Below are 57,671 nucleotides of genomic sequence, written 5' to 3'. Positions count from 1 at the left end.
CCATTGCCGTATTTACCGAAACTTTCGACACCAAGAAATATGCTACGGAACACAAGCTGTCTACACAAATGGCGGCTCGTGAGTTGCGCTACCGTTGGTTTGAAGAAATAAGAAGTGATTTTAAATACGATTATGTGTTAACGGCACACCATGCCGATGACAAACTTGAAACCTTCCTTATTAATGTATCGCGAGGAACCGGTTTGAGAGGTCTTACCGGAATTCCTGAAAAAAACGAAACCATTGTCAGACCCTTATTGCCGTTTTCGCGAAAGGAGCTCCTTCAGTACGCAAAGCAGAACAACCTGCATTGGCGGGAAGATAGTAGTAATGCGAGCACGGATTATCTGCGGAATCAATTGCGTCTAGAGGTAATTCCGAAGTATAAAAAGGCTAATGAAGGCTTGCTTCAAAGCTTTCAGAAAACACAGCGTCATTTGCAATCGAGCGCAGCGCTTATCGATGACTATATGGCTCTGGTGTTTCAATTGGTTGTTCGGGAAGCACTGGAAGGCTATCGGATCGATATTCTCAAATTGCAGGAATTGCCAAATTCGGATACGCTTTTGTATGAGTTGTTGCACTCCTTTGGATTTACTGCTTGGGAGGATATTTCGACTTTGATGACAGCTCAAAGTGGAAAGCAGGTTTTTTCGAGTACGCATAGGCTTCTGAAGGATCGAAATGCCCTTTTATTGACAGAAATTCCTTCAGAAACAAATAAAAATGAATTTTTTATTTCAGAAAATGAAAAAGAAATTACCCATCCCATTCATTTAAAATTTAATTCTACCAAAAAGATGGGAAATATTATGGCTAGTGAGGTCTACGTCGATAGCGATAAAATCACCTACCCACTGCTGCTTCGGAAATGGCGCGAAGGTGATGTTTTTCAGCCCTTCGGAATGAAAGGAAAAAAGAAATTGAGCAAGTTTTTTAAAGATGAAAAGTTATCTTTGGTCGCGAAAGAAAATACCTGGGTATTGTGTAGTGATGCCAAAATTGTTTGGATTGTTGGTATGCGTTTAGACGACCGATTTAAAATAAGCCCGGAAACAAAAGAAATTTTAAAAATTAGCAGAATACCCTAAATTGATTATGAAGAAACTAACAGTACTTTTCGTTTTATTGAGTTGGTTTTGTACCTCTGTGTCGGCTCAAGAGTTTTTAGATCCTGTAGCTTGGGATGTCAAGGTAGAACAAGAAAGTGATGACTTGTACAATATCTTAATCACTGCAAAAATCGATACCGGGTGGCATTTATACAGTCAGGAAGAAGCCGATGTTGAACTGGGACCTATTCCTACTGAATTTGCTTATAATAATAGCCCCGAAACTTTCGAATTGGTTGGAAAGACACAAGAGCCGGAGGTTGATCCTTTTTGGGATCCTGTTTTCGAAGCCGATATTGTCTTTTTTGAAAAGAAAGCGGTCTTTATTCAGAAAATTAAAGTGATCAACCCTGAAAATCTAAAAATCAGTGTTGAAGTATATTATTCGGTTTGCGATGATGAAAAATGTCTTCCTCCCGACACGAAAACATTTGAAGTGGGTCTTTCGGGCGGGAGTGCCACCGCTACCACCGAAGAGCTTACCGAAGCTGACCTTGAAAAAACGGCGGCACTTACTATTGACATCAAGGGAAAAGAACAATTAGAGGCTCAGCACCAAGATTCGGAAAAAGGATATTTGACCATTTTCTTTTTAGGGTTCATTGGGGGATTGATAGCGCTGTTAACGCCCTGTGTTTTTCCTATGATACCCTTGACGGTTTCCTTCTTTACCAAAAGTGCTAAAAACCGTCAAAAGGGACTAGCGAATGCAGTTTTGTATGGCTTGTTTATCTTTTTGATCTATGTATTGCTAAGTGTTCCTTTCCATTTGTTGGATTCGGTAGATCCGGAGATTCTCAATAATATTTCAACCAATGTAACACTGAATGTGATCTTCTTTGTCATTTTTATTGTTTTCGCCTTTTCGTTCTTTGGTTATTATGAAATTACCTTACCGAGTTCATGGAGTTCAAAAATGGATGATAAAGCATCCAGTATAGGAGGCTTCATCGGTATCTTTTTTATGGCGCTTACCTTGGCAATCGTTTCCTTCTCCTGTACAGGACCCATCTTGGGATCCTTGTTAGGAGGATCACTTTCCAGTGATGGGGGAGCGATGCAGCTTACCATGGGTATGGGCGGATTTGGATTGGCCTTGGCCTTGCCGTTTGCCTTGTTTGCCATGTTCCCCAATTGGTTAAACAACCTTCCAAAAAGTGGGGGTTGGTTGAATACTGTAAAAGTGGTTTTAGGTTTTATTGAATTGGGTCTGGCGTTCAAATTCCTTTCGAATGCAGACCTGGTAGAACACTGGGGCTTATTAAAACGCGAGATCTTTATTGGGATTTGGATTCTTTGTGCTTTGGGGATGGCCTTGTATTTATTCGGATTTATACGTTTCCCGCACGATGGTCCTAAAAAGAAACGACCTCCCATGGGGAATTTAGTTGTAGGTATAGCCAGTTTCGCCTTTGTATTGTATTTAATTCCAGGTTTAACCAATACGAGCTATGCCAATTTAAAAATGCTAAGTGGTTTCCCGCCACCCTTGTTCTATAGTTTGTACGACAAGGATACGGAAGCACCCCTAGGGTTGAATGCCTATAAAGATTTTGACAAAGGAGTGGCCGCTGCAAAAGCTTCGGGTAAACCTATTATGATCGATTTTACCGGCTGGGCATGTGTAAATTGTAGAAAAATGGAGGAGCAGGTTTGGAGTGAAGAAGAGATCTTTAAGATCATAAACGAAGAGTATGTCCTCATTTCGCTATATGTCGACGATCGAAAGGAGCTTAGCGATGAAGACAAATTTAGTTTTTTAAAGCCAACCGGCGGGGTCAAGAAAATTAAGACGATTGGCGATAAGTGGGCGACCTTCCAAACAGTAAACTTCCAGAATAACTCACAGCCCTATTATGTGTTGCTGGATCTGGATTTCAATTTACTGAATGCGCCTACTGCGTATACGCCCAACTCAGACGAATATTTGGCATGGTTACAAGAAGGTTTGAAAAACTTTTCAGAAGGAAAGAAATAGCATTGGACAAGTCACAAAAAAAGCGTCCGAGTGAAAACCCGGACGCTATAACAAACCTAACTTAGTAAATTTTAAAAAGTAATTTTATATAACCTCTTAAACGGTGTATCAAAATGATTTTCTATCCCCACAAAAAATGTTTCGATACATATTCACTAATTCATTCTCAAAGATAATTTCCAAGAGCACATAAATCCATACGTACAAACACGTATTTTATCTTTAATTTTAATGCATCTTTTCCTTTATAAATAAGTTTTTAAATAGAATAAATGACGCTTGTCATTGCCCGATTTATATTTTAAGTCTAGCTTTACAGCTATGGATCAGTCGCCAAGAAAAATTGGAGTATTAACTAGTGGGGGAGATTCGCCCGGCATGAACGCCGCATTACGTGCTGTGGTAAGATCTTGTGCGTATCACGGACTGGAATGTGTAGGTATTTACAGAGGCTATGAAGGATTGAGAGAGGGTGATTTTAAAGAATTGGATGCTCGGTCAGTAAAAAATATTATCAATAGAGGAGGTACATTTTTAAAATCGGCTAGATCGAAAGAATTTTTTACAAAAGAAGGACGACTACAAGCCTTTAATCATTTAAAACAAGCAAGTATTGACGCCTTAGTGGTGATAGGGGGTGATGGTACCTTTGCAGGGGCAGCGGTTTTTAGTAAAGAATTCAACTTTCCAATTGTGGGAATTCCGGGAACTATCGATAATGACATCAATGGAACCGATTTTACCATAGGCTATGACACCGCATTGAATACGGTGGTAGAAGCTATTGACAAGATTCGGGATACGGCCAATTCGCACAACCGACTGTTTTTGGTGGAAGTGATGGGCCGAGATGCCGGAGACATTGCCTTGAATGCCGGAATTGGAGCAGGAGCTGAAGAGATCTTAATTCCTGAGGAAGATTTAGGCAAGGATCGATTGTTGGAGTCGTTGAAACGCAGTAAGAAATCGGGGAAAACCTCAAGCATTGTAGTGGTTTCTGAAGGAGATCAAATAGGCAAGAATATTTTCGAACTGGCGAAGTTCATTGAAGAGAATTTAACTGAATACGAGGTGCGGGTGACCGTTTTAGGCCATATACAACGCGGTGGTGCTCCCAGTTGCTATGACCGTGTACTAGCGAGCCGGTTGGGAGTAGGAGCCGTGGATGCCTTGCTTCGGGGGGAGAAGAATGTGATGATAGGAATTGTACATAACAAAGTGACCTCTGTTCCGTTTGAACAGGCTATCAAAGGCGAAAACGAATTGGATAGAGAATTAATACGAGTGGCGGACATTACGTCATTTTAATTTCAGAATAGATATGCGTACAAAAAAAATAGGAATCAACGGCTTTGGCCGAATAGGAAGAATCGTTTTTAGAATTGCTACTCAACACCCAGATGTTGAGGTGGTCGCTGTAAACGATTTACTGGACGTAGATCATCTAGCCTATTTGTTGGAATTCGATTCGGTTCATGGAAGATTTCCGGGAACTGTTGCCGTAAGAGATGGCAATTTGATTGTGGATGGTAAGACCATTCGCGTTACTTCCGAAAGCGATCCTGCTCATTTAAAATGGAGCGAAGTAGGGACCGAGATCATCGTTGACTGTACCGGAATTTTCAAAGAGGTTGATAAGGCTTCAGCTCACTTAAAGGCTGGTGCTAAGAAGGTGGTCATATCTGCGCCTTCCAAAACCGCACCCATGTTTGTTATGGGCGTAAACCATTTGCAGGTGAAGCCGGAAGACACGATAATTTCCAATGCGTCTTGCACTACCAATTGTTTGGGACCATTGGCAAAAATAATTGACGATAATCTGGGCATCGTTGAAGGATTAATGACGACAATACATTCGGCCACAGCATCACAGCTAACAGTCGACGGGCCTTCTCGAAAGAACTATCGTTTGGGTAGAAGTGCGTTGAGCAATATCATTCCAACAACGACTGGAGCAGCGGTTGCAGTCACCAAAGTAATTCCGAGCTTAAAAGGCAAACTTACCGGTATGGCGTTTAGAGTACCCACCACAAACGTTTCGGTGGTCGATCTTACCGTACGAACCGAAAAACCCGCCTCTTACGAGCAGGTAAAATTACTTTTTAAAGAAGCGGCGAATGGCGCGTATCACGGCATAGTAGATTATATTGACAAGCCGGTAGTGTCGCAGGATTTTGTTAGTAATCCGTTTACTTGTAATTTTGATGCGGATGCGGGCATGGCACTGAATGAAAATTTCTTTAAGCTAATCGCATGGTACGATAACGAATACTCGTATTCGTCTAAGCTAGTGGATTTGACCGCCCATATTGCAACAATCTAATATATGATACTAATAGCCGATGGTGGTTCTACCAAATGTGATTGGATACTGTTGGATCGTTCGGGGAATGTAGTTTTAAAGACCCAAACTGAAGGGCTCAACCCTGCAGTAGTGCCTCAAGACGACCTAGCGCATAGGATAAGTTCTAATTTGGAACTGGCAGCTATCTTTGGGCAAGTGGAACAACTAGATTTTTATGGAGCAGGCTGCGGCACCGAAACGCCCAGAAAAATGCTTCAGGATGTGTTGCAGCAACTTTTTAGGAAATCGAATATCGATGTTAGGGAAGATTTGGCAGCAGCGGTCTATGCGGCTACTACACAACCCGGCATTGTATGTATCTTGGGCACAGGATCCAATAGTTGTTATTTTGATGGTACTAAAATCCACGCTCCTATTCCGGCCTTGGGTTATTCGTTAATGGATGAGGCGAGTGGGAATTACTTCGGAAAAAAACTGCTAACCGACTATTATTATAAGAAGATGCCGCCTGATCTAGCATCACAATTTGAGCAGCAATACAATCTGAAGGCCGATGAGATTAAAATGAATTTGTACAAAAAACCAAATCCGAATGCCTACTTAGCATCTTTTGCACAATTTATATTTACTTCTTCAGAAATAAACGATTATTTTTACGCGCTAATCAAGAAAGGGGTTGAAGCGTTTATTGAATGCCGAATTCTAACATTCAAGGAAGCACATGACGTTCCCATCCATTTTATAGGTTCCATTGCTCATTTTTCGGAAGCGATTATTAGGGACTGTTTTAAGACATACAATTTGGAGTTAGGAAATATCGTTAGAAGACCCATTGATGGCTTGATTGCTTACTATATTAAAAACAAACTTTAAGACGCATGTCCTTACCTTCTATTGATCCAACCACTACAGCTGCTTGGAGAAAACTCACCCAACATTTTACGTCCGCTAAGGATTTAAAGATGCAAGAGTTGTTTTTGGAGGATTCGTCTCGTGCCTCACGTATGGCTATTGAATGGAAGGATTTTTATGTTGACTATTCCAAGAATCGAATCACAGATGAAACGGTTTCCCTCTTATTGGAATTGGCTTCAGAAGTCGGTTTACAGGAAGCAATTTCCCAACAATTCTCAGGAGCCCGGATTAATGAAACTGAAGATAGAGCAGCCTTACACACGGCATTGCGCGATTTTGATAATATGAAACCCGAAGTCCAGGCAACTCTCGAACAGATGAAGTTGTTTTCGGAAGCTGTTATTTCAGGAACATGGAAGGGGCATACGGGAAAAACGATTACCGATATTGTAAATATTGGTGTTGGTGGAAGTCATTTGGGACCTGATATGGTTGTGGAAGCACTTCAGTTTTATAAGAATCATTTGAACCTACATTTTATTTCCAATGTAGATGGGGATCATGTGCAAGAAACGATCAAAGGTCTAGATAGGGAAACGACCCTTTGTATAGTAGTATCAAAGAGTTTCACTACTCAGGAAACATTAACGAATGCGCATACCGTACGGACTTGGTTTTTGAAGGATACTTCTGAAGCTGCCGTGGCAAAACATTTCGTCGCGGTTACGGCCAATGAGTCGGAAGCCTTGAAATTTGGGATTGCTTCAGCAAATATCTTCCCCATGTGGAATTGGGTAGGAGGTCGATTTTCCCTTTGGAGTGCTGTTGGCTTGTCTATTTGTTGTGCGATAGGATTCAAAAGGTTTGAAGAATTGCTGAAGGGAGGGCATCAAATGGACCTTCACTTTAAGGAAGTTGAATTTAAGGAGAACATTCCTGTAATCTTGGCCTTACTTTCGGTCTGGTATACTAATTTTTTTAACTCTGAAACCGAAGCGGTAATCCCATATACCCAATACCTTTGGAAGTTTATTCCTTACTTACAACAAGCGGGCATGGAGAGCAACGGGAAGGAAGTGGATAGAAATGGTACATCGGTTAGCTATCAAACAGGTGCTATCATTTGGGGAAGTACCGGGACCAACGCACAGCATGCTTTTTTTCAACTATTACATCAAGGGACAAAACTAATTCCGACCGATTTTATAGTTTTTTCTGAATCACTGTACGGAAATAAAGACCATCAAAATAAACTATTGGCCAATTGTTTCGCCCAAACCGAAGCCTTGCTGCAAGGAACTTATGGAACAGACGTAGCGAGTCCTTTCAAGTCCTTTTCAGGAAACAAGCCTACCAACACGATTCTTATAGAAAAGCTGACACCACAATCGTTGGGTTCACTAATTGCTTTATACGAACACAAGCTATTTGTGCAAGGCATTATTTGGAATATCTTCAGTTTTGACCAATGGGGTGTAGAACTGGGCAAGACCTTGGCCAAAACGATACTGCCGTTAATTGAATCTAATGATGTCGATTCATTTGTAAAACAAGCCCCGCATCAATTGATTAAAAGAGCAAAAGAAAAATAATTTTGGTTATTCAACCATTTCTTGGCTAATCCTCACTTTTTTTTGATATTTTCGGCAACTTAAGATCAAAAAATTTAATTAAAACTTACTATGAGAAAAGGTACATTACTTTACTTATTGGTTTTCTTGTGTTCAGCACATATGATGGTTGCACAAACCTTAGCTGAAAGACAACAAATTATAAGTAACTATGATTTAGAAAAATTATCGCGAATGGAGGCGGACTATGCTGACGAATTTGCAAGAGAGAAACAAGCTGCACTGGATCTTGCCGCCATTAAGGGATGGGAAGAGATTATCGAAATGCCAAACGGAGGCATCGCTATTTTAGTCGGCGTTTTTGAAAATGGAAAACCAAAATATTTAATGACGCACAATAGAGAAGGCGGAATTACAACACGTACCAACAGAGTTCATACAGGCGGAAGTGCTGGATTGGATCTTAACGGTGAAGATATGGTGATAGGCGAATGGGATGGTGGCCGTGTTCGCGGTACACATCCGTTGTTGCAAAACAGAGTGACACAAATGGACAACCCGGCTTCATTCAGTGACCACTCTACACATGTGGCAGGAACCATGATAGGTACCGGAACTGTGGCAGGCGGTGCTGCTAAGGGGATGGCTCCGGTAGGAGAAATCCTTGCTTGGGACTTTAATAATGACAATTCAGAAATGGTAGGAGCCGCAGCAGCAGGGATGCTCGTATCAAATCATTCGTATGGTTATAATATTGCCAGTGTTGACTTATGGCAATTAGGGTATTACGATTCGAACTCAAAGAGCGTTGATAATATTTGCTATAACACACCCTATTACTTGCCTGTATTTTCAGCGGGGAATGATCGTCAATCTGGAGTAAATCCGGGTGATGGAGGTTATGACTACTTAACTGGTAGAGGTGTTGCCAAGAATAATTTGGTAAGTGCCGCTACTTTTGAAGTATTAAATTACACAGGCCCCGGTAGTGTTACGATGTCTTCGTTCAGCTGTTGGGGACCAACCGATGACGGTAGAATTAAACCGGACATCGCAGCCAAAGGAGTAGCTATGTACTCCTCGGTAGGAGCTTCTAGCTATGCCAACTACAACGGAACTTCTATGTCGGCACCAAACACCACGGGAAGTTTGGCCGTACTACAACAACACTACAATGATATCAATAGTTCTTTTATGTTAGGATCTACCTTGCGAGGATTGGTACTTCATACTGCTGATGAAGCAGGAACTACAGTGGGACCCGACTATCGTTTTGGATGGGGCCTTATGAATACAGAACGAGCTGCTCAGGTGATTTCCGATAATGGAACCGCTTCGGTAATGATTGAAGAAGAATTATCGAATGGAGATGTGTATACAATTTCAGTACAGGCCGATGGGGTAAATCCATTGGTAGCAACTGTAACTTGGACCGATCCTTCGGGCACCTTATTGCCGTCAGGAGTAAATGACAACGCAACGCCAATGTTAGTGAACGATTTAGATCTTCGTATTTCAGATGATGGTGGAACTACCTTTATGCCATGGAAATTAGACCCGTCTAACTTTTCGGCCGCCGCAACCAATGGAGATAATATTGTTGACAATATCGAGAAGATTGAAATTCCGGGAGCTTCGGGAGAATATATCATCCAGATTTCACATAAGAATAATGCATTGACCAATGACGGACAGGTATTTTCGTTTATCGCTTCAGGAATTGACAAGGAAGCTTTTACGGTTTCAAGTCATCAAGGAATTAAAGAAGCTTGTGCTTCCGACGGGTCTGCAGTCTTTAATATTGATCTTGGGTTTAATTCAGGATTTTCAGATACCATTAACTTTACCGTATCCGATTTACCGATAGGAACAACCGGAAGTGTGGCTCCAACTTCATTAAATTCGGAAGGAACGGTAGTGCTAACAGTTAACGGAATAGGAAGTTTAAGCCCCGGAGATTATCAAATAAAAGTAACGGGAACAGGTGCTTCCGAAACAGTGAACGTATATGTTACGCTACGTATTTTAGGAACTACAGTACCGGCAATTGGACTAACCTATCCTCCGGATGGTGCCATAAACCAACCCGTAGTTATCGATTTTACTTGGGAAGTTGGAGATCAAACAGTGGACAACTATGATTTCGAATTAGCCAGAGATGCAGGGTTTACGAATATTGAATTTTCTGAAAATGTAATTTTACCACATGTACTTATTTTAGGTGTAACCGAAGGAGCCGAGTATTTCTGGAGGGTGAAACCAAACACAATTTGTGCAGATGGGGTCTTCTCTGATGTATGGAGTTTTACAGTAGAAGGAGTCCTTGGGATTAACGAACAGACCGTCGAAGGTTTGGTGGTGTACCCTAACCCGGCTCAGAATGTCTTGAACATTGAAGCTGCTTCTACTATCTCTTCTGTTGAAGTACTGAATGTACTTGGACAGGTGATGATTTCTGAAAAGGCTACTTCAAACAATACACAATTGGATATATCAGGATTGAGTGCAGGGACTTATTTTGCACGAGTAACGGTTGAAGATACTATCGCAATAGTTCAGATCATCAAGAAGTAAGAATTTTTAAAATTATTCTTTTGAAAACCCTTGCCATTTGGTAAGGGTTTTTTTAATGGTGGTACGATGAAACCAAATCAATCCATCCTATTTTCTTTAACAAATACCAAATAATTAGTATCTTTCACAAAGCAACTCCCCGCTTAATTTTATAAGATGCTTACAAAAGTATACGGGAGTGCCGTCTTCGGCGTCGATGCCTCCACAATCACCGTAGAAGTCAATGTAGATAAAGGAATAGGGTACCACTTGGTTGGATTACCCGATAATGCGATTCGTGAAAGTAACTTTAGAATTGCGGCCTCACTGCAAAACAACGGGTATAAAATTCCGGGGAAAAAGTTAATTCTCAATATGTCTCCTGCCGATATGCGCAAGGAGGGGTCGGCCTATGACCTCACACTGGCTATGGGAATTCTTGTGGCCACCGAACAAATTGTAGAAAAGATCCCTTTGGCCGAATACATAATCATGGGAGAACTTTCATTGGACGGAAGTTTGCAACCCATTAGAGGCGCCCTGCCCATTGCTATCAATGCGAAGGAAGAAGGGTTTAAAGGGTTTATTCTTCCGAAGCAAAATGCAAAGGAAGCCGCCATTGTAAATGAATTGGTAGTCTATGGTGCCGAAAATATTAAAGAAGTGATCGATTTCTTTAACGCCGAAATACCGCTTGAGCCGACCATGGTCGATTTGGAAGCCGAGTTCTATGAGCACCTCCAAAACCCCGAATTCGATTTTGCCGATGTAAAAGGACAGGAATCCATCAAACGCTGTATGGAAATAGCTGCGGCAGGCGGACATAATATCATCCTTATTGGACCACCGGGCTCTGGCAAGACCATGTTAGCCAAACGGCTGCCAAGTATTTTACCTCCACTTTCCTTGTCGGAAGCCTTGGAAACCACCAAAATACACAGTGTGGCCGGCAGAACACAAGAAAAGGGTGGTGTGATGACGCAACGCCCGTTTCGGAGTCCGCACCATACCATATCCGACGTCGCTTTAGTGGGTGGCGGGCAATATCCCCAGCCCGGCGAAATATCGCTGGCGCATAATGGGGTGTTGTTTTTAGATGAATTACCCGAGTTTAAACGCAGTGTGTTGGAAGTGATGAGACAACCTCTGGAAGACCGTGATGTGACCATTTCACGAGCTAGGTTTACCGTAACCTATCCTTCTAGTTTTATGTTGGTAGCAAGTATGAATCCGAGTCCGGGCGGGTATTTTAACGACCCCGATGCTCCTGTCACGTCCTCACCGCTCGAAATGCAGCGTTATTTAAGTAAGATTTCGGGTCCTCTGTTAGATAGAATTGATATTCATATTGAGGTAACGCCGGTTCCTTTCGAAAAATTAAGTGATGAGCGAAGGGGAGAACCAAGTGTGGTAATACGAGAACGGGTGACTAAGGCGCGAAAATTGCAGTCGGAGCGCTTCAGTACTAACGAAAAGATCCACTACAATGCACAAATGGGGGTAAAGCAGATTCGGAAGTATTGTAAGCTTGATGAAGGATCCTTGCAGTTGTTAAAGACTGCGATGGAACGCCTTAATCTTTCGGCCAGAGCCTACGATCGCATTTTAAAAGTGGCTCGAACCATAGCCGATTTGGAAGCTTCAGAAAATATATCGGGGAACCACATTTCCGAAGCCATTCAGTATAGAAGTTTGGACAGAGAAGGATGGTTTGGGTGATGAGGTGTTGTGACAGGCACGTTTTTGTAAACTGGCGCGCTTTTGTGAACTGGCGCGCTTTTGTAAAGCGTGCCCATCTATATTTAGTATTTGCAATACTTTTTAAACCTATTTAATGTATGTCGCATAAGTACAAGGTAATAGATCAAACACAACCCACCTTCATAACAATAACAGTCGTGGATTGGGTAGATATATTTATTCGTTCGGCCTATGCAAAAATCCTTGATGCGTCATTAAACTATTGTATTCAAAATAAAGGGTTACGAGTGCATGCCTATGTTTATATGACAAGTCACTTGCATTTAATAGTAACTTCGGAAGGGGCAGCGTTACAAGACATTATCAGGGATTTTAAAAAATTTACTTCCAAACGAATTATTGAAGCCATTAAGGAAGTTCCTGAAAGCCGCCGTGAGTGGTTGCTAAAGAAATTCAGTTTTGCTGCAAAACGGATTAAAAGAGGCGTTAACTACAAATTTTGGAAAGACGGATTTCATCCGATCTTATTGGATACCAAGAAGAAATTAGAACAAAGGGTTAATTATATCCATTACAATCCTGTCGCTGCTCGTTTTGTATATCATGAAAGGGATTGGATTAATAGTAGTTATTGCGTTTATGAGGAAGGTAATCGCGAAACATCCGGCGTTAGCGTTGTACCGTTGTGGTAGGTGGCATTGCAAATGCAGTAGTAAATCGGCACGCTTTTCAAAAGCGCGCCAAGTGAGTTATTGCGTTTATGAGGAAGGTAATCGTGAAACATCCGGCGTTAGCGTTGTACCGTTGTGGTAAGTGGCATTGCAAATGCAGTCGTAAATAGGCACGCTTTGCAAAGACGCGCCAAGTGAACATCCGGCGTGAGCGTTGTACCGTTGTGGTAAGTGGCATTGCAAATGCAGTCGTAAATAGGCACGCTTTGCAAAGACGCGCCAAGTGAACATCCGGCGTGAGCGTTGTACCGTTGTGGTAAGTGGCATTGCAAATGCAGTAGTAAATAGGCACGCTTTGCAAAAGCGCGCCAAGTGAAGTTAGCGTTGTAGCGTTGTGGTAAATGGCATTGCAAATGCAGTAGTAAATAGGCACGCTTTGCAAAAGCGCGCCAAGTAATACATTCAACAATTACCATTGCCATTTTCATTTAACACATTTTTAAGAGGACAAAATGTGTACAGATTGTATCTTTATTGTTCTGACTAAAAACAATCAAAAAATGACTTCTAAAAATTCTCTAAAAATGCTTGCAATCGCTTTGTTTGCAGGGCTGTTTGTATTTACCTCATGTAAAAATAAAGACGGTGACAAAACCGAAGAAACTGCAAAACTTTCTATCGAATTCGAAAAATACGAATTGGCCAATGGATTGGATGTAGTATTGCACCAGGATAAAAGTGATCCCATTGTATCCCTCGCCATACAATATGGCGTAGGTTCAAACCGCGAAAAGACCGGTCGTACCGGCTTTGCTCATTTGTTCGAACATATGTTGTTTCAGGAATCTGAAAATGTTGGACAAGATCAATTCTTTAAAAAAATACAAGACGCAGGGGGAACCCTTAACGGTGGAACCTGGAAAGATGGTACTATTTATTACGAGATTGTACCCAAGAATGCCATGGAAATGATCATGTGGTTGGAAAGTGATCGTATGGGGTATCTAATCAATACCGTGACCGAATCTGCTTTCTATAACCAACAGGAAGTAGTGCAAAATGAAAAAAGACAGCGCGTAGATAATAACCCTTATGGACATACTAACTGGGTACTGGATAAAAATCTTTATCCCGAAGGACATCCCTATAACTGGCAGGTGATTGGTGAACTCGTAGATCTTCAAAACGCAACTGTTGAAGACGTCCGTGAGTTTTACGATAGATTTTATGGTCCCAATAATGCCACTTTGGTATTGGCTGGTGACTTCGAAATTGACGAAGCCAAAGCCATGATCGAAAAGTACTTTGGTGAGATCAAACGCCGCCAAGAAGTTGAGCCGCTACAACCTCAAAATATAACACTCGCAGAAACCAAACGGCTTTATCACGAAGACAATTTCGCTACAGCACCACAACTTAATATGGTTTGGCCAACGGTAGAACAGTACACGCCCGATGCATATGCCTTGGATTTTTTGGCTGAAATTATTTCGAGTGGGAAAAAGGCACCCCTGTACAAAGTTTTGGTAAAAGAAAAAGATCTAACGTCTCAAACTTCAGCATACAACAACTCACAGCAATTGGCTGGCGAATTTCATATTCGGATTACCGCCAATAACGATAAAAATTTAAAAGATGTGGAAGCTGGAATTTTTGAAGCATTTACCATGTTCGAAAAAGACGGGGTTACCGATCGTGACATTGAACGCATCAAAGCCGGATTAGAAACACAATTCTACAACGGAATTAGCAGTGTGCTTGGGAAATCCTTTCAATTGGCACAATACAATGTGTTTGCCGGTGATCCGGGATTTATCGAGGAAGACATCGAAAACATCAAGAAGGTAACCAAAGAAGATGTGATGCGGGTTTATAATACCTATATCAAAGAAAAACCTTTTGTAATGACCAGTTTTGTTCCCAAAGGTAAAATGGAATTGATTGCCGATAATTCAACCAAGGCTCCGGTAGTGGAAGAAGAAATCAAGGAAAATGTAGCAAAAACGGTAGAAGAAAAGCAAGAGGAAATTGTAAAAACCCCTTCTAATTTTGATCGTACCGTAGAACCGACTCAAGGAGAGGCTCCTGCATTAAGTATTCCAGAATCATGGACGGCAAGCCTAACAAATGGCATCAAAGTATACGGAATTGAGCAGAATGAAGTTCCAACGGTAAATTTCAGTCTAGTTATTGAAGGAGGTCATTTACTGGATGATAAAAACAAGAATGGAGTGGCCAACTTAATGACCGATATTATGATGGAGGGTACGGTAAATAAGACACCGTTAGAATTAGAAGAAGAGATTGAACTATTGGGCGCTTCTATTAATATGTATACTACGAATGAGTCGATAATAATTCGAGGAAATACACTTACTCGTAATTTCGAGAAGACCATGAAACTCATTGAAGAGATCTTATTGGAACCACGCTGGGATGAAGAAGAATTTGCGCTTATTAAAACTAGAACGATCAATCAAATTAAACGTGCTCAGGCAAATCCGAATGTGGTAGCTTCAAACGTTTACAATAAATTGCTTTACGGAGAAGACCATATATTCAGCTATCCAACTTCGGGTACCGAAGCTTCTGTAGAGGCCATTACGATAAACGATTTAAAAGACTTTTATACAAAGAATTTTTCACCTTCCATTAGTACCTTCCACGTTGTAGGGAAGATCAATAAGGAAAATGCACTGAAGAATTTAAAAGGATTGGAAGCGAAATGGGCAGCGAAAGAAGTGACTATTCCTGAGTATCCGGTGGCAAACAACCGCGATAAAGCATCCTTGTATTTTGTCGATATTCCAAATGCAAAGCAATCCGTGATTAACATTGGCTACATTGCACTTCCAAGAACCGATAAAGATTTCTACCCTGCCGAAGTAATGAATTATAAATTAGGAGGTTCTTTCTCAGGAAATGTAAACCTAATTCTACGTGAAGAAAAAGGATATACTTATGGCGCACGTACCAATTTTAGTGGGACTAAGATCCCTGGTACTTTTACTGCTTCTTCCAGTGTACGTACCAATACCACTGGGGAATCGGTTCAGATTTTTAAAGATCAGATTGCCAATTATAAAAATGGTATTTCCGAAGAAGATTTGGCATTTACAAAAAATGCCTTGGTTAAATCCAATGCACGTCGTTTTGAAACCCAATTCAACTTATTGGGAATGTTACAGGAAATGAGTAGTTATGACCTTCCTGCCAATTATATTGAAGGAGAAGAGCAAATCATTAAAGGAATGACCTTAGAACAGCACAAGGCGCTGGCCAACAAATATTTGGACGAGTCTAAAATGGCGTATTTGGTAGTTGGAGATGCAGCTACACAGTTTGCACAATTTAAGAAAATGGGCTTCGATGAGGTAAAATTGTTGGATAAAGAGGGCGAAGAAGTGAAATTGAAAGATGTTAAAATGTAAATTACTTTTTTTATATTCTGAAGAGGGACGCCAATTGGCGTCCCTTTTTTTTGATACCTTTAACTAAATATGAAAAGAACTAACCAAGTTTGAAAAATGTTTTAAATAACATAGGTCCCGGTACACTCATTGCCGCAGCTTTTATTGGTCCGGGTACCGTTACGGTTTGTACCATTGCCGGAGTAAACTACGGCTTTACCTTACTCTGGGCTATGATACTTTCAATCGTAGCAACCCTTGTATTGCAAGAAATGGCAGCACGGCTTGGGTTGGTATACGGTAAAGGTCTTGCCGAAACGGTTAAGGAACAAGTCAATCACCCAATGATTAAAATAGCAGCTATTCTATTGATGTTGGCTGCTATCTTAATTGGAAATGCAGCCTACGAGGCCGGAAATATTAGCGGTGGCGTTTTAGGCCTGCAGACGCTTTTTTCTGAAGTGACTTTTAACTTTGCCAATCTAGAGTTCAATGTATTAAGTTTAATCATAGGATTAATTGCCTTTGCGCTTTTATTTATTGGTAATTATAAGGTGATAGAACGGAGCTTGGTGGCACTTGTTATTTTAATGAGCCTGTCTTTTGTGATAACCGCAGTCCTTACGCAGCCAAATAGTATTGCTATTTTGAAGGGAATGTTCATTCCGGTATTTCCTGAAGAAGGCTGGCTTACCATTATTGCACTTGTAGGAACTACGGTTGTTCCCTATAATTTATTCTTACATGCAGCCTTGGTAAAGGAAAAATGGAGTGGCATATCACAGTTGAAAGCGGCTCGAACCGATTTATATGTGTCTATCATTCTTGGCGGACTCGTTTCTATGGCCATAATCATCTCGGCTGCGTCGATTCAATCTACCGAGGTAATCAATGCTACCGATTTGGCCAAGGGCTTAGAGCCATTATACGGTCGTTTTTCAAGGTATTTTTTAAGTCTGGGGCTTTTTGCCGCAGGAATCACTTCGGCAATTACTGCACCCTTGGCTGCAGCCTATGTGGTAAGAGAATGTTTTGGTTGGAAAATAGGGTTAAAGGATAAAAAGTTTAGAGCGGTATGGATACTGGTTTTACTTTTGGGGATTATTTTTTCGTCCATCGGTTTTAAACCTATCGAAATTATCAAATTTGCCCAAGTTGCCAACGGTATTTTATTACCTGTCATTGCCTGCTTTTTGGTTTGGGTTGTCAATCGAAATGCCGTGATGGGGAATTATAAGAATTCAATGCTTCAGAATATTCTCGGAATTGTGATTATACTTATTACCATTGTTTTAGGGCTAAAAAGCCTGATGTCGGTTTTTAATCTTTCGTTGTGATAAAATCTATTGACATAAATGCCGATTTGGGTGAGGGAGCCGGCCTTGATGCCAAGATCATGCCGTTGATCTCTTCTTGTAGTATTGCTTGCGGAGGCCATTTTGGAGATTCGGAAAGTATGTTAGAAACATTATTACTTGCCAAAAAACACCAGGTAAAAGTAGGCGCGCATCCGTCTTTTCCCGACAGAGATAACTTTGGGCGAAAGGTGATCACGCTTACTAAACGTGAATTGACGGATACGGTTTTTCATCAATTGCTTCATTTTTTTGCAATATGTGAAACCGAAGATATTCCTGTGCACCATATAAAACTACACGGTGCCTTGTATAATTATGCAGCCATAGACGCACCAACAGCCGATGCAGTGGTGGAAGCAATTGTGGCAACGAAAATCCGCCCAAAACTATATGTGCCATACCATTCAATTTTGGCCAAAAAAGCCGAAAACTTGTTGCCATTGGTCTATGAGGCTTTTATTGATCGAAGGTATACCGATGCGTTGTCACTGGTTCCTCGCACCGATAAAAATGCAGTCATAGATGCTGCTGAATTGGCCTGGAATCAATTGTATGAAATCATTCATACAGGCTATGTGACCACTATTTCGGGTGAAAAAAGAGAACTGATCGCCTCGACGTTTTGCATACATGGAGATCACGAAAATTCGGTAGAGATACTGAAATACATTCGGAAGCAACTAAACTTACACCAAATACTCGTCTCATGACAGCGGCTCCTACATACAGTACATTTGGCGCTCATGCGGTCTTAGTGAATTGGGAGGCAAGCATCACCCCTGAAGTGCACGATGCGGTATTGCAATTCGACAAATATGTATCTTCCCGCTTTTCGGAAGAAATAATTGAGACCGTCTTTGCATATCAATCATTAGCCATCTATTTGCACGAGTCTATTTCAGCCAACACATTTATTCAACGATTAAAAAATGAAATAGGAGGTAGAGTCAATGTGCAATCAAAGACCAAATATCTGGCTAGGATTCCGGTGTGTTATGATCTTGAATATGCACCAGACTTGACCGAAGTTGCCCATCTTCATAAAATATCAATTGCAGAATTGATTTTGCTACACACGCAGCCTACTTATACCGTTTACTTTTTGGGTTTCCTTCCGGGTTTTCCGTATTTGGGAGGACTGGATCCAAAAATACATACGCCACGAAAAAGTACACCAAACCCTTATGTGGAAAAGGGGTCGGTAGGAATTGGAGGAGGGCAGACAGGGGTGTATTCAATGGCATCGCCGGGAGGTTGGAATATTATTGGACGAACACCCATCGATTTTTTTTCGGTTGAAAAACGTCCTCCCACATTTTTACAAGCCGGTGATTACGTACAATTTGTTTCTATTTCGAAAAAGAAATATAAAAAGATGTTATCGGATATAGAAAAAGGAAGCATAACGATAGAAAAGGAGGTGATCTATGGTTGAGATCGTTTCGGGAGGATTGTATACCTCCATTCAGGACATGGGCCGCTTTGGTTGTAGAAAGTACGGGGTACCTTTAAGTGGTGCGATGGACAGCTATTCGGCGCTATTAGCCAATAGTTTGCTGGGAAATAGAATAGATGCAGCTGTTTTAGAGATCACATTTATTGGCCCGGTACTTCGGTTTAACACGGCGACACAAATTGCGATCACCGGTGCCGGATTTTCTCCTACCTTAAACAATAGGGAGGTTCCGCTGAATACACGTATAAATTTAGATGCAGGCAGTGTGGTAAAGTTTGGCCTTCCTGCTTACGGATTACGAGCGTATTTGTCGGTTTTCGGAGGATTTCAGGAAAAAAAAGTCATGAATAGTTTCAGTTATTGCTACGGAATCACAGAAAAACAAGCTTTAGAAACCGGAGACCGATTACCTGTACTTAGCTTTGCGACCAATCAGAAATCGGCTACTGCTTCGGTGAAGGTAAAGCGTGCCTATTTCACTTCTGAAGACATTGAAGCCTATCCAGGACCGGAATTCTATTTATTGCCGGAACCCATTCAGCAGCAATTTTTAAGCACGAGGGGAAAACTATTGCCGGAAAGCAATCGAATGGCCTGTTTGTTAAGTGGTTTTGAATCATTTTCAGTAAACGAAATCATAACGGGGCCGGTCCAACCAGGCACAGTTCAGTTAACACCTTCCGGGAAATGTATTGTACTTATGCGCGACGCGCAAACCACAGGAGGCTATGCCAGAATACTACAACTTTTAGAGGCGGGAATTAATACCATCGCCCAAAAGCGGCCTGGTGAAACGGTCACTTTTAGACTTCATTAAAAGGCCATTTCGGGATTTTCATTTTTTTCGATGCGCTTGGTATTGATCAATTTTTCAATTTCCAAGAACTGTTCATCAAGAAGCGGATGTTTTAAAATATGATCGATATAATTGAGGCTGCTTTTGCTTAAATGACGTGATAGGGTAGGCTCGTAGAATTCCCAAGGATCGAAGAACGATTTATTGGGGGCTTCTGTAAGATTGAGAATCTCATTATTTTTTTTGTCTAAGAATGCTTTTAAATCGCTAACTACATTATTATCGCCATTTTCAATTTTTCCGTCGAAGAAGGCTTCCACGTCTTCAAAGGAGACTTTATGTGGCATGAAAATCTTAAAATATCGAATTTTTCCATTTTGGGTGTTTTCCCAGTTGGTGATATAATCACTAAGATATCCCGGGATCTTATCCAGGTTTAACCCTGTTTTAAGGTCGACTACGATATTATCCGATTCATTTTCATTTTTAAGGATATGATCAATTTGCTGCTCTTCTTTGAATTTGTTTATCAAATAATTTACATAAAGTGATTTACTATTTATAATTTCCACATAGGCAACCTGTTTGTCTCCCAGCACTTTACGCGAATCATTCAGCAGGTAAATGTGAAGATCCAAGCAGCCCAGCAATCCGCTATTGTCGATAGCGCCAGCATCTATATAATGTCCGTAGCCCGGGATTTTAGCCGCCGGACTAAACACGGGGAATCGATTGGTTGTCGATACCGCTTGATAGAAGGGGATGGTCTTCGTGTCGTCGTACAAATCGGCTAAATTTTTAGAATACGGAAATATAGCATTGAATTTATTGGGCTTTACCGACCACAAAATACCACGGCTTCCGGTAGTCCCGGCAGTATTCATGATAAGCGATGGAAAATAGCCTGTGCTTTGGAAGGCCTCCTTCCAATAGTCCCTGAAAGAGGTTTCGGACAATGTCTTCTCACTCGTGTTTTCGACATTTTTTTGATATTTCACCATGGCATAGTACGGCCTATCCCGAAGCCCAATCCGCTGACTCAGCGGCCATATTTTACGATAGGAATCCAGTCCAAAAGTGAGTGTAAGATCGAGTGAAGTATAATTTTCCTGGGCGATCTTATCAATTTGTTGTTTGATGAGAAGCGTATCGATTCCATTTTCTTTGTACAAACCGGTATAAAGCGCCAATCCTAGTGAACCTCCAGAGGCGCCGGACATGGCGATGGTCTGGTTGAGCAATTTCCCTTCAGTTCGTTGTTGCAGTCGGTTGAGCACATTCAGCGTCCATACATTGGCTTTAAGTCCGCCACCGTGAGAAGCAATAAAAAAAAGCGTATTGTCATTCTTTGCTGCAACGCTATCCAAAAATTGTGATTCTAAGACTTCGGTTTTGGTATTTTCAACCAGATCGAGCTCGTGCGTGCGAACTTCGACATTGGCACAATTCGTTATAAATAGTAGGATCACGATTACCGTAGCACTTCCAAATAGGATACGATATTTTCGCGTTCCGAAGAGATTCATTTTTTTGGTTACGAAAAAGTATTTGCCAAGACTGGCGATTATAAAATAATAGAAATAGAAAAAGGCCAATAGGATAGGAATTCCGTTTGAAAGGCTCCAACCATTTATACTCGCAAGGGTTGAATAGACAAGCAGTATGATTGAAATAATAAAATGCACATTAAAAAGGAGGATGTAGTTTTCCGACTTTTGAAGGAAATGGATCCTTCTGAAGAAGAACCGCACAGGCGCCAATAACGAATGCTGCAATGTACTACTCACCTGTGATAAACGGGTTCGTAATAATCTGAAAAACACATAGTTAAATACAAATAGGTAGCTTGTTAACAAAATAAGAATAAAGCCGCCCGGACTAAAATTCCCAATAAAAAGCATAAGAAAAAGCAGCAAACCACTGCTTATTGCGATGACAAAATACCAGACACCTAATTTTTTGTATAGCCGATTCAGCTTTGCTCCATTTACTCTTTTCTGATCCTCTGTGAGAGGAATACCATCCTTGGTCTCTGTGGCAGTGAGAGAAGTAAATTTTTCTTTCTGAATGATATATAATATAAACGGCACAATAAGTAGCGTATAAATAATGATCTTAACCGGCAGCAAGGGAAAATTCTCAAAAATAAGGTTTGGGGCAAAACTGCTAATTATAAAATGGATCCATACAATATGGATAAGTAATCCAATAGAATACCTGAGGTAATTGGCCCAGTTGTCCGGGGTGTAGTCCGTATCCTTATTGGTGGTAAACACGAAGACCGGAAAACGCTTAAAAGGCCAGATTGTTAATGGAAACACCTTTTTCCAATTGGTGTAGTTCCCCGAGTTGTTTAAATCGGCGGCATAATACGTATAAATTGGAAAGTGCGACAATACAATAGCGAGCCCATTTATAAACAAAAAAGCGAGGAACAGCGAAAATTTGGTATTTTCAACCAGATCGACCATCATCGTAAACGCCTGATCCATTTGAGTTAACAACAATAAAATGATGAGAATAATCACTAAGCTTAAAAACGATGCTTTTACAAAATTCTTAAAGGAGCGGATTAAATGATTGACTCCATCAATAAACCGTGAAATTCTTGATTTTTTTTCGGGCATAAGAGTAGGTTAGATGTAATTGTCTAAGGTACAGATTAAACCAATTTGAAGCAATAGGTTTTTTCCTGAGCAGAAAATGGGATTTTTCCTAATTTTAAGATTTTGCTTATGGCTTCCATATCTTTTAGCTATTTTTAAGGATAATTTAAAAACATATCTATCATGGCAAAACCCGCAAACTGTATTTCTGAAACTGAGGCAAGAACCCTTTATAATAATTGGGATAATCGCGCTACACTTATCAATAATAATCTGGCTCCCGATGTACGCGATGTTATATTTAGCGTGGAAGAATTGGAAGCGTATTTAAAGTATGTTAAGGAAAACCATGTTGGGATGTCAAAACAAGGCATAAGAATCTATTTCGCTGCTTATAACAATGCACAATCCACCAAGGCAACCGTTTTTTTGGCACCCACCAATGGGACAAGTGCCAATGCTCCAAATAATTATGCTATTGAAGCATTAAATAAAGGACAGGGTGGATGGCCACCAAATATTTACTAGATTGGAATTTATAGATTATATTGGGAATACTATTCCAATTTTGTTGGTTGAATTTTTAGCAGCAATTGTTGGAATCTATTATTTAAAAAAAGAGACACGCCTAAAAAGTTCAGTTCACTTGGTAACTTTTTTATGGCTTACTCTGTTTGTTGAAGTAATTGGCTCGTATGCTCCTATTGCATATTTTTCGGACTACAAATATTTTTCATTTGTTGAAGGAACACCATTTAGTAAAAACTATTGGTTATACAATTGTTTTCTCATTGTTAGTTTTAGTTTTTTTGTTTACTATTTTCGGTCTTTTATAAAATCTAAAAAAACGAGATTACTGCTTAAAGTATTAATCTTCTTTTTTATATTTTCTTCAATTATCAATTTGTTGTTTTCTGAAGTTTTCTTTGTGGGATATTCTCAGTATGTGACTCTTACAGGAACATTGCTGCTGTTTTTTAGTGTAGTTCTCTTTTATTTTGAACTGCTCCGAAGCGACTTCTTATTACAGCTAAAACAATTCTTACCCATTTATATATCAGTAGGAGTTTTACTTTATAATTTGTGTGTGACCCCAATTGATATATTTTCTAATTACTTTAGTGCAGGAAATGATTATTTTGTAAAGCTAAAGAACGATGTATATCTATACGCTAATATCTTTATGTACGTTACCTTTATAGTTGGTTTCATTGTATGCTCCAGAAGGAAGAAGTCTTATTAATTGCCTATTTTATTGCTGTAATATTTTTACTGGTATTATTTGTGGTGTTCTTTTTTATTGCATTTCAACGTAAAAAAAACAAATATCTATTTGAACGCCTAGAAGCCGAAAAAAAGTTCGAAAAGGAACTCGCCAATTCCCAGCTTGAGATTCAGGAACAAACCTTAAAGAATATTGCTTGGGAACTACATGATAATGTAGGGCAATTGCTTTCGGTAGCCAATATTCAACTGAATATGCTTATGAACAGTGCGCCCGAAAAATTTCATCAACAGATTATAGAGACCAAGGAGGTAGTGACCGCATCGGTTACCGAAATACGTTCATTGTCTAAAATTCTGAATACAGATGTGATTAAAACCAATGGCCTCGTTGCATCTCTTGAGGTAGAATTGGAACGATTTAACCGATTAAATTTTCTAGTAGCCACGTTTAAAGTTGAAGGCGACGAAGTTTCGATTAAAAGCCAAGACGAAATTATTATTTTTAGAATACTTCAGGAATTCTTTTCAAATGTGATGAAGCATGCCAAAGCAAATAATTTATTCGTACATTTAAGTTATAAAGAGAACGCACTTGAAATTTTGGCAAAAGATGATGGGGTAGGCTATGATGCTAGTGTACACCACGGGAACAGTGGAATGCATACTATGAAAAGCCGAGCCGAGTTGTTACAAGCAGATTTCAAGATTGATTCAAAAATTGGAGAAGGAACAAACCTATTTCTAAAATATCCCTATACGCATGACAAGCAGTCCTAAAGAACACGCTATTGCCATTGTAGACGACCACTTACTTTTTGCCGGTTCATTAGAAAAGCTGATTAACTCATTTACCGGATTTCACGTACTCTATCATGCCAAAAACGGACTTGATCTTCAGCAAAAAATTAAAAGCAGTAAAGATCGGCCCGAGATCATTTTGCTGGATATCAACATGCCGGTAATGGATGGTTTTGAAACTGCCGAATGGTTGACCGAAGAGTACCCAGACATAAAAGTACTTGCGCTTTCGATGGACGATGATGAGAACACCATCCTCAAAATGTTACGCAGAGGTGTAAAGGGTTATTTGTTAAAGGACATTCATCCAGATAAATTAAAGGAAGCACTTTCGGAAGTCATAGACAAAGGATATTATCATTCCGAAAGAGTGGCAACTACACTTTTACATTCCTTACAACCCGGTAATCAACACGATGAGCTTGCTTTTAAAGAAAATGAAATTATTTTTTTACAACTCGCCTGTAGTGAAATGACCTATAAAGAAATTGCGAGCGTAATGAATCTGAGTCCGAAAACCATTGATGGCTATCGTCAAGAATTGTTTAACCGACTCAATATTAAAAACAGGGTCGGCCTGGTGATATTTGCCTTAAAGAATAATATTATTTCTATTTAAGACAGGCTTTCCATAAGGGATCGTTCGGTGGCGGAGCCACTACAATAATCTCTTCCTTTTTTACCGGGTGGATAAAACCCAAGGATCTGGAATGTAGATGAATGCTTGCATCCTGATTACTTCGGTCAAATCCGTACTTTAAATCCCCCTTGATAGGGGAACCGATGGCCGATAACTGACTCCTAATTTGATGGTGTCTGCCGGTCTCTAGATCAATTTCCAACAAAAAATAGGTATCCAAGGCTTTGACCACCGAATAACTCAAAACCGCTTTCTTACTATCGGGAACTTCCTTGAGATGCGCATAGGATTTGTTCTGTTTCGGATTTCGTTTTAGATAATGCACCAACCTATCCGAATCTTTGGGAGGAGGGTTCTTTACGAGGGCCCAATAGGTCTTTTTGGTAGCGCGATCGGCAAATAGTTTATTGAGTCGGGCGAGGGCTTTCGAAGTTCTCGCAAATACCACAATGCCGCTGGTAGGGCGATCCAACCTATGCACCACTCCCAAGTACACCGCCCCCGGTTTTTGGTATTTTTTGGCGATATATTCCTTCACTACTTCCGAAAGTGGTACGTCACCCGTTTTGTCACCCTGCACAATATCCCCGGGCCGCTTATTGACGACAATAATATGGTTATCTTCAAATAATACCTGAAGATTGTCGGGTGTTGAGTACATTAATATTGTTCTTTGTCGGTAGGGAAATCACCACTTTTTACATCGGTAATATATTGCTGAAAGGCATTGGTCATATCACTGAACAAATCGAGGTATCTTCTCAAGAACCTTGGGTTGAACTCATGTGTCATGCCCAGCATATCGTGGGTAACCAACACCTGACCATCAACCCCATTTCCAGCGCCGATACCAATAATAGGAATGGATACACTTTTCGCAACTTCCTTGGCTAATTTGGCAGGTACTTTTTCCAGAACAATGGCGAAACAACCGGCTCTTTCCAATAATAAAGCGTCTTCTTTTAGTGTTTCTGCCTCTTCTTCTTCCTTGGCACGAACTGTATAGGTGCCAAATTTATAAATGGACTGCGGTGTTAGTCCAAGGTGACCCATCACTGGAATTCCGGCGTTTAAAATGCGTTTTATCGATTCTTTTATTTCTTTTCCTCCCTCCAGTTTCACCGCATGCGCACCACTTTCCTTCATAATTCGAATAGCCGAACGCAATGCTTCTTTGGGATCACTCTGATAACTTCCGAAAGGAAGATCCACCACTACCAAACTTCGTTCTATCGCCCGAATAACAGAAGCTGCATGATAAATCATTTGATCCAACGTAATAGGTAAGGTGGTTTCGTGCCCTGCCATTACGTTCGATGCAGAGTCGCCAACCAGGATTACATCGACCCCTGCATTATCCACAATTTTCGCCATGGTAAAATCATAGGCTGTAAGCATGGAGATTTTTTCACCTTTGTTTTTCATATCCACCAAGGTCTTGGTAGTAATCCGCTTGTATTCTTTTTTTGCTGTAGACATAGGTTTTATAACAGAATGAGCGGTAAAAGTACTAATTTTGAGAATCAATCTTTAAACAATCTCTTATGAAGTTTATACCGACGTTCCTCTGTTTTTTCGCAACTGCCTTTACTTTTGCACAAAGCGACTTTACCGAAGCCGATGCCAAACAGGTAATTGATACTTTTTTTGAAGGATTTCATAAGGCTGATACCTTGAAAATGCGCTCGGTGCTTATGAAGGAAGTCACTTTGCAAACTGCCTTCACCGATAAAGATGGCCTTGCCAAAGTCAACGACGGATCTATGGCAAATTTACTAATGGCAATTGCCAATCGTGGTGTAGATCAAAAATGGGATGAACGATTACTGGACTATAAGGTTCAAATTGATGGAAATATAGCGCAGGTATGGACGCCCTACCAGTTTTGGTTCAATGATAGTTTTAGCCATTGTGGCGCCAATTCATTTACTCTGGTTAAAACAGAAGACGGTTGGAAGATCATTCATCTAATCGATTCCAGAAGGAAGGATGACTGCTTCGATTAGCAATCACTTATATTTACTTGTACAGCCAGACCACCCTCACTTGTTTCCTTGTATTTACTGGTCATGTCTTTGGCAGTTTCCCACATGGTAGCAATTACTTTGTCGAGTGGCACTTTTGCATGAGACGGGTCCCCGTCGAGTGCCATTTCACAGGCATTGATGGCTTTGATGGCTCCCATCGCATTTCGTTCAATACACGGAATTTGGACCAATCCGCCAATGGGGTCACAGGTGAGTCCCAAATGATGTTCCATGGCAATTTCACTGGCCATTTGAACCTGTGCCGGAGTACCACCCATCAACTCTGCTAACGCCCCGGCCGCCATAGCCGAAGAAACTCCAATTTCGGCTTGGCATCCGCCCATAGCCGCTGATATGGTGGCTCCTTTTTTAAATAAGCTTCCTATTTCACCGGCCACCAGCATAAATTGTTTCACATCCTTAAAATTGGCGTCGTGATTTTCAATCACCATATAATACATCATAACAGCAGGTATCACACCGGCACTTCCATTGGTGGGTGCGGTGACCACTCTTCCCAGAGATGCGTTTACCTCATTTACTGCAAGTGCAAAGCAAGAAACCCACTTTAGAATCTGCCTGAATTTAACTTCGGTACCACGAATCGCTTCGATCCACTCTTGCGGATTGCTATAGGTCGCATCTCCAATAAGATTTTTATGCATATCGAAGGCGCGGCGTTGTACATTGAGTCCCCCGGGCAATTTGCCTTCCGTATGACAGCCCACGAACATAGAATCGAGCATAACAGCCCAAATAGCGTTTAATTTGGCATCAATCTCTTCATCACTGCGCAAAGAGCGTTCGTTCTCCAGTACAATTTCCGAAATGGATTTCCCTTCAGTATCACAATGAATAAGTAATTCGGTGGCCTTTTCAATCTGAAAAGGAAATTGTGCAAACTTCTCCAGCTTCTGTTTGGCGCGTTTTCGCTCCTGTTGTACCACAAATCCGCCACCAATAGAGTAGTAGGTAGCAGTTACTTTTTTGCCATCCCGCAGCGTCGCTCGGAATATCATCCCGTTAGGATGGAATTCTAAGAATTTTCTATTGAATTTGATGTGTTCCTTCGGAATAAAGGGTACGTCCAATTCGTTATTAAGTTTTATAACACTTTTCGAAGTGATATGAGCAACATCTTTGTCAATGTTTTCAATTGGAAAAGTAACGGGATCGAAACCACAAAGTCCAAGCATTACTGCAATATCGGTGGCATGACCTTTACCGGTAAGGGATAGAGAGCCATACAAATCGACCGAAACTTCTGCGATGTGGGCAAAGTGCCCCTTCGTTTTCAATTCTTCTATCCAACGTCCTGCTGCCCGCCACGGACCCAGAGTATGAGAGCTGGACGGCCCCACACCTATCTTTAACATATCAAAAACACTTATACTTTCCTTGGACATCTTGTGGACAAATATAGAGTTTCTATTGCTTCAGAACGAGTTTTTAATAGGTAAAAAATAGGTGTTTAAGTCGTATATTTACTAGAATTGGAACAGGAATTCATGATTAAGTCTCAACTATGTGTTATGATATAAAGGCAAGTCTGGAGGCACAACTTCAACGTGCAAGAAGGAATAATGATCTGCAGGCAATTTCGGAAATTATTGAAAAATTAGCTCCACTCACCGACTTACCGATTTACCACGCCTCGGGTTTTAGTCATCCCGAAATGCTAATTTATACAGATAGATCTCCTAACTTCCCTGAAGTAGCGACTTGGGGGCTGGTGCCAAATTGGGTACGCGATCAGGAACAGCTAAAAAAAATATGGAATAACACTTTAAATGCCAGAGGGGAGACTATTTTTGAGAAACCGGCCTTTCGTCTTTCGGCTAACAATAATCGCTGTATCGTCTATGTGGATGGTTTTTATGAACACCATCATTACAAAGGAAAAACCTATCCCTTCTATATTCATCGAAGGGACAAATTACCTATGGCACTTGCAGCGCTTTGGAGCGAGTACCATGATTTGGAAACCAGAGGCGTATGCATCACTTTTTCCATTGTAACTACGACCGGAAATCCTATGATGGCCAAAATTCACAACAATCCAAAACTGAAAGAACCTCGAATGCCGGTGATTCTTTCTGAAGAAATGGAAGATGCCTGGCTACAACCTATTCAGTCTGAATTGGACAAGCAGCAGATCGAAAGTTTGATACAGGAGTTTCCTGAAAACGACCTTGAAGCCTATACAGTGGCTAGATTAAGAGGAAAGGAATATATAGGTAATGTGGAAACGATTTCAAATAGATTTGAGTATGCCGAATTGCCCGAACTGTAATTTCTTCTGAAACTGAATTGCACTGCGTTATTGCCTTCTGTTGGCTAGTAGAGGAGGAGGTTCTCCCGTGAAGGGATTCCATCTACTGATGCTTTTGGCACCCATACCCGAAGCCTTTATCACAGCGCGATCTCCATAGCGTTCCCGCATCTTGTCCATGGCCTGATATAGGTTGATGATCTTGTCGTTGTCATTAAAAAGGTCAATTTGTTGTCCACCCTCAACCAAATGACTAAAACGCACTCCCACCAAACGCACCAATAGCCTTCGTTGGTATAATTTTCTATAGAGTTCCATGACAACAGGCATTATTTTATGATCGGCAGCGCTATATGGAATACGTTTTTGCTGGGTGTAGGTTTGGAAATCGGAATACCGGATCTTAAAAGTAACACAGGCCGTTAACTTATTACCCCTTCTTAGTTGGTAGATTAAGTTTTCGGTCATGGCAGTGATAATTCCTTCCAGTTTTTTTATATCGGTAGTGTCTTTGTCGAAGGTGCGTTCGGTGGAGATGGATTTCCGTTCGGTATATTGTACTACCGGGGAATTATCGATCCCATTGGCTTTTCTCCAAAGGGTTTCTCCATTTTTCCCAAAAACGCGCGCCATCATTTCCAAGGGCATTTCCTGAATGGTTTTTATTTGTTTGATGCCCAAATCACAGAGCGATCGGTAGGTAACCTCTCCCACCATGGGAATTTTACGCACCGAAAGCGGGGAGAGGAAGGGTTTTTCGGTACCCTTTAGTATGTGTATCTGATTGTTGGGCTTGGCCTCTCCTGTGGCAATTTTGGAAACAGTTTTATTGACTGAATGACCAAAAGATATAGGTAGTCCCGTTTCTTTGATGATACGCGAACGCAATTCGGTGGCGAGCTGGTGGCAGCCAAAGAATTTATCCATCCCGGTAAGGTCAATATAGAACTCATCTACCGAGGTCTTTTCATAGAGCGGAACACTTTCTTTGATGACATCGGTCACCGTATTTGAAAATTTACTGTAGATACCCGAGTTTCCTCTTAAAACAATGGCTTCGGGACATAACTGTTTTGCCAAGCGCATGGGCATGGCCGAATGGATTCCAAAGGCTCTGGCCTCATAACTACAGGAAGCCACCACACCCCGATCACTGGTGCCTCCAATAAGAATAGGTTTTCCATTGAGTTTGCTGTCGAGCAGGCGCTCACAGGACACAAAGAAGGTGTCAAGGTCCATGTGTACTATGGAGCGGTTTTCGTTCATAACTATATATCGCTTCGAACGATTTGTTCTTTTATTTATATACTCTACATCTTTAACAATAGAAGGCTAGGTTGCCTATAAGGAAGCCAACATCAGGCATTATTGGTGGGGCGCACCCTTCGGTTAAAGTTTTTAACCGAATTGGCCTGCAATGCAGTATCGCTATATCTGGGATCCTGAATAATGGGGTAACGAACCATCTTTATCACCTCAATAGAGATGCAGTCAAATTCTTCCATGACTTTTCCGGTAATCTTATAAATTCCCTTACCCCTAAATTTATATCGTTCGGCTACCGGTGGAAAGTGTACGGTATCTATAAAGTCACCATCTCGGTCTATAAAATTTCCAAAATACATTCTTTTGCTATTTGAGGTTACCGTAACTTTTGTAGTTACTAGATACCCTTCTATCTCAACAATTTTACCTACAAAATCGGGTAAGTGTTTCGCTCGCATTGCGCTTCTGGAAGGAGCTAGTAGCAGTTTAAATGGGTCGCATAACGGAAAGTGTAATAATTCCATTTGATCAAAGGCATCTTCCATGCGTGTACTGGGAAGATTGGGCGTAGTATAGGTCATCTTTTCAGCTTTAAAAAGGGTTAATATATGTTCTTCGAAAGTCACTTTGTGTATCTTCATATGAGCCTCCCATAACAGTTCCCGCTTGTTTCTTTTGGTAAAACGGAAGGCGTCAATTTTAATTAGAATGTTCACCTGTTCCACCGAAATGGGAACTCTGTCTATAAAATCGTCCAGGCTGAGGTAATAGCCATTTTTATTGCGTTCGTTTACAATGCGCTTCATCACTTTCGATTCTAAGGCATGTAAAAAGGCAAAGCCCAAAAAGATGTTTGTTCCTTCAATGACGGTTTCCGCCCTGCTGTGATTAATACAAGGAGCAAGAATGGTTGCCCCATGCATACGGGCTTCATGGACATACAACTCTGGGCGATAAAAGCCACCACCATTGTTGAGGGTTGCTACCATATATTCCAAAGGGAAATAGGCCTTTAAGAACAAACTCTGGTAACTTTCTACGGCATAGGAGGCCGAATGCCCTTTGGCAAATGCATAGCCGGCAAAGCTCTCAATTTGTCGCCAGACCTCTTTGGTGAGTGCTTCCGATTTCCCGCTGCTGTGGCAATTGTCAAAGAAAAGCTGCTTCACCTTTAAGAATTCATCTCGGGACCGAAACTTTCCGGACATTCCTCTGCGCAGCATATCGGCTTCCCCCAACGTAAGGCCTCCAAAGTAATGCGCCACTTTAATGACATCTTCCTGATAGACCATCACTCCGTAGGTTTCGGGCATGATGTCTGCCAGTACAGGATGAGCGTCTTTCCTTCTTTCGGGGAAGCGATACCGCAAGATGTATTCTCGCATCATACCCGATTTTGCCACGCCGGGGCGTATCACCGAACTGGCTGCCACCAAGCCCAGATAATCATCTACCTGTAACTTCCGAAGCAACATCCGCATGGCAGGCGATTCTACATAAAAACAACCAATCGCCTTTGCGTTTCGCAATAGGTCCTTAATGCGTTCATCCTGCTTGAAGCGCTTGATATCGTGAATATCAATAGGAGGAAGCTCCGGGTGGTTGTACCGCACCACTTCTACGGCGTCTTTGATTTTCCCCAGTCCTCGCTGACTCAAAATATCAAATTTGTACAGGCCGATGTCCTCGGCAACCACCATATCGAATTGGGTGGTGGGAAAGCCCTTGGGAGGCATAAAGGTAGCGGTGTAATAGTGGATGGGTTTTTCGGAAATAAGGATGCCCCCTGCATGAATCCCCAGATAGTTGGGAAACCCCTGAATGTATTTACTGTACCGTACGACCAGTTGCGATAATTTATCCAAAGTGTTGTAATTATAATCGCCTTTGGAGAGTACATCGATCTCTGCTTTTGGTAAACCGAATACCTTCCCCAGTTCCCGAATCGAGGCTTTGTATTTAAAGGTGTTGTAAACAGTAAGTAGGGCGGTATTTCGAAATCTTCGAAAGATAAATTCAGTAATATCATCCCGATCCTTCCAGGAGAAATCGATATCGAAATCGGGCGGATTTTTACGGTATAGGTTGATAAAACGCTCAAAGTATAGGTCCAGCTCGATGGGGTCCACATCGGTGATGCGAAGTAGGTAGGCGATCACACTGTTGGCGCCGCTTCCGCGTCCCACATAAAAATAGCCTTTAGTGCGGGCGTATTTTAAGATCTTCCAATTGATAAGAAAATAGGACACAAACCCTTTTTCTTTGATAATGCCCAATTCCTTCTGAATACGGTCCAAAATAGCATCGGTAGGGGTGCCGTAACGATACGGGAGCCCTGCATAGGTGAGTTTTTTTAGGAGTTTGTAGTCGAGCGCTTCGTTCCCGGTATATGCATGCTGGTTGTTAGGAGTTTCTTTGCTGAAGTCGAAAGAAATACGACATCGTTTTAAAAGCTGTTGGGTGTTTTCTATGAGTTTGGGGAATTCTTTAAATGCTTCTTTTAGTGCGTTTTCTGAACAGAGTAGGTTGGTTTCCTGGCCTTGTTCGGAAATGGGGAGTTTGCTTAGTAAGGTATTATTATCAATGGCCCGAAGCAGCCGATGCGTATTAAAGCCTTTTTTGTTCTGAAAGCTTACGGTATGTAGGATGACCAGTTTCTCCAAATGGTCTCTCCAGGGTGAAAATTTGAGTCGGTTGAGGTCTTCGGCCCGTACGCCCAGAAATTCATTTTCAGAAAGGCTGGTCTCTGTGAAGACTGCAAAGGGATAGATTACAAAGGTGTGGGGGAGTTGTTTGGCGCGACCGGGGATTTTTTCTCCCGCATATAAAAAGGAAGACAGGTAATTGTTGATTTGCATAAAGCCCTCATTGTTTTGTGCAAGGATGACAAACTGCTGTTGGGCTCTATTCCGAAAATCGACCCCCAATACCGGCCGAATGTGATGTTGGGGCGCTAGGCGCACAAAATCGAGGCAGGCCGAGGTGGTATTGATATCGGTAAGGGCGAGGCAGGGAATATCGAGCTCCTCTGCAAGTTCTAGCAGATCCTTTGGCTTTATGGTACCATAGCGCAGGCTATAATAGCTATGTACATTAACAAACATATACAATCTGGATATATTCCAAAATTATGGAATAATTCCAAGTTTACCAAAAGAAGTTTTCAAAAAAGTAGTGTGTTTTAAAAAATCTTATTTCTTCTTCCGCGGATTGGGCTTTAGCGACATCACATAGTGATAACTTTCGTCCAGATACTTGGCGAGTAGATCCAGATCTTCGAGCATGGCATCGGGAACGAGGACGTAATCGCGCATCACTGCACCGTAGGACTTGTAGATGGTGGTATTGTGGTCTTTTTTAAACTTTTCCTGCGATTCTTTTGAAAGTCGGATACCCAACTCACCATCTTTATTGAGGAGTGAGAACATATGAGTGTTTGCTGCGGTATAGGGCATGGTCTTTCCAAGTCGCTCGAATTTAGGATTCATCGTTACCAAACGATCGTATATTTTTAGTTTTTCTTCCCACATGACTATTGAATTAGCCTTAAAGATATTAATTATTGCTGAATGAAGTGATAATGGAGTGCAAGAGGGATTGAGGCGGCATCCTTTTTATTTGCAAAGACTTTCGACTGTACTTCCACGTCTTTGCTGAGTGCGATTGAAATACTCAGTATGACAATTTCGGAGACAAATAAAAAGATATAGCCGAAAGCCCGGCTCGCCAAAGGCGAAGCTTGCCATAAAAACTGACACCATGTCAGACACTTTCAACTGGCATAGTCCTTGTCATATACCTCGCATAACTAAAAATTGAATTCGTAACACATATAATAATAACACTATGAGTAAAATAATTGGAATCGACTTAGGAACTACCAACTCGTGTGTCGCCGTAATGGAGGGTAGCGAGCCAACAGTAATTCCGAATGCCGAAGGAAAAAGAACAACACCTTCTGTAATTGCCTTTGTGGAAGGTGGCGAAATTAAAGTAGGGGATCCTGCCAAAAGACAGGCGGTGACCAATCCTACTAAAACCATTTCATCCATAAAACGTTTTATGGGAAATAAATTCACCGAATCTAAAAGTGAAGCCGAACGCGCTGCTTTTAAAGTGATGAAAGGGGATAACGATACCCCACGTGTGGATATTGACGGACGTTTGTATACACCTCAGGAATTGAGTGCGATGGTACTTCAGAAAATGAAGAAAACCGCCGAAGATTATCTGGGACAAGACGTTACCGAAGCGGTGATTACCGTTCCGGCCTATTTTAATGACAGTCAGCGTCAGGCCACCAAAGAAGCCGGTGAGATTGCAGGACTAAAAGTAAGACGTATTATAAACGAACCTACCGCAGCCGCTTTGGCCTACGGTATGGATAAAAAAGGAAAAGACCAGAAGATCGTGGTATTCGATTTTGGAGGAGGAACGCATGACGTTTCTATCTTGGAATTGGGTGACGGTGTTTTTGAAGTATTGTCAACCGATGGGGATACCCATTTAGGAGGTGACGATGTAGATCAAAAAATTATCAATTGGTTGGCTGAAGAATTTGAAAAGGAAGAGTCTATGGATCTTAGAAAAGACCCAATGGCACTGCAACGTTTGAAGGAAGCTGCCGAAAAAGCAAAAATCGAATTGTCATCTGCGGCACAGACCGAGATCAACTTGCCATATGTTACGGCTACTGCTAGTGGACCGAAGCACTTGGTAAAGACCTTGACCAAGGCGAAGTTTGAGCAATTGATCGATGATTTGGTAAAAAGAACTATGAAGCCTTGTGAAACTGCGTTAAAGGCAGCAGGTTTAAAGAAAACAGATATTGACGAGATTATCCTTGTTGGTGGTTCTACCCGTATTCCTGCCGTACAGGAAGCGGTAGAAAAATTCTTCGGAAAGGCACCTCACAAAGGAGTGAATCCCGATGAAGTAGTAGCTGTAGGAGCTGCCATTCAAGGGGGTGTATTGACCGGAGATGTGAAAGATGTATTGTTACTGGACGTAACGCCACTTTCCTTGGGTATTGAAACCATGGGCGGTGTATCCACACGTTTGATTGAAGCCAATACAACCATCCCTACCAAAAAAAGTCAGGTGTTTTCTACTGCGGCCGACAATCAGCCGAGTGTGGAGATCCACGTATTGCAGGGAGAGCGTGCTATGGCTACCGACAACAAGACGATTGGACGTTTCCACCTAGATGGAATTCCACCTGCGCGTAGAGGAACACCTCAAATTGAAGTGACCTTCGATATTGACGCGAATGGTATCATCAAGGTAAGTGCGACCGATAAGGCCACGAACAAGTCACAGGATATTCGTATTGAAGCGTCTTCAGGATTGACTGAAGAGGAAATCAAGAAGATGAAGGCGGAAGCCGAAGCAAATGCGGAAGCCGATAAGGTTGCCAAGGAAACTGCCGACAAGCTGAATGAAGCCGACGGTATGATCTTCCAGACTGAAAAGCAATTGGAAGAGTTTGGTGATAAACTTTCTGCCGATAAGAAAGCGCCTATTGAAGAAGCGTTGACTGAATTAAAGAAGGCGTACGAAACCAAAGACCTAGCTACAATTCAGCCGGCATTGGACAAGATCAATGAGGCGTGGAAAACTGCTTCTGAAGAGATGTACAAGGCGCAGGCCGAAGCCCAGCAGGGTGCTCCAGCAGGTGATGCCGGAGATACCGCTTCACAGAACGGTAATGAAAATGCCGATGTAGAAGACGTAGACTTCGAAGAAGTCAAGTAGCCTGTCCTGAGCGTAAGTTGAAGGATAGACTTCGAAGAAGTGAAGTAAGCGGCTGGATGTTAGAAAACATAAGCTTGCAATAAAAAAACCCAACCGAAAGGTTGGGTTTTTTTGTTTGTTATAACATTGCGTGCTTATTTCTCTGAAATTTGCTTGGCAATTCCATTCACATCGTAATAGTCGGTGACCATAGCAATTTTACCGTCCTCATTCATCCAATATAATCCGAACCATTTTACGCCGATTTCCTTTTTACTTGCGGTATGCGTAGCTTTCCAAGTACCGTACACGCGAATAGCATCCGGGTTAACAGAAGCTGAAGCTTGCGGATAAACAGAACCGGACCACATGCCACCCGCAGTGGTATCTGGTAACTCGATACCCTCCATGAACTGAATATTGTCAAAATTGGCGTGGTAATCCTTTAATGCTGAAAGAAGATCGGCCTTGGTAAGCCATTTCCCTCCGTTGTATTGTGGAGGGCTCCATTTTAGCGTATCGGAAAGAAGTTCAGACAATTTCTCTAAGTTCTCTGCACCGTGTGCGGCTGCAAAGGCGCGAATGGTTGCTACTTTCGAATCGAAGGCGGCGTAATCCGGAGCATCTTCGGCCTTGGTAGTTTCTACTTCTTCTTCAACCGATGCCTTCTCGGGGGTCTCTTTACAGGCATTTAGTGATATAAAGATCATTAGGAATACTAGAATACTTACACTTTTCATATGAATTAATTTTATAGACATAGCTGTCTGGTTAGTAGTGCATTAAAGGTAGGTTATTAACCGCGGTCTACTACACATTCCTACAGAATTTTTTAAAGAAGTGAAGTGAAAGCAGCGTGAATGCTGCCTCTTTTTTTTAAAAAGCTACTTAACAACCGTCTGCTCCAAAGGAAAATACGAGTTCTTGATCTACCTTTTCACCTTTTGCATTTTCGGCAGCTTCCCAGCTATCCGGCATGTTGTTAATTAGCTCAATCATCTTGGAATCTATAGTTGAATAGCCCGATGTGCGTACTATTTTGGCATTTGAAACGGCCCCATTTTTGGTGATCGTAAAATTCAGTCTGGCTGGTTTTAGCCTATTTTTCTGCACCATGACCCTTTGTTCCTTGCTATTTTCTTTGAGGTAGTCAAGGAGTGCCTCTTTGCCGGTTGTATAGACCGCTTGCTTTTCAGGTACAACGGTGAGGTACGGCGTCCAAATACTTTGTTGCAGTTCGCCGGTCTCGAAGCTTTTCTCGGTATATTTTGCCGAAATCAAAATATTGGCTGAATAATCGAACGATTGTAGCAATGCGAGTTGCGCTGCTGAAAAGACACCACTGTTAGTTGTTTTATTACTATCGGTTTGGTTACCATCCTTTAAAGTGATAACACTCAGCGACGCGTAAGACACGATGCGATCGGCATGCTCCTTGGCAATAAAATCACTGAAGGATTTCGCATTTTGCAAGTCAGTTTTTGAAATGCTATTAAACCGTGTGCCTACAACATAAGAAAAGGCCGGTAGGGCAGGATGAATCACTTGTTGTTCGATCTGTTCATCAGCAGGAACACTGTTGCTATTAACAGCCACAGCTTGATCCTTTTTGCTGCCAAACATACAATTAAAACCATAGGCCATTAGAGTGAGTGTGATAAGTGCTATGCTTACTAGTAGAATCTTCTTATTCATATTTCTGTATCGTTTATTGCTAAACTGCGTTATAATGCAGTTTAGGTTTTGTTGTTGCCTGTTTTATTTTTTTTCTTTTCTAAATCAAGGTATAGCTGTTCCACCTTATCTCTAGCCCATTGTGTTTTTCTTAAAAACGTAAGGCTGGATTTTATAGATGGATCACTTTTAAAACAATTGATATTAATTTTCATTGCTAATCGTTCCCAACCATAGTGTTTCACTAACACCTCTAGTATTGTAACCAGTTTTACTCCATGCAGCGGGTTATTGGGTTGTTCTTTATAGGGTGTATTTTCTTTATCCATTAATACGATGATTACTCCTTTTAAAATTGACTACAGCTTAGAGTTACTAACTATCAAATATACAGGGGACAGCTGGTTAATGGATGGGATTAAATGTAAAAAAAATGTGAATTAAATGTGAAGTGCTTGAAATAGGGCAAATGCAATAGCGTTTTGATGAAAATAAAAATGATTAGTAAGTCATTTTTAAGATTATTCTGTATAAATAGTATGGGTCTTCTGTCTTGCTTTTTTAACTTCAATTTTTTTGAGCATCCAGGAAGGATACTCTTTATCATCTTCGGCATCATAAATGCGGATATTTTGTGATTCATTGGGTTGAATAAGATCAAACTGCTTAAGGTTTAAAATTTCTCCTGCGGTTTGTACACCCGAATAACTCGCTCCGGCAATACCATGGGAAGCGATACTGGCTCCACATAAAAATAAATTCTTAATTTCACTTCTAGGTTTAAAAGCAAATGGACCTATTTGCTTCAGCGTTTTCTCTGTGCCATAAACGCTTCCATTGGTTGAATTAATATAGAATCTATTGGTAATTGGCGTGCCCAATTCTTTAATGATAATATGATTACTAACCCCGGGAAGCACTTTTTCTAGGGTATTGATCATTTTTGTTGTCAATTGATCTTTAAATTCGAGATAGGCTTTTGAGCGCTGACTTTCCTCATTTTCAAATTGTTTAAACGACTCATAATCTATATAGGTTATTACTTCCAGTGTATGGTGTTTACCATCAAAACTAATTGGGTCTTTGAGGGTAGTACAGCTTACAAACATTCCCAAAAATTCATCTCCGTCTAGAATATTTGGCTTCAGCATTTCTTCATAAATTTCATCCAAATCTCCTTCGGCCATAAGCCAAATATTTCCAGAATCTAATCCTGCTTTCGTGACGTCCATATCTACGGTTAGGAATAACATGAGGGAAGTAACGGAATATTTTGTTTTATCAAGCTTTTTGAGCAATCGCTTCCTTAAATTTTCTCTACCCACTAATTTTTTATACGTAATATCCGGATCGGCGTTTGATATGATGTTCTCAGCGAAGAGTTGTTCACCGTTATCTAGCTGGACTCCAATGGCCTTCTTTTTTTTATCGCCTTCTAACAGAATGCGATGAACCCTCGTACTCGTTCTTACTTCACTTCCTTCCTTTTTTATGCAGTTTGTCATGGCTTTGATAATTGCACCACCACCGCCCATTGGGTAAAAACCTCCATTAAAATAATGATCCATTACAGCGCAGTGTAAAGGAAAACTTGCTCGAGCGGGTGCCAAACCGTGATCTCCAAATTGAATATTCAAAATCTTTTTTAGAAGAGGATCTTTAAGATACCAGTTAATGACTCTTTTTAAACTGAAAAGTGCATACTTCCCCATTTGTTTAGTGCGAAAGGGAATAGTAATTTGATCCCAAAAAGTTTTAATGTGAGGAATTAGCTGAAGTTGTTTGCTCACATTGCGAACCAGCGTTAGGTATTTGGCAATATTTTTTTTTTCAGCCGGAAATTTTTCTTGAAGTTTAAAAACCAATTCATCAAAATTGCCAGGAAAATCAAATCGTTCATCACCCATCCGGCAATGTTCATAGGCTTTAGGATTCATTCTAAAGAAAACCAAATCATTTGCAATTCCAAGACCTTCATATAATAAACTTGTAGGTTGTCCTTTGTCCAATTGACCAATATAATGCACTCCGGGTGTAAATCGATATCCGTCCAAATAGAAGCTGTGGCACCAACCTCCCGGCACTTCATGTTGTTCTAATACCAAAACTTTCTGACCTTTTTTTGCCAAACAAATTGCCGCTGAAAGACCTCCGGCACCAGAGCCAATAATTATAGTGTCATATCTTTTTGATTGCATATAAAATTTATGAACTTCCAAGATATGCTATTTTGATAGAAATTAACTAAGCTTCCGGAGTTTATTCAGGGCAGTTTATATCTAAAACAACTGGTATTAATTTTTGTTTATAACCCAACTACTTTACTTATTTAGTCACAATGCTAGAAAGAGTCTCTCCTTTTGCTAAATCCTCAATTTTTAAAATTCCTTTTTGAAGGGAATAAAACAATTTGGAAGTAAATGATTTTAGCATATAAGTATCATGATATAAATGGCTACGAATATTTACGTCTCCTATATATTTGGGATTCGTAAAAATTTGGCCCTCCAAACAATTGTAAAAAAAGATGCTAAATTCAAATTGATTCTCCTTTTTTGCACGTAACGAAATACTTCCTCCGCAGTTATTGTCATCTGAAAAAGATATTGTTCTGTTCTCAAATAGGTCCTTTTCTAATCCTAGTGAAATATTATCCAATTCTTGTGTGTCTTTTTAATCAATTGTTAGTGAAGTAACTGAAAATGTTTTTACTTCACTCGTCTGTTCATTCCTTAGTTTAAATGATTCATTTTGTTCATATACTAAAAACTGCTGGGCTTCTTTACTTAGTTTTATCTGTTTTTCTGAAGGCTCACAAGATGTAATTGATAAAATTAGACTAAATAATGAAATTGATAGGGCGCAGGTTTTCATGATATTGGGTTTAATATGGGTACTAATTTATAGGATATTGACAGTTGTCCTGATTTAAGTTTGGTGATGTTTTGTGTATTTTTTATGTATAAGAATTTTTATCTCCATTTTTTAAAGTAGTAGCTGCATTTCTTTAAGTCTGTTGGATTTGTAGTAGAAAAATACAAATTTTCTAGCAAATAGTATTTTTAAGGTCGCTGGGTCAAAACCATCGCCTTACTTTCTTACTATAGGCGGTATAGGCAGCTCCAAAATCTTTTCTCAGTCGTGGTTCTTCAAAGAACAAGATAAAAAAGTTGAAGGCTATAAACACTGCCAACGTATATCCCCACAAGGTATTCGATTCAAAAAAGAACGCCTGTGCGAGAAGCATGAGCAGTACGCCCACATACATTGGATTGCGAGAATAATTGTAAAGACCCTTTATGACCAACTGTTTGGTGGGATCGGCAGGAGAGAGCGTTCCCTTGCCCCGAACCGCAAAACTGATAATACAGTGGCTCATAATGAGAAACCCAACTAAAAATACAATCGCAGCCATATATTGAATGGTGGTGAGTGGTTGTGCGAAGATAATTTGTATCCGTTCTCCCAAGATAAAATAGGGGATGAGTCCAACCACGATTCCGGGTTGGAGAATGGTAAAAAACAAATTTCGTAAAAGCAATGATCTCATGACTGAAATAACAAAAGTGATTTGCCGCGAAAATAGACACCCCTAATTTAGTGAATTATACGCAGCTGAATAGCCGTTATTCACCATCTATTCACCTTCCTGCGTTTCTGTCCCGTGGTAAGATCCAAATTTAGAGCCTTTTCGATAATCTGGACGAGTGGATCTACGTTGGTGAGAAAAGACAAACCGGTGAGTTCTTCCACGCGATTCATACTGGTTAAGAATTGATAGTACTGCTTTTTCTGCTTCGGAAGGACATTCGGGATGATAAAAGTAAGTGTGCTAATTCCATCATCTGTCTCTCGTATAACAATCTTAAAAAGAGCATCGGGAACAGCAGCTTGTACTTCATCATCCTGTCCCAGCCACACAGCCGGAGTCTTATTAAAAAAGATAGGGCCGCAAATCACCCAGACACTACCATATTGATCGGCCCAATCGGTTACCTGAGATTCTAATGCCTTCCATAAGCCATTGTTTTGCCATTGTAATTGTGGGACGGCATTGAGGACAGTATGGGTGTTGAAACCTGCAAACATACTCATACGATCTGCTACGTCTTTCGGACACATATGTCCACGTACATAACGGTAATCACCGGAGACCTCTCGCAGATTGCGGGTACCGCTAACGGCATAGGTTTTATCGGTTGGGGCTTTTTTGATGGCAGCCAGACTATCATCGGTCATCCAGGTGGGGCGTGTGTAGGTAGGAATATCAGGACCCAACTTTTCTTTTACTTCGTATGCTACCCATTCGGGGATGGCTAAGAGATCTCCCACCCCGTCTCCATTATCGTCATCATCACTATCGAAAGATGAAGTATAGGCCGCAAAATGATACAAAAGATCGGATGGTGCGATCCCCCATTTGGTATGGTGATAAGTGCTATCCATAACAATGGGCTTGTATTTATTTCCCGGTGGCGACTGTGACCAAAGGGGCCATACCACCAAGGAAGCGACCAAGAGAACGCAATATTTCATAACAAATGGTTTATTGAGGAGTCGTTAAAACCAAAAATCCCCGATTGGCTGAGACCGAAACGGGGAGGAAGTATAAAGATACTTATTATTTTAGTGCACCACCAATTTAAGCGTGTGAATTCCTTCAGCATCTTCGATATTTAGGAAATAGATACCACTACTCATGGCGTGTTCTATTGTGATCTGCGCCGACGGCTTGTTTATTTTTTGCTGAAGTCCCAGTTGTCCCGATATCGCATGTACCGAGATTAACACATCCTCATACGATAGTGAGGGATTAAGTTGCAAAGTGATGGTTTCTGAAACCGGATTCTCAACGAGCAGATATCGTGTTTCCGAAGCAAAATCAGTAGTTCCAAGAACCGTTTGCCGAATCTCATCCAAGGCAAACTCGGCACTGGCAGCGGTTACCGTTACGTGCGACTCGTTCTCATTTGGAATATAGGTATTGACAAAAGGGGAGGTGTGCGTTCCTCCGATATCAGGAATAGCAAACCAATCGTCTTCATTGGTAATAGCCAGACTGCTAATCAAAGGAATAAAACTATAATCATCTTGATCCAAAGCGGCGATAAAGGCCACGATCACAGGATTGGAGGCACCGCCGCCGCCCAGTGCGGCTGAGATGTTCCCTGTCCCCCCGGGTGAACTATCAACGCCATCGCTGAATGCAAACGATTCGGCTTCGGCATCGAAGCTGTCTAGCGGTATTCCGAAGAAAAAAGAATCGAAACTCGTCACATTATTAGTAGTAGCGGCATCTGGTGTAAAATGCAAGGCTACATCTGCGGTTAGGCCACTTCCTAGATCGAGGGTAGTATCCACTACCTGCATGCCGGACGATCCCGTAGTTGCTCCCAAGGCACTACCATTCACCATGGCTACATTTCGCACCTGTGACGGAAACCCCAGTGCATCCAGTTCGGCTTGGAATGCGTCTCTAAAATTTGGAGCCCCTTCGGGTAACAATTTTGCCGGGTCTTGTAAGTAGTTGGATCCTGCCAATAAATGTCCTAGCAAATGATCGTACAGCATTTCTTTCGCCGCAGGGGAGTTGAGTACTTCATCGACTATGGCAACTGCATCGGCATCACCGAGTTCTTGAGCCAAATAATTAATAAGGTATTGAAGACTAATTGGGATGTTTGCCCCTCTGTGCGGCGAATCGAAAGAGATGTACAACCTCGTTTCGGTATCCATACTATTCTGTTCCATATAGGCGAGGCCATATCGGGCGATTAATCCACCCATACTTGGTCCCAACACCACCAATTCTTCGTCACCTACTTTTTCATTGTTTAAATAATTGATCATTTCAATTAAAACCATGGCATTGCGCTGTATATAATCCGCGCCACCGTCTATGTCCTTTCCTCCGGTGATGTATTGCGGTGCATTCAGAATAACAATGTCATAACCTTCATCCCGTAAGATATCGGCCATATTCTGGCCGCCAAAACTCAGACTGTTGTACAAGCCTGTAATATCACGTGCATCACCCGGATCGAAGCCGTCCAGAACGATAATGGGATTGTCCAATACGCCGTCCACATTGTCTAAAAAGATCTCGTATTCGCCTTCACCAAAATATTCTTGTGATTCGTCATATCCCTGATAACCGATAGTGGCCACGATTTGGGCGACAAAGCCCCGATTTTGAATGGGCCTATCGACCGATTTCTTCATAAAAGTACTTTGTGCAAATGCCGTAACCGAAAGGATAGAAAGGAGTAGGGTAAAAATTGATCTCATAGTTTGGGTTTAAAATTTTAGTTTCGGAAAGATACTAAAAATATTACCATAGCTAGCTTACACAAATTCGTTCAACGAGGCCTTATACACTTTAGTTCCAATCTTCCCGGCTGTCTTTAATTGATTGATAATGGTGCGAAGATCATCTGCTCTACTGATATAATTGGCATTGATGGTAATCAAATTCTCTTGGACATCGTTCGAATTGAGCGCATCCTGTACTCTCGCTTTACTTGCCCTTCCTTGATGATGGATATCGGCAACCAAGGCACAGATAATATCCGATTTTCCATCCAGGTCATACCATCTGTGATAGCGCTGCGTCATTTTTTTCTGAAGTAACTCGTTTGCAATGGCCACTTGGGCATCGCGCATAAGCCGATCCTTTTCACTCCAGTGTATAAGTCGGGCCGCATGTAAGATCTCTTGCGGATCGATACGCTTTCGAATGGGGTTTAAAAAGTTCATAAAGAGCTGAAGTTGCGGGGCGCCGTTGGGACCTGTATTCATGACGGTTTCCAGATCTGTCTGACTGCCATTCTCATTTACGCGGTGCAGACTGCCGTTGGTCATTTTAAGTTCCGGGAAGTATTTTTTCATATTAGCACTTTCCGAAAAACGTCTAAAAAGTAATATCAAATTGTCCTTGGGAGTGTGGGCTGCCAGTTGATAAAATCCGAAGGTAAACTTGGCTCGGTCATAGGTATTTATAAGGTTGAAGTGGTTTTTGCTTTCACAATAGCCGGTAATATGCAACAGATACGCCCAATGATCGATGCTGTCCTTATAATCGTCTCCATTGTATTGTTTTCCGTAGTATTCATTCGCTCTTTGGTATATTCCGAAATATCCTGCCGATGTATTATTCACTTCTCTACCTACATAAAATTCGTTACCGTTCGAATTGGTTTCTTTTGCATACCATTCGTTTTGACGTTGTGTCAATGCAAAGGCCGCAGAAGAGGTGATGCTGTTTCCTGTTGGGTCGATATCCAATAAGAGATCGGAACCGGGAATAAGTCCGTAAAACAAGGCCTGGTTGCCGGAATAGACTCGCTGGAAGGTATCTAAAAACTTGGCTATGGTCCATTTTACAACCTTGTCTGCCGAATTAGAGTAGTGGTACACCATATTGTCCACCACAATGCCAATATGTTTTTGAGGCACGTTTTGCATTCGTTTTTGTGCCACGTCTACATTCGAATCCTTTGTCACAAATACCAAATAGGGTCGGTCTGAAGGAGCCTGAGCGATCGTCCCTACCTTCGGGCATTGTGCAAACACTTCATGTACCCTGATATTGGCACCGACGTTCGATCCACCTCGAAATGTTTTGCAGTTAAAATCGAATGTCAAACCCGCTGCATGGCTTACAAAATGAGCGCAGTGGTTTAAATTGGCGTCGTGAAAGTTGTTGAGGCAAATCTGGTTGATGGATTTTCCGATAAGTGCCTCCAGTGTTGCTTTTAGCATACTGATTAATTTTTAGGTTCGTTAAAGGCATACCCTATAAAAAATCCCCACTTGGTTACGACCAAGAGGGGAGCTGGTATGCAATTCAAATTGCTATCTAAAGATATTGAATTTATTTCAAATGGTCTGTGTATTCACTTGTTTTCTCTCCGTTTAAACTAATCCACCGCACTTAATATATGTCCTTCGGTGCTAAAAACGACTGCATCAAAATCATCCGATATATTGATAAGGTGAATCGTGACATCGGCTTTATCGGTTTTACTTTTCAGAAATAAATGTAGCGGCAGTCCTTTTACCCCAAATTGATCAAACAGTTCAATTTCCTTCTTCGATTTTCCTTTTCCAACACTTTGATAGGCCAATACATGTGTCATCGACAATGGAATATCTTCTGCCACCCATAGCGTTGCCGAATAGGCATCACTTTCGGCGAGGACTTCTCGACAGCTGTGATGTTCTATGTCTTTAATTTCACCCGTATAATTTTGTTCGGTTCGTGGCTCGGTACCAAAGGTGCGAATTGCCTGTGGCATACCCGGCCAGTAGGCTTCATTCATGGGAAGAATATAACCGCCTTTTTTACCATTCAGTTCAAATAGACTGGTAATTGTGGCATCATCAAAATCGAAGACCATACGCATGTCCGGTTGATTTCTTCTGCCATGTATGATGATGGCTGTCTTTTTTTCTCCAAAGAAATAGGAAATGGTGTCGCTGCGTTCATTCCCGTTCTGATATTGCTGTGTAGCCACCAAATCGAAACTGCCAAAATAGGTCTGTGAGTAATACCCTTGCATTGCTACAATAAAAAAGGTAAAAAGGAACGTCATCGTTTTCATGTCAATTAAAACTTTTGATATACAGCAAGTTACAAAATAAAAACAATAGACTACATAAAAACAAAACGGCTTCGTAAGAAGCCGTTCCTAACCAAAATATAAGACTATTAATTAACCAATATTAATCCTTACATCTGATTATTTGTTAATTTCGTCGACAATATAGTATTTTTTTGTAATACAAAACTGATTTTTTTTTACAAAAATATCGGTTAACGGTAAAAATAGTATTTCCGAAAGTAGATCTTTTTACCAGACATTAGCAATTAAAGTTTGCTGTAAGAAAAAGTTTAATAATAAAAAGCGACTCAATTTGAGTCGCCTAATGTAACAATAAATAAAAAATTATAAATCAATTTTTATCGTCACTTGTCTCAATAGCAATAACTGTTTTCGCTCCTGGAGATAAAATTGGTCGGTTGAGATCCATTCTTGCTCCCGAATTAAACAATAATACCGTAGAGAAATCGGCTGTCGCTGTCAGGTTATTTTCAGCAACCATCAGCTCGCGCAGGTGTCTATGATGCGCTAATCCGGTAGGAATCTCACCTTCTAGCTCATTGTCGAATACATTAAAAATTTCAATATGTGCTAAATCCCCAATACTGCTGGGAATGTCACCGCTTAATTTATTGCTGCTAAGATGTAGTTGTTTCAGTTGGTTCAACTGAGCAAAACTTGCAGGAATAGAACCGCTAAGGTTGTTCCCGTTAAAGGCAAGGACTTCCAGGTTTTCTAAATTCCCAAGCGATTCGGGAAGCGTTCCCGAAATGCGATTGAAGGATAACTCCAATATTCTAAGTTCCGTTAGCGTACCTAATGATGCCGGTAACTCACCTTCCATATTATTGAATAGAAGACTGATGCCGACTATTTGATCCTTTTCAACAGTGACTCCTTTCCAGTGTTCCACCGGTTCGTTGGTATCCCAAGTACTTATCCAGTTTTCACCTTGAGTGGCAACATAGAGGTCTAATAAAACCTGTTTATCGTTTGCACTCACTTGTGCAAAAATAGCCACCGCAAATAGGTAGCTGCATAGGGTTAGAAGTGTTTTTTTCATGATTCGGGGGTATGAAAATTCTTACATTACAACGTAAATAAATAGTATATTTAGTTGTATTGCAAATAAAATCGATGAAATGCACTAAAAAAATTAATTACTGCGAGCCACTTCTTTTAAAAATGGTGTATGTACCTCGTGAATGCCGCTAAATTCAACCACTTCAAGTCTATGGCCAAATAGTGCTGTGCCTTTTAGTTGTTCTTCTGTTTTTCGAGCTTCTTGAATGTATTGATCTTTATCCCCGTAGAGGTAAGTTACTCTAGTTTGTTTGTTTAGGTATTCAAAATCAGAGGTTGTCAATTCGGTGGGGATACCGCCCGAATGTAATATCAAGTGATTGCATTGTATTTTTCGAAGGCCCATCCAGCGGGTGGCAATGGATACGCCCTGCGAATACCCTAAAATTATAAAGTTGATATCGTTCTTAATTGGCTCAGCTTTAAAAACAGCATCCACGTAAGCGAGAACATTTTTAGTTTCTTCGACTGTATTTTCACGAGTTAGCCATGAAGCTCCCACATGCTTAAACGTATCACCGAGATAGTATTTCGCGGGAGCCTGTGGGGCAACGATATAGTTTTCAGCAGCATCCAATTGCGAAAAATAATTGATGAAATACCTACTCAGATATCCCAAGCCGTGAAATACCATCCAATAATTCTTGGTTTTTGAAGTAAAGGTGTTTAATGTTGAATAGGTATTTGTGGCTGTAAAAGAAACCTGTTTTTCTAAAGACATAATATGGGTACATTTTGTATTTTTACAAATGTAAATCAATCTTATGAAGTATTCCAAAGAAGAAGTGTTAGAACGCTGTAATGCCATGTGTAAAAACACTTTAATGGAAACCTTGGGTATTGAATTTATAGATGTGTCTGAAGACAGTATCGTAGCTAGAATGCCTGTAACTCCAAGGGTGCATCAACCCGATGGCGTCTTGCACGGTGGGGCTTCGGTAGCCTTAGCGGAAAGTGTTGGAAGTGCGGGCGCACTATTTTTTTTATCTGGAGTGAATGTACAAATAAGAGGCATCGAGATCGCTGCCAATCACGTAAAGAGTGTCAGCTCCGGTTTTGTGTATGCCAAGGCCAAAATAATTCACAAGGGGCGAACCACACAATTGTGGCAAATTCCTATAACCAATGAGAATGACCAATTAATTTCTCAGGTAAAACTAACCACCATAACGTTACGCACTTAGAGGCAATGGAACAAAAACTACTCCTTGAGCAAATAGAGAACCATTATCAACAAGGACTTCCTTTTGTTATTTATTCACTTCCCGAAAGTAATAAGTTGGTAGCGCTACTACAAAAAGATACGCAGTTGCATACCACCGAAACCTTTACCGATACAGGTGTGATTATGGCGCCTTTCGACTATGAAACGGTTGCACACTGTATCCCTGAATCTGAAAGCATCCACCTCGAATCCACTTTAGAAATAAGTCCGGTTGCGCTGTTTGACCTGCGCTGTGATGAGGATCCGACCGAAAAAGAAAGGTATTTGAAATTGGTAAAAGAGACAATGCTGGCTATTCAGACAAAAAATGCCGCCAAAATTGTCATTTCAAGAATGAAGGATTTTAAGCTGAAGAAATTTGAATTTTCAATGTTGATGTTACGCGTATTCAGCTTGTATCCCCCCGCGTTTCGATATATTTGGTTCCATCCGAAACACGGTCTTTGGTGTGGGGCGACCCCCGAGGTATTGGTGAAAACAGAAAAGACTTCCTTCAGCTCGATGGCATTGGCGGGTACTCAAAAATTCAATGAAAAAACACCCGTGTATTGGAACGATAAGGAAATTGAAGAACATCAATACGTCACCGATGCCATTACCACGAGCTTGCAAAGGGTAACCGATGTTTTAAAAATATCAAAAACCTATACCCACCAAGCCGGGACGTTGGCACATTTACGTACCGATATTACCGGAGTTTTACGAAGTGGAAAGACCACGCTTAAAACAATTTCGGCAGCCTTGCACCCAACACCCGCTGTATGTGGTACTCCGAAAAAAGGTGCGAAGAAATTTATTTTAGAAAAAGAAGGATACGACCGTGAGTTTTATACGGGTTTTATTGGCCCTATTTGTGGCAATGATTCCTGTTCCAGCTTATATGTGAACCTGCGCTGTATGAAGATAGTTGGAAATACAGCCACCCTGTATGTGGGCGGTGGAATTACCCTAGGGTCGATACCGCTTGATGAGTGGGAAGAGACCCAGAACAAATTGCAAACCATGCTTCAGGTATTGCAACCGATGCTTTAATATTGTCATTGCACTTCGTACCTTTGCCGCAATGAATTTCTCTAAGAAGATCCTTTCACAAACCATTACGCAACTATGCCTCGCCAAAGAGATTGATCATATTGTTATTTCCCCCGGTTCGCGAAATGCTCCTCTTACGGTTGGTTTTACTGAACATCCTTCCTTTAAAAACTTCAGTATTGTAGATGAACGCTGTGCCGCTTTTTTTGCACTGGGGCTTGCGCAGCAGCTAAAAAAACCGGTCGCCTTGGTGTGCACATCGGGTTCGGCCTTGCTTAATTATTATCCGGCAATAGCCGAAGCCTTTTATAGCGATATCCCCTTGGTGGTGATTTCGGCAGATCGACCAAAAGCAATGATCGATATAGGCGATGGACAAACGATTCGGCAGGAAGACGTTTTTTCAAATCACATATTATACAGCGCCAATTGTTTGGAAGGGGAGGAACATCAAGTTTTTAACGAAACAGAAATCAATATTGCACTGAATCTGGCCATCGAATTGCAAGGCCCTGTTCATATCAACGCGCCTTTTTCGGAACCTTTGTATGAAACGGTTTCCGATATGCAAGTACGTCCGCAACAGGTTCCCGCTAGAACTGCCACGAGACAATTTGATGAAGATCTACAACCTTTTCTGAAGCAGTGGAATAACGCGAAAAGAAAACTGATCCTTGTGGGGGTACTGCCTCCCAACAGCATTGAGCAGCAATGGATCGACCAATTGGCTACAGATGATAGTGTTTTAGTGTTTACGGAAACCACTTCCAATTTGCATCACGATAATTTTATTTCATCGATCGATCAACTTATTGCCCCATTGCAGGAAAATGGTTTTTCTGAATTACAACCCGAATTATTAATCACCATGGGAGGAATGGTAGTCTCTAAAAAGATCAAGGCCTTCCTCCGGACCTATCCACCGAAGCATCATTGGCACGTGGATCCCAAAAAAGCCTATGACACTTATTTTGTTTTAGATCATCATTTTAAAACAACACCTGCCCTTTTTCTGAAGCAGTTTTTACCAAAAATTGAAATGGCCGTAAGTTTGTATCGTACTAAATGGCTTGAGGTCAAGAAAAACAGGCTACAAAAACATACAGACTTTGAGGCGCAGGCCTCGTTCTCCGACTTTACAGTCTTTTCTGAAATTTTTAAATTCATTCCGGACGACCTGCAACTGCAATTGGGAAATAGTGCGACTGTTCGCTATGCGCAGTTATTTGACCTGCCAAAGACATTGACCGTATTTTGCAATCGAGGAACCAGTGGTATCGATGGCAGTACGAGCACCGCTATTGGAGCTGCCCATGCTTCGGAAACCCCTTCAGTTTTTGTGACCGGCGATCTTGCCTTTTTCTACGATAGCAATGCGCTGTGGAATAATTATATACCCTCCAACTTCAAGATTATAGTTATTAACAATGGTGGAGGAGGTATTTTCAGAATCCTACCCGGAGCGAAGAATACCGAACATTTTTCGACCTATTTTGAAACCAAGCACCAACTTTCTGCGACACATTTATGCGAGATGTTTGGTTTTGAATACGATTCGGCTACAAATAAAGCTGAGGTTAAGGAAGCGCTAATGCGTTTTTTTAATACTTCGGAAGGCCCAAAACTGTTAGAGATTTTTACACCTTCAGAAAGTAATGACAGGGTGCTGTTAGACTATTTCAAGTATATCTCCTAGCCTACTTGTTAAGCAGCGCTGTTGCCCAATCGTAGGCACTCGAAAGATTCTCCAAAATGATAAAATCCTTGTTGAAAAAATTTGCCTCAAGTGCGGCATTCTGTTTACCGAGATCGGTGGGAGTGACAATGGCAATTCCTCTAAGTGTTGGAATCTTTTCTAAATATTTATAATCGTTGGGATTAACCGAATATGAATTGATGCGATTTGCAATATAGACCCAGGGTTTGGTCCCCATGTATTGCAAGCCTTTTACCAAAAAGGAAAACCCTGTTTTATAGGAGATGGTCACTCCTTCTTTTGCTTCAACTACCACAATATTATTGTAAAAATAAGCAGTACCTATATCCATTTCAAGCACGTTTTGAAGGATAGCCGAATTGGGTAAATGGTGGGGGACATTGGCGTTCATTGCACGTGAAATTAAGAAAATAGAACGAATTTCTAGCGTCTTTTTTATCATTTTTATCGCACTGGAAATTGTATCTTTGCAGCTATGATTCAACTAGGTGAATATAATACACTTACCATATTACGGGAAACAGATCCCGGGCTCTATTTGGGCGATGAAGAAGAAAATGTAGTGCTCCTACCACATAAATACAAACCCGAATCTTTCGAAATTGGCGATGAGATTCGCGTATTTGTATATCTGGATCATGAAGAGCGACCGGTGGCCACCACCTTAGAACCTTTTGTACATCTCAATGACTTTGGATATCTGCATTGTAGTGATGTAAATCAGTACGGTGCCTTTATGGATTGGGGTCTGGAAAAACAACTGTTTGTCCCTTTTAAAGAGCAGGCACGCCCTATGAAAATTGGCAACTGGTATATTGTCTATTTGTATATGGATGAAATTACCAATCGCTTGGTGGGATCGAGTAAAACCAACCGTTTTGTCAATAATGACGAGGTGACAGTTGAAAAATTCGAGGAGGTTGATGTACTTGTTACGCATTTGACCGAAAAGGGGGCCAATGTGATCATCAACGGAAAACACAAGGGGCTTATCTATATCGATGATATTTTTGAAGACATTCGTACGGGAGACCGGATCAAGGCCTTTATTAAGAAAGTACGTGACGATAATAAGATCGATGTAGTACTGCAATCACCTGGTTACCGAAGTATAGAGCCCAACGCCAATTTTATACTCGATGAGTTGAAAGCGGCAGGCGGGTTTCTTCCTATACACGACAAGACAGATCCCGATACTATCAAAAATGAATTGGGAATGAGTAAAAAAAGCTTTAAGAAGGCAATTGGAACACTTTACAAGGAAAAGCAGATTGTAATTAAGGAAGATGGTATTGAACTAATTTAAAAAACGCAATTACTTTTCTAACTGACTAATAACCTCGTCCTACGCGATACGGAGCACAACGTGCACAAATGCCAAATGGGGGACAAGGATCTAAAATATCCAATCCGCGTACTTCTTTATAGACAATGTTTTTAACTCCGCTGGAACCATCTGCTTGATAGATTCGACTCCCTGGTTTGATGCCCAATACTTTGAGCTGCATGGGGAGTACATCCACCTTTCGCTGTATATACCGCTGGTTTTCATTCACAACAGCAGCCATATCCACCGGTTGTCGATAGTTTTCGGCATTCATTTGAAAGGTTTTCAACTTTGTTGGGAGAAGCGGTGCCTTATCCAATGTAAATGAGGATGCCGTAAGCTCTTCAATTTCAGGTAAGGATTCTGAATTAATCGTAAAATAGCGCGAATCAAAATCGTACTGGGCAGATAACACCCACGGACTTAATACTAAGAGGAAGAGCCATTTTTTCATTGCATCAAATGTATCAAAAATGAAGCCGAAGTTGAGTTCCCTTTTTAAAAGTTTAACTTTTTAGAAGTGTTCCTCGGGACGGCATCTTTATGTACCATAACGCTAATGGTCTTTAGTTTCATATAGGCTTCACTAAAATATACATACCCACCATTGGCATTGCGCGATGCATCGGTGCCCCAACTATTTTTTACCTTGTAATACTTGGTGCCATTTTGGTCGCGTAAGAGTCCGGTAATATGCATTAAATGGTCATCGGTGGTGGTATAATTTTCAAATTCATCCTGCCGGTATTCCTGAGTGATGTTCATTTCGGGGTACAGGCCTTGTAATGCTTTTATATTATTTTCTGAATCCATTGGAATGACTGCCACACCATCTTTCGAAGAGAAGGTACGTTCGCTCACATCGCAATCCAATTCTACCGTAAACCCATTCTGAAGCGCATGATCTATGGTCGCCATCATTTCGTCCAAGGGCACATTGTACATCGCTCCGTTGCTCCAGTTGTCGGGAATATTCAGAATAAATTTTGAATAATAAGGCGCATGGGTGAAAGAGGTAAGGGTTACATAATCGGTCGGTACAATTTTGGTCATTTCAAGAAATGACATGGGGGTGTACAAGGTTCCTTCGTAAGTAAAACGCGACACGCTCTTTCCTAAATATACATCTAGGACGGCTTCCATTGCCAATTTCCAATTCTTCGATAGTTTTTTACCCGGATTGTCGACATAGGTTTTGAGCATAGCCTCCAATACGGCCACCATTTCGGCGTGGTTGTGATGTTCTTCTGAATTAAACAAGCCACTATAGACAATGTTGGGCACCAAACCGTAGTGCTGCACCGAATTAATTACATCGTGTGCCAGTCCGCCCTCGCTGAATTGCGCCTTTCCTTGTCGCATGACAAAATTTTCGGCTTTTAACGGATAGGTATTCCGAACGGTATACATTTCGGAAAGATCGATTTGCTTCCCCGTTAGACGGATAATTTCAGACTCCAAAAAAGAAGTGCTTGAAAAACTCCAACAGGTTCCGGTTCGGCCCTGACTAATCACAGGAGTGGCTTCGAGGTCGATGACTTCGGTAAACTGATAGGCTTCTTGTGCGAGATTGGTAAACGTTATGGATAGGATTCCAAAGAGCAATAGTAATTTTTTCATAACAACTATGTTTAATTTTAAACAATCAGCAACGAGAGAGATCGCTTCAGCTGCGATTAATTTTTATCTTTGGTGTAAATTTAATAATTATGAGCACACCTACTTGGAAAACGGCCAAAGAATATGAAGATATCACCTATAAAAAATGTGAGGGCGTAGCCCGAATTGCTTTTAACCGGCCCAACGTACGCAATGCCTTTCGTCCTAAAACCACATCCGAGTTGCTAGATGCGTTTCACGATGCGCAGGAAGATACGAGTATTGGGGTAGTTTTACTATCGGCCGAAGGGCCTTCCGCCAAAGACGGGGTATATAGCTTTTGCAGTGGTGGCGATCAAGCCGCTAGAGGGCGTCAAGGCTATGTGGGTGAAGATGGATACCACAGGTTAAATATTTTGGACGTACAACGTCTCATTCGGTTTATGCCAAAAGCGGTAATCTGTGTCGTTCCAGGTTGGGCAGTGGGTGGCGGTCATAGTCTGCATGTGGTGTGTGATCTGACCTTGGCGAGTAAGGAACACGCTATTTTTAAACAAACTGATGCCGATGTGACCAGTTTCGACGGTGGCTACGGCAGTGCCTATTTGGCTAAAATGGTAGGGCAGAAGCGGGCTCGGGAGATCTTTTTCCTCGGAAGAAATTACAGCGCTCAAGAGGCGTATGAAATGGGGATGGTCAATGCAGTGGTACCCCATGCCCAATTAGAAGATACAGCCTTCGAATGGGCGCAGGAAATATTGGCAAAATCACCAACAAGTATAAAAATGCTCAAATTTGCCATGAACCTAACCGATGATGGTATGGTAGGCCAGCAGGTCTTTGCCGGAGAAGCTACCCGATTAGCCTATATGACCGATGAGGCAAAGGAAGGTAGAGACGCGTTCTTGGAAAAACGAAAGCCTAATTTCGATAAAAAGTGGTTGCCGTAGGAGTGCCCGTTTAACCGGCGCATCTTCAATTTTAACGAATTGACGTTCATTAGAATACGAATTTCTTCAAAGTCTTCATTTTTATTGTATTTTAGGAGGAACTAAACTAACTAAATTCCCTATTATGAAGAACCTCACAGTTTTCTGTGCGCTGTTGTTTTGCACCTTAGCAATGTTTTCTCAAGACAGGCCACAGACGGGCTTATTGTTTGACGATGATGCCTACGAAAAAACACCCATGAAGGCACGTAATGTCTCATTTCAAGACGTGGTAGGCGAAACAAGTGCAGTATCTTTAAAAACCTTTGTTCCTGAAATTAGAAATCAGGGTGGTTATGGCACCTGTGTGGGCTGGTCTTCTACCTACTACGGACGTACCATCTTAAATGCTCGCCTAGAAAATTTAACCGATACCGATGAAATTTCGGCCAATGCCTACGCACCCGCTTTTACCTATTTGCGATCCAATGTGGAAGACGACTATAATTGCCAAGGTGGCGCCTATATTGGCAGGGCGATGGAAACCATGGTGGACGAAGGGGCACCCTTGTTGAAAGACTTCGACGTAATGTGTGAAACCGAAGTACCCGAATCGGTGTTGCAATTGGCTAGAGAGAATAGGATTAAGGACTTTGTCCGATTGTTCGGGAGCAACGAACCCGATGAACTAAAAATAGAAACCGTAAAGCGTGCCCTGATCAATGAGAATCCGGTGGTGATAGGTTTCGTAGTGGAGAATTCCTTTTACAGCGCTAAAAACGTCTATGAGCCTGATAACGGTGAAGAAACCGGAGGGCATGCCATGTGTGTGATTGGATTTGATGACGAAAAATACGGAGGTTCCTTTGAAATTGTAAACAGCTGGGGAGATCAATGGGGGAACAATGGCTATATCTGGGTGCGTTATAAAGACTTCGCCAAATATTCCAGATATGCCTTCGAAATGATCGCACAAAAGAAGACCAAGAAAAAAGTGAAGGTCGAAGTAGTTGTTGATGACGAAAAGGACGATGATATTAAAGAGGATGAAGTGGTAGTAGAAGTGGTAGAGGATGATACCGAAGACGAGGTGGTGGAGATCGAAAAAAGTGTATTGGCAGGGGAATTAGAGCTTAAATTGTACGACCACTCCCATATGAAGGTCGTACAGAATTCGGGAGAATACAAAAGAACCATTTTAGGTTTTCAGGATGTGGTGGTAGATGAGGAAACTCAAAGTATTGGGGACTATGCAACGACAGACGCCTATCCCATGGGCACCAGATATAGAATGTACGCCAAGGTGAGTAAACCGGCTTATGTATATGTAATTGGCGCCGACAGCAATGACGATAGCGGTGTATTATTTCCGCACAAGGCAGAGATTAGCCCTTATATTGCTTATGAAAATACTTCGGTAATCGTACCGGGCGAGAAATATTGGTTTCGCCTAAACAGTGATGTTACATCCGATTATTCCATCGTTATTTTTTCGGAAGATAAAATAGATGCACAGGCTGTGAAGGAGCGATTGGATAGCATGAAAGGGGACCTATTAGACAAACTGTATATTATTTTTAATGACAAATTAATCAGCAAGGAGGATATAGCCCTAAACAAAAACGCGATGGGTTTTCGAGCTGAATATGTGAATGGAACGATGGCCATGATGATACTTGACATTAAAAGAAAATAATATGGGACGCACTTTCTTTTTGATGTTGGGCTTTGTGTTCACAATAGGCTGCGGCTACGCGCAGGATACACTAAAGGCCCAGAAGCCCAAGGTGGAGAACGAACTTATTGAGGGGTTTCTTCCGGAGCGTATGTACAATAAGGTAATGGAGACACACCAAATTTCGTTACATACTATAAAACACATCCTTATTGATACGGAGACCTTGGCGTATTCTAATAAATTGGTCTTTGTAAGAGAACTTACCCAGGACGAAATCGTAGCGTTCAAGCAACTCCTTTTAACGGACTCCTCCTATCATTGGAAAGCCTATAATGAAGAATTCATTTTTTATCCCTCCAAGCAATTTGTATTAAAGAGTTCGAACGATCCACTCAATATCGTGGCTAATTTTGACAATTCGTATATATCGTTTATCGGGCTGGATGGACAAATGGTGCTTCCCATTCAA

Annotated in this window: 50 protein-coding genes (1 of these 50 running past the window's edge); 27 read left to right on the top strand and 23 right to left on the bottom strand. The window is 41.2% G+C overall.

Features of this window, described 5'->3' with window-relative positions; genetic code table 11:
* From tilS to K8F54_RS11480, 9 genes are all read left to right on the top strand, one after another.
* Positions 1 to 1,091 carry the 3' portion of a tRNA lysidine(34) synthetase TilS gene (gene tilS / locus K8F54_RS11520; protein ID WP_290791049.1) on the top strand. Its footprint begins 220 nt before the window's first position, so the window shows 1,091 of its 1,311 coding nt (coding positions 221-1,311); its start codon lies beyond the left edge, outside the window; its stop codon occupies positions 1,089 to 1,091.
* Between the two features lie 7 nt (positions 1,092 to 1,098).
* Positions 1,099 to 3,090, top strand: coding sequence for a cytochrome c biogenesis protein CcdA (locus tag K8F54_RS11515; RefSeq protein ID WP_290791048.1), 1,992 nt, complete (start codon positions 1,099 to 1,101; stop codon positions 3,088 to 3,090).
* A 321-nt stretch (positions 3,091 to 3,411) separates the two neighbouring features.
* Positions 3,412 to 4,398 carry a 6-phosphofructokinase gene (gene pfkA, locus K8F54_RS11510; RefSeq protein WP_290791045.1) on the top strand — a complete coding sequence of 329 codons (987 nt, stop codon included), beginning with the start codon at positions 3,412 to 3,414 and terminating at the stop codon, positions 4,396 to 4,398.
* A 13-nt stretch (positions 4,399 to 4,411) separates the two neighbouring features.
* Positions 4,412 to 5,413: a type I glyceraldehyde-3-phosphate dehydrogenase gene (gene gap, locus K8F54_RS11505; RefSeq protein WP_290791038.1), complete on the top strand. Its 1,002-nt coding sequence runs from the start codon at positions 4,412 to 4,414 to the stop codon at positions 5,411 to 5,413.
* A 3-nt stretch (positions 5,414 to 5,416) separates the two neighbouring features.
* Positions 5,417 to 6,268 carry a BadF/BadG/BcrA/BcrD ATPase family protein gene (locus K8F54_RS11500; RefSeq protein WP_290791036.1) on the top strand — a complete coding sequence of 284 codons (852 nt, stop codon included), beginning with the start codon at positions 5,417 to 5,419 and terminating at the stop codon, positions 6,266 to 6,268.
* 5 nt (positions 6,269 to 6,273) lie between these two features.
* Positions 6,274 to 7,842 (top strand): glucose-6-phosphate isomerase, encoded by a 1,569-nt coding sequence (pgi, locus tag K8F54_RS11495; protein WP_290791034.1) that lies wholly within the window; start codon positions 6,274 to 6,276, stop codon positions 7,840 to 7,842.
* 90 nt (positions 7,843 to 7,932) lie between these two features.
* On the top strand, positions 7,933 to 10,395 hold the full coding sequence (locus tag K8F54_RS11490; protein ID WP_290791031.1) for a S8 family serine peptidase: 2,463 nt from the start codon (positions 7,933 to 7,935) through the stop codon (positions 10,393 to 10,395).
* A gap of 156 nt (positions 10,396 to 10,551) precedes the next feature.
* On the top strand, positions 10,552 to 12,093 hold the full coding sequence (locus K8F54_RS11485; RefSeq protein WP_290791024.1) for a YifB family Mg chelatase-like AAA ATPase: 1,542 nt from the start codon (positions 10,552 to 10,554) through the stop codon (positions 12,091 to 12,093).
* A gap of 119 nt (positions 12,094 to 12,212) precedes the next feature.
* On the top strand, positions 12,213 to 12,767 hold the full coding sequence (locus tag K8F54_RS11480) for a transposase (protein WP_290791022.1): 555 nt from the start codon (positions 12,213 to 12,215) through the stop codon (positions 12,765 to 12,767).
* A gap of 98 nt (positions 12,768 to 12,865) precedes the next feature.
* Here K8F54_RS11480 and K8F54_RS11475 read toward each other — a convergent pair whose 3' ends face one another.
* A complete protein-coding gene (locus K8F54_RS11475) occupies positions 12,866 to 13,234 on the bottom strand; it encodes a hypothetical protein (RefSeq protein ID WP_290791018.1) in 369 nt (122 codons plus the stop codon).
* Positions 13,235 to 13,306: 72 nt separating this feature from the next.
* Between K8F54_RS11475 and K8F54_RS11470 the strand changes: the two genes are divergently transcribed.
* The 5 genes from K8F54_RS11470 (at position 13,307) to K8F54_RS11450 (ending at position 19,787) form a co-directional block, all read left to right on the top strand.
* Positions 13,307 to 16,177, top strand: coding sequence for a pitrilysin family protein (locus K8F54_RS11470; protein ID WP_290791016.1), 2,871 nt, complete (start codon positions 13,307 to 13,309; stop codon positions 16,175 to 16,177).
* An 89-nt stretch (positions 16,178 to 16,266) separates the two neighbouring features.
* Complete coding sequence (locus K8F54_RS11465) at positions 16,267 to 17,493, top strand: Nramp family divalent metal transporter (protein WP_290791014.1); 1,227 nt, start codon at positions 16,267 to 16,269, stop codon at positions 17,491 to 17,493.
* Entirely contained in the window at positions 17,490 to 18,224 is a 735-nt protein-coding gene (locus tag K8F54_RS11460; protein WP_290791010.1) for a LamB/YcsF family protein, read from the top strand. The genes K8F54_RS11465 and K8F54_RS11460 overlap by 4 nt, the downstream gene beginning before the upstream one ends.
* The gene (gene pxpB / locus K8F54_RS11455) at positions 18,221 to 18,949 is read left to right on the top strand and encodes a 5-oxoprolinase subunit PxpB (RefSeq protein WP_290791006.1); all 729 of its coding nucleotides are present in this window, start codon (positions 18,221 to 18,223) and stop codon (positions 18,947 to 18,949) included. Before K8F54_RS11460 ends, pxpB begins: the two co-directional genes overlap by 4 nt.
* Positions 18,942 to 19,787 (top strand): biotin-dependent carboxyltransferase family protein, encoded by an 846-nt coding sequence (locus K8F54_RS11450; protein WP_290791004.1) that lies wholly within the window; start codon positions 18,942 to 18,944, stop codon positions 19,785 to 19,787. The genes pxpB and K8F54_RS11450 overlap by 8 nt, the downstream gene beginning before the upstream one ends.
* Here the strand turns inward: K8F54_RS11450 and K8F54_RS11445 are convergent.
* Positions 19,784 to 22,393, bottom strand: coding sequence for a patatin-like phospholipase family protein (locus K8F54_RS11445; RefSeq protein ID WP_290791002.1), 2,610 nt, complete (start codon positions 22,391 to 22,393; stop codon positions 19,784 to 19,786). The genes K8F54_RS11450 and K8F54_RS11445 overlap by 4 nt on opposite strands.
* A 162-nt stretch (positions 22,394 to 22,555) precedes the next feature.
* Here K8F54_RS11445 and K8F54_RS11440 point away from each other — a divergent pair, with 162 nt between their 5' ends.
* The 3 genes from K8F54_RS11440 (at position 22,556) to K8F54_RS11430 (ending at position 25,016) form a co-directional block, all read left to right on the top strand.
* Positions 22,556 to 22,900: a hypothetical protein gene (locus K8F54_RS11440; protein WP_290791000.1), complete on the top strand. Its 345-nt coding sequence runs from the start codon at positions 22,556 to 22,558 to the stop codon at positions 22,898 to 22,900.
* 687 nt (positions 22,901 to 23,587) lie between these two features.
* Positions 23,588 to 24,376: a histidine kinase gene (locus tag K8F54_RS11435; protein WP_290790998.1), complete on the top strand. Its 789-nt coding sequence runs from the start codon at positions 23,588 to 23,590 to the stop codon at positions 24,374 to 24,376.
* Entirely contained in the window at positions 24,360 to 25,016 is a 657-nt protein-coding gene (locus tag K8F54_RS11430) for a response regulator transcription factor (RefSeq protein ID WP_290790996.1), read from the top strand. Before K8F54_RS11435 ends, K8F54_RS11430 begins: the two co-directional genes overlap by 17 nt.
* Here K8F54_RS11430 and K8F54_RS11425 read toward each other — a convergent pair.
* Together K8F54_RS11425 and panB are read right to left on the bottom strand one after the other, a co-directional pair.
* Positions 25,009 to 25,698, bottom strand: coding sequence for an RluA family pseudouridine synthase (locus K8F54_RS11425; RefSeq protein ID WP_290790994.1), 690 nt, complete (start codon positions 25,696 to 25,698; stop codon positions 25,009 to 25,011). The genes K8F54_RS11430 and K8F54_RS11425 overlap by 8 nt on opposite strands.
* Positions 25,698 to 26,516: a 3-methyl-2-oxobutanoate hydroxymethyltransferase gene (gene panB / locus K8F54_RS11420; RefSeq protein ID WP_290790992.1), complete on the bottom strand. Its 819-nt coding sequence runs from the start codon at positions 26,514 to 26,516 to the stop codon at positions 25,698 to 25,700. The genes K8F54_RS11425 and panB overlap by 1 nt, the downstream gene beginning before the upstream one ends.
* Before the next feature lie 65 nt (positions 26,517 to 26,581).
* Between panB and K8F54_RS11415 the strand changes: the two genes are divergently transcribed.
* Positions 26,582 to 27,043 carry a nuclear transport factor 2 family protein gene (locus K8F54_RS11415; RefSeq protein ID WP_290790990.1) on the top strand — a complete coding sequence of 154 codons (462 nt, stop codon included), beginning with the start codon at positions 26,582 to 26,584 and terminating at the stop codon, positions 27,041 to 27,043.
* Here the strand turns inward: K8F54_RS11415 and K8F54_RS11410 are convergent.
* Positions 27,040 to 28,470, bottom strand: coding sequence for an L-serine ammonia-lyase (locus K8F54_RS11410; protein ID WP_290790988.1), 1,431 nt, complete (start codon positions 28,468 to 28,470; stop codon positions 27,040 to 27,042). The two genes, K8F54_RS11415 and K8F54_RS11410, sit on opposite strands and share 4 nt — an antisense overlap.
* 119 nt (positions 28,471 to 28,589) lie before the next feature.
* Here K8F54_RS11410 and K8F54_RS11405 point away from each other — a divergent pair, with 119 nt between their 5' ends.
* Positions 28,590 to 29,357, top strand: coding sequence for an SOS response-associated peptidase (locus K8F54_RS11405; RefSeq protein WP_290790985.1), 768 nt, complete (start codon positions 28,590 to 28,592; stop codon positions 29,355 to 29,357).
* A 27-nt stretch (positions 29,358 to 29,384) separates the two neighbouring features.
* On the opposite strand, the gene dinB is transcribed toward K8F54_RS11405, so the two are convergent.
* The 3 genes from dinB to K8F54_RS11390 form a co-directional block, all read right to left on the bottom strand.
* On the bottom strand, positions 29,385 to 30,602 hold the full coding sequence (dinB, locus tag K8F54_RS11400) for a DNA polymerase IV (protein ID WP_290790982.1): 1,218 nt from the start codon (positions 30,600 to 30,602) through the stop codon (positions 29,385 to 29,387).
* 92 nt (positions 30,603 to 30,694) lie between these two features.
* Positions 30,695 to 33,706, bottom strand: coding sequence for a DNA polymerase III subunit alpha (gene dnaE, locus K8F54_RS11395; protein ID WP_290790971.1), 3,012 nt, complete (start codon positions 33,704 to 33,706; stop codon positions 30,695 to 30,697).
* A gap of 87 nt (positions 33,707 to 33,793) precedes the next feature.
* A complete protein-coding gene (locus tag K8F54_RS11390) occupies positions 33,794 to 34,132 on the bottom strand; it encodes a hypothetical protein (protein WP_290790968.1) in 339 nt (112 codons plus the stop codon).
* A gap of 316 nt (positions 34,133 to 34,448) precedes the next feature.
* Between K8F54_RS11390 and dnaK the strand changes: the two genes are divergently transcribed.
* The gene (gene dnaK, locus K8F54_RS11385; protein WP_290790966.1) at positions 34,449 to 36,356 is read left to right on the top strand and encodes a molecular chaperone DnaK; all 1,908 of its coding nucleotides are present in this window, start codon (positions 34,449 to 34,451) and stop codon (positions 36,354 to 36,356) included.
* 134 nt (positions 36,357 to 36,490) lie between these two features.
* Here the strand turns inward: dnaK and K8F54_RS11380 are convergent, their stop codons facing one another.
* From K8F54_RS11380 to K8F54_RS11325, 12 genes are all read right to left on the bottom strand, one after another.
* The gene (locus K8F54_RS11380; protein WP_290790964.1) at positions 36,491 to 37,075 is read right to left on the bottom strand and encodes a nuclear transport factor 2 family protein; all 585 of its coding nucleotides are present in this window, start codon (positions 37,073 to 37,075) and stop codon (positions 36,491 to 36,493) included.
* Positions 37,076 to 37,223: 148 nt separating this feature from the next.
* Positions 37,224 to 38,030 carry an energy transducer TonB gene (locus tag K8F54_RS11375; protein ID WP_290790963.1) on the bottom strand — a complete coding sequence of 269 codons (807 nt, stop codon included), beginning with the start codon at positions 38,028 to 38,030 and terminating at the stop codon, positions 37,224 to 37,226.
* 41 nt (positions 38,031 to 38,071) lie between these two features.
* Positions 38,072 to 38,338, bottom strand: coding sequence for a VF530 family protein (locus tag K8F54_RS11370; RefSeq protein ID WP_290790961.1), 267 nt, complete (start codon positions 38,336 to 38,338; stop codon positions 38,072 to 38,074).
* A gap of 192 nt (positions 38,339 to 38,530) precedes the next feature.
* Complete coding sequence (locus K8F54_RS11365; RefSeq protein ID WP_290790959.1) at positions 38,531 to 40,207, bottom strand: NAD(P)/FAD-dependent oxidoreductase; 1,677 nt, start codon at positions 40,205 to 40,207, stop codon at positions 38,531 to 38,533.
* 475 nt (positions 40,208 to 40,682) lie between these two features.
* The gene (locus tag K8F54_RS11360; RefSeq protein ID WP_290790956.1) at positions 40,683 to 40,883 is read right to left on the bottom strand and encodes a hypothetical protein; all 201 of its coding nucleotides are present in this window, start codon (positions 40,881 to 40,883) and stop codon (positions 40,683 to 40,685) included.
* A gap of 202 nt (positions 40,884 to 41,085) precedes the next feature.
* Positions 41,086 to 41,559 (bottom strand): isoprenylcysteine carboxylmethyltransferase family protein, encoded by a 474-nt coding sequence (locus tag K8F54_RS11355; protein ID WP_290790954.1) that lies wholly within the window; start codon positions 41,557 to 41,559, stop codon positions 41,086 to 41,088.
* Positions 41,560 to 41,639: 80 nt separating this feature from the next.
* Positions 41,640 to 42,545, bottom strand: coding sequence for a DNA/RNA non-specific endonuclease (locus K8F54_RS11350; protein WP_290790952.1), 906 nt, complete (start codon positions 42,543 to 42,545; stop codon positions 41,640 to 41,642).
* A gap of 90 nt (positions 42,546 to 42,635) precedes the next feature.
* Positions 42,636 to 44,297: a T9SS type A sorting domain-containing protein gene (locus K8F54_RS11345; protein ID WP_290790950.1), complete on the bottom strand. Its 1,662-nt coding sequence runs from the start codon at positions 44,295 to 44,297 to the stop codon at positions 42,636 to 42,638.
* A gap of 57 nt (positions 44,298 to 44,354) precedes the next feature.
* Positions 44,355 to 45,770, bottom strand: a complete 1,416-nt coding sequence (locus K8F54_RS11340) for a hypothetical protein (RefSeq protein WP_290790948.1) — start codon at positions 45,768 to 45,770, stop codon at positions 44,355 to 44,357.
* A 158-nt stretch (positions 45,771 to 45,928) separates the two neighbouring features.
* Positions 45,929 to 46,612 carry a hypothetical protein gene (locus K8F54_RS11335; RefSeq protein ID WP_290790945.1) on the bottom strand — a complete coding sequence of 228 codons (684 nt, stop codon included), beginning with the start codon at positions 46,610 to 46,612 and terminating at the stop codon, positions 45,929 to 45,931.
* A gap of 352 nt (positions 46,613 to 46,964) precedes the next feature.
* Positions 46,965 to 47,675, bottom strand: coding sequence for a Two component regulator three Y domain protein (locus tag K8F54_RS11330; protein ID WP_290790940.1), 711 nt, complete (start codon positions 47,673 to 47,675; stop codon positions 46,965 to 46,967).
* A gap of 93 nt (positions 47,676 to 47,768) precedes the next feature.
* Positions 47,769 to 48,416: an esterase gene (locus tag K8F54_RS11325; RefSeq protein ID WP_290790938.1), complete on the bottom strand. Its 648-nt coding sequence runs from the start codon at positions 48,414 to 48,416 to the stop codon at positions 47,769 to 47,771.
* Between the two features lie 43 nt (positions 48,417 to 48,459).
* On the opposite strand from K8F54_RS11325, the gene K8F54_RS11320 reads away from it, so the two are divergent.
* From K8F54_RS11320 to menD, 3 genes are read left to right on the top strand one after another with little or no spacing between them, the layout of a single operon-like run.
* Positions 48,460 to 48,879 (top strand): PaaI family thioesterase, encoded by a 420-nt coding sequence (locus K8F54_RS11320; protein WP_290790936.1) that lies wholly within the window; start codon positions 48,460 to 48,462, stop codon positions 48,877 to 48,879.
* A gap of 5 nt (positions 48,880 to 48,884) precedes the next feature.
* On the top strand, positions 48,885 to 49,952 hold the full coding sequence (locus tag K8F54_RS11315) for an isochorismate synthase (protein WP_290790934.1): 1,068 nt from the start codon (positions 48,885 to 48,887) through the stop codon (positions 49,950 to 49,952).
* Between the two features lie 31 nt (positions 49,953 to 49,983).
* Positions 49,984 to 51,648, top strand: coding sequence for a 2-succinyl-5-enolpyruvyl-6-hydroxy-3-cyclohexene-1-carboxylic-acid synthase (menD, locus tag K8F54_RS11310; protein ID WP_290790932.1), 1,665 nt, complete (start codon positions 49,984 to 49,986; stop codon positions 51,646 to 51,648).
* 1 nt (position 51,649) lies between these two features.
* On the opposite strand, the gene K8F54_RS11305 is transcribed toward menD, so the two are convergent.
* Complete coding sequence (locus tag K8F54_RS11305; RefSeq protein WP_290790930.1) at positions 51,650 to 52,111, bottom strand: hypothetical protein; 462 nt, start codon at positions 52,109 to 52,111, stop codon at positions 51,650 to 51,652.
* Positions 52,112 to 52,144: 33 nt separating this feature from the next.
* Between K8F54_RS11305 and K8F54_RS11300 the strand changes: the two genes are divergently transcribed.
* Positions 52,145 to 52,975 (top strand): S1-like domain-containing RNA-binding protein, encoded by an 831-nt coding sequence (locus tag K8F54_RS11300; RefSeq protein ID WP_290790926.1) that lies wholly within the window; start codon positions 52,145 to 52,147, stop codon positions 52,973 to 52,975.
* Between the two features lie 25 nt (positions 52,976 to 53,000).
* Here the strand turns inward: K8F54_RS11300 and K8F54_RS11295 are convergent, their stop codons facing one another.
* Positions 53,001 to 53,450, bottom strand: a complete 450-nt coding sequence (locus tag K8F54_RS11295) for a hypothetical protein (protein WP_290790924.1) — start codon at positions 53,448 to 53,450, stop codon at positions 53,001 to 53,003.
* A 44-nt stretch (positions 53,451 to 53,494) separates the two neighbouring features.
* Positions 53,495 to 54,616 carry a C1 family peptidase gene (locus K8F54_RS11290; protein ID WP_290790922.1) on the bottom strand — a complete coding sequence of 374 codons (1,122 nt, stop codon included), beginning with the start codon at positions 54,614 to 54,616 and terminating at the stop codon, positions 53,495 to 53,497.
* Positions 54,617 to 54,705: 89 nt separating this feature from the next.
* Here K8F54_RS11290 and K8F54_RS11285 point away from each other — a divergent pair, with 89 nt between their 5' ends.
* The 3 genes from K8F54_RS11285 to K8F54_RS11275 all read left to right on the top strand — a co-directional run.
* Positions 54,706 to 55,545, top strand: coding sequence for a 1,4-dihydroxy-2-naphthoyl-CoA synthase (locus K8F54_RS11285; RefSeq protein ID WP_290790919.1), 840 nt, complete (start codon positions 54,706 to 54,708; stop codon positions 55,543 to 55,545).
* Positions 55,546 to 55,669: 124 nt separating this feature from the next.
* Positions 55,670 to 57,220: a C1 family peptidase gene (locus K8F54_RS11280; protein ID WP_290790917.1), complete on the top strand. Its 1,551-nt coding sequence runs from the start codon at positions 55,670 to 55,672 to the stop codon at positions 57,218 to 57,220.
* Position 57,221: 1 nt separating this feature from the next.
* Positions 57,222 to 57,671 (top strand): hypothetical protein (locus tag K8F54_RS11275; protein WP_290790915.1); only part of this gene is annotated, 450 nt, incomplete at its 3' end.

It is taken from the genome of Altibacter sp., from assembly GCF_019913785.1.
In the GTDB taxonomy this organism is placed as follows: Bacteria; Bacteroidota; Bacteroidia; order Flavobacteriales; family Flavobacteriaceae; genus Altibacter.
The sequence above is the reverse complement of the archived record's forward strand: the minus strand, read 5'-3'. Positions and strand labels throughout refer to the sequence as shown.

Coding starts and splice junctions, on each gene's coding strand:
- K8F54_RS11350 (WP_290790952.1), bottom strand. CDS start 42,545: ATGAAATATTGCGTTCTCTTGGTCGCTTCCTTGGTGGTATGGCCCCTT.
- K8F54_RS11345 (WP_290790950.1), bottom strand. CDS start 44,297: ATGAGATCAATTTTTACCCTACTCCTTTCTATCCTTTCGGTTACGGCA.
- K8F54_RS11475 (WP_290791018.1), bottom strand. CDS start 13,234: ATGAAAATGGCAATGGTAATTGTTGAATGTATTACTTGGCGCGCTTTT.
- K8F54_RS11415 (WP_290790990.1), top strand. CDS start 26,582: ATGAAGTTTATACCGACGTTCCTCTGTTTTTTCGCAACTGCCTTTACT.
- K8F54_RS11425 (WP_290790994.1), bottom strand. CDS start 25,698: ATGTACTCAACACCCGACAATCTTCAGGTATTATTTGAAGATAACCAT.
- K8F54_RS11370 (WP_290790961.1), bottom strand. CDS start 38,338: ATGGATAAAGAAAATACACCCTATAAAGAACAACCCAATAACCCGCTG.
- pgi (WP_290791034.1), top strand. CDS start 6,274: ATGTCCTTACCTTCTATTGATCCAACCACTACAGCTGCTTGGAGAAAA.
- K8F54_RS11390 (WP_290790968.1), bottom strand. CDS start 34,132: ATGTGGGAAGAAAAACTAAAAATATACGATCGTTTGGTAACGATGAAT.
- K8F54_RS11435 (WP_290790998.1), top strand. CDS start 23,588: ATGCTCCAGAAGGAAGAAGTCTTATTAATTGCCTATTTTATTGCTGTA.
- K8F54_RS11315 (WP_290790934.1), top strand. CDS start 48,885: ATGGAACAAAAACTACTCCTTGAGCAAATAGAGAACCATTATCAACAA.
- K8F54_RS11355 (WP_290790954.1), bottom strand. CDS start 41,559: ATGAGATCATTGCTTTTACGAAATTTGTTTTTTACCATTCTCCAACCC.
- K8F54_RS11500 (WP_290791036.1), top strand. CDS start 5,417: ATGATACTAATAGCCGATGGTGGTTCTACCAAATGTGATTGGATACTG.
- K8F54_RS11335 (WP_290790945.1), bottom strand. CDS start 46,612: ATGAAAACGATGACGTTCCTTTTTACCTTTTTTATTGTAGCAATGCAA.
- dinB (WP_290790982.1), bottom strand. CDS start 30,602: ATGAACGAAAACCGCTCCATAGTACACATGGACCTTGACACCTTCTTT.
- K8F54_RS11430 (WP_290790996.1), top strand. CDS start 24,360: ATGACAAGCAGTCCTAAAGAACACGCTATTGCCATTGTAGACGACCAC.
- K8F54_RS11515 (WP_290791048.1), top strand. CDS start 1,099: ATGAAGAAACTAACAGTACTTTTCGTTTTATTGAGTTGGTTTTGTACC.
- K8F54_RS11320 (WP_290790936.1), top strand. CDS start 48,460: ATGAAGTATTCCAAAGAAGAAGTGTTAGAACGCTGTAATGCCATGTGT.
- K8F54_RS11365 (WP_290790959.1), bottom strand. CDS start 40,207: ATGCAATCAAAAAGATATGACACTATAATTATTGGCTCTGGTGCCGGA.
- K8F54_RS11280 (WP_290790917.1), top strand. CDS start 55,670: ATGAAGAACCTCACAGTTTTCTGTGCGCTGTTGTTTTGCACCTTAGCA.
- K8F54_RS11410 (WP_290790988.1), bottom strand. CDS start 28,470: ATGTCCAAGGAAAGTATAAGTGTTTTTGATATGTTAAAGATAGGTGTG.
- K8F54_RS11375 (WP_290790963.1), bottom strand. CDS start 38,030: ATGAATAAGAAGATTCTACTAGTAAGCATAGCACTTATCACACTCACT.
- K8F54_RS11440 (WP_290791000.1), top strand. CDS start 22,556: ATGGCAAAACCCGCAAACTGTATTTCTGAAACTGAGGCAAGAACCCTT.
- K8F54_RS11380 (WP_290790964.1), bottom strand. CDS start 37,075: ATGAAAAGTGTAAGTATTCTAGTATTCCTAATGATCTTTATATCACTA.
- K8F54_RS11405 (WP_290790985.1), top strand. CDS start 28,590: ATGTGTTATGATATAAAGGCAAGTCTGGAGGCACAACTTCAACGTGCA.
- K8F54_RS11445 (WP_290791002.1), bottom strand. CDS start 22,393: ATGCCCGAAAAAAAATCAAGAATTTCACGGTTTATTGATGGAGTCAAT.
- K8F54_RS11325 (WP_290790938.1), bottom strand. CDS start 48,416: ATGTCTTTAGAAAAACAGGTTTCTTTTACAGCCACAAATACCTATTCA.
- K8F54_RS11290 (WP_290790922.1), bottom strand. CDS start 54,616: ATGAAAAAATTACTATTGCTCTTTGGAATCCTATCCATAACGTTTACC.
- dnaE (WP_290790971.1), bottom strand. CDS start 33,706: ATGTTTGTTAATGTACATAGCTATTATAGCCTGCGCTATGGTACCATA.
- dnaK (WP_290790966.1), top strand. CDS start 34,449: ATGAGTAAAATAATTGGAATCGACTTAGGAACTACCAACTCGTGTGTC.
- gap (WP_290791038.1), top strand. CDS start 4,412: ATGCGTACAAAAAAAATAGGAATCAACGGCTTTGGCCGAATAGGAAGA.
- K8F54_RS11340 (WP_290790948.1), bottom strand. CDS start 45,770: ATGCTAAAAGCAACACTGGAGGCACTTATCGGAAAATCCATCAACCAG.
- K8F54_RS11360 (WP_290790956.1), bottom strand. CDS start 40,883: ATGAAAACCTGCGCCCTATCAATTTCATTATTTAGTCTAATTTTATCA.
- pfkA (WP_290791045.1), top strand. CDS start 3,412: ATGGATCAGTCGCCAAGAAAAATTGGAGTATTAACTAGTGGGGGAGAT.
- K8F54_RS11450 (WP_290791004.1), top strand. CDS start 18,942: ATGGTTGAGATCGTTTCGGGAGGATTGTATACCTCCATTCAGGACATG.
- K8F54_RS11480 (WP_290791022.1), top strand. CDS start 12,213: ATGTCGCATAAGTACAAGGTAATAGATCAAACACAACCCACCTTCATA.
- K8F54_RS11300 (WP_290790926.1), top strand. CDS start 52,145: ATGATTCAACTAGGTGAATATAATACACTTACCATATTACGGGAAACA.
- K8F54_RS11285 (WP_290790919.1), top strand. CDS start 54,706: ATGAGCACACCTACTTGGAAAACGGCCAAAGAATATGAAGATATCACC.
- menD (WP_290790932.1), top strand. CDS start 49,984: ATGAATTTCTCTAAGAAGATCCTTTCACAAACCATTACGCAACTATGC.
- K8F54_RS11305 (WP_290790930.1), bottom strand. CDS start 52,111: ATGATAAAAAAGACGCTAGAAATTCGTTCTATTTTCTTAATTTCACGT.
- K8F54_RS11485 (WP_290791024.1), top strand. CDS start 10,552: ATGCTTACAAAAGTATACGGGAGTGCCGTCTTCGGCGTCGATGCCTCC.
- K8F54_RS11490 (WP_290791031.1), top strand. CDS start 7,933: ATGAGAAAAGGTACATTACTTTACTTATTGGTTTTCTTGTGTTCAGCA.
- panB (WP_290790992.1), bottom strand. CDS start 26,516: ATGTCTACAGCAAAAAAAGAATACAAGCGGATTACTACCAAGACCTTG.
- K8F54_RS11295 (WP_290790924.1), bottom strand. CDS start 53,450: ATGAAAAAATGGCTCTTCCTCTTAGTATTAAGTCCGTGGGTGTTATCT.
- pxpB (WP_290791006.1), top strand. CDS start 18,221: ATGACAGCGGCTCCTACATACAGTACATTTGGCGCTCATGCGGTCTTA.
- K8F54_RS11470 (WP_290791016.1), top strand. CDS start 13,307: ATGACTTCTAAAAATTCTCTAAAAATGCTTGCAATCGCTTTGTTTGCA.
- K8F54_RS11330 (WP_290790940.1), bottom strand. CDS start 47,675: ATGAAAAAAACACTTCTAACCCTATGCAGCTACCTATTTGCGGTGGCT.